This window comes from Bartonella sp. AA86SXKL (assembly GCF_042196885.1).
In genome coordinates this window covers 1-57671 of record NZ_JBHIRE010000010.1, presented here as the reverse complement: position 1 = coordinate 57671, position 57671 = coordinate 1, and the positions used below count along the sequence as shown (strand labels likewise).

At 37.4% G+C, this 57671-nt stretch carries 46 protein-coding genes and 2 pseudogenes (1 of these 48 running past the window's edge); 34 read left to right on the top strand and 14 right to left on the bottom strand.

Going from position 1 to position 57671, the window contains the following annotated elements:
• From ACFIO5_RS05900 to ACFIO5_RS05865, 8 genes are all read left to right on the top strand, one after another.
• Positions 1-826: the 3' end of a restriction endonuclease gene (locus tag ACFIO5_RS05900; protein WP_375705151.1), read on the top strand. Its footprint begins 1115 nt before the window's first position; only the last 826 of its 1941 coding nucleotides appear in the window; the start codon falls outside the window, past its left edge; it ends in the stop codon at positions 824-826.
• A gap of 65 nt (positions 827-891) precedes the next feature.
• A complete protein-coding gene (locus ACFIO5_RS05895; protein ID WP_375633523.1) occupies positions 892-1062 on the top strand; it encodes a MerR family transcriptional regulator in 171 nt (56 codons plus the stop codon).
• A gap of 138 nt (positions 1063-1200) precedes the next feature.
• Positions 1201-1323: a hypothetical protein gene (locus ACFIO5_RS05890; protein ID WP_375633524.1), complete on the top strand. Its 123-nt coding sequence runs from the start codon at positions 1201-1203 to the stop codon at positions 1321-1323.
• A 158-nt stretch (positions 1324-1481) separates the two neighbouring features.
• Positions 1482-2390 (top strand): MFS transporter, encoded by a 909-nt coding sequence (locus tag ACFIO5_RS05885; RefSeq protein WP_375705150.1) that lies wholly within the window; start codon positions 1482-1484, stop codon positions 2388-2390.
• Positions 2391-3195: 805 nt separating this feature from the next.
• On the top strand, positions 3196-4539 hold the full coding sequence (locus ACFIO5_RS05880) for an MATE family efflux transporter (RefSeq protein WP_375701223.1): 1344 nt from the start codon (positions 3196-3198) through the stop codon (positions 4537-4539).
• Between the two features lie 381 nt (positions 4540-4920).
• Positions 4921-5040 (top strand): hypothetical protein, encoded by a 120-nt coding sequence (locus ACFIO5_RS05875; RefSeq protein ID WP_375636642.1) that lies wholly within the window; start codon positions 4921-4923, stop codon positions 5038-5040.
• A 651-nt stretch (positions 5041-5691) separates the two neighbouring features.
• The gene (locus tag ACFIO5_RS05870; protein WP_375684027.1) at positions 5692-5820 is read left to right on the top strand and encodes a restriction endonuclease; all 129 of its coding nucleotides are present in this window, start codon (positions 5692-5694) and stop codon (positions 5818-5820) included.
• A 109-nt stretch (positions 5821-5929) separates the two neighbouring features.
• On the top strand, positions 5930-6055 hold the full coding sequence (locus ACFIO5_RS05865) for a hypothetical protein (protein ID WP_375621113.1): 126 nt from the start codon (positions 5930-5932) through the stop codon (positions 6053-6055).
• An 807-nt stretch (positions 6056-6862) separates the two neighbouring features.
• Here ACFIO5_RS05865 and ACFIO5_RS05860 read toward each other — a convergent pair.
• From ACFIO5_RS05860 to ACFIO5_RS05850, 3 genes and pseudogenes are all read right to left on the bottom strand, one after another.
• Positions 6863-7018, bottom strand: a pseudogene (locus ACFIO5_RS05860) (DNA-processing protein DprA); the annotation flags it as partial.
• Between the two features lie 42 nt (positions 7019-7060).
• Entirely contained in the window at positions 7061-8281 is a 1221-nt protein-coding gene (locus ACFIO5_RS05855; protein WP_375636608.1) for an MFS transporter, read from the bottom strand.
• A gap of 10 nt (positions 8282-8291) precedes the next feature.
• Positions 8292-9071, bottom strand: coding sequence for a hypothetical protein (locus tag ACFIO5_RS05850; protein ID WP_375633531.1), 780 nt, complete (start codon positions 9069-9071; stop codon positions 8292-8294).
• A gap of 981 nt (positions 9072-10052) precedes the next feature.
• On the opposite strand from ACFIO5_RS05850, the gene ACFIO5_RS05845 reads away from it, so the two are divergent.
• The 7 genes from ACFIO5_RS05845 (at position 10053) to edd (ending at position 18596) form a co-directional block, all read left to right on the top strand.
• Positions 10053-10748, top strand: a complete 696-nt coding sequence (locus ACFIO5_RS05845; RefSeq protein ID WP_375633533.1) for a type III PLP-dependent enzyme domain-containing protein — start codon at positions 10053-10055, stop codon at positions 10746-10748.
• 136 nt (positions 10749-10884) lie between these two features.
• A complete protein-coding gene (locus ACFIO5_RS05840; RefSeq protein ID WP_522729873.1) occupies positions 10885-11181 on the top strand; it encodes a class I SAM-dependent methyltransferase in 297 nt (98 codons plus the stop codon).
• A 458-nt stretch (positions 11182-11639) separates the two neighbouring features.
• On the top strand, positions 11640-13067 hold the full coding sequence (locus tag ACFIO5_RS05835) for a glutamine synthetase family protein (protein ID WP_375633534.1): 1428 nt from the start codon (positions 11640-11642) through the stop codon (positions 13065-13067).
• An 11-nt stretch (positions 13068-13078) separates the two neighbouring features.
• Positions 13079-14362 carry an NAD(P)/FAD-dependent oxidoreductase gene (locus ACFIO5_RS05830; RefSeq protein ID WP_375629621.1) on the top strand — a complete coding sequence of 428 codons (1284 nt, stop codon included), beginning with the start codon at positions 13079-13081 and terminating at the stop codon, positions 14360-14362.
• Between the two features lie 120 nt (positions 14363-14482).
• On the top strand, positions 14483-15955 hold the full coding sequence (gene zwf / locus ACFIO5_RS05825; protein ID WP_375705149.1) for a glucose-6-phosphate dehydrogenase: 1473 nt from the start codon (positions 14483-14485) through the stop codon (positions 15953-15955).
• Positions 15956-15965: 10 nt separating this feature from the next.
• On the top strand, positions 15966-16718 hold the full coding sequence (gene pgl, locus ACFIO5_RS05820; protein WP_375618432.1) for a 6-phosphogluconolactonase: 753 nt from the start codon (positions 15966-15968) through the stop codon (positions 16716-16718).
• A gap of 54 nt (positions 16719-16772) precedes the next feature.
• Positions 16773-18596, top strand: a complete 1824-nt coding sequence (gene edd, locus ACFIO5_RS05815) for a phosphogluconate dehydratase (RefSeq protein WP_375634707.1) — start codon at positions 16773-16775, stop codon at positions 18594-18596.
• Between the two features lie 66 nt (positions 18597-18662).
• Here edd and folD read toward each other — a convergent pair whose 3' ends face one another.
• Entirely contained in the window at positions 18663-19562 is a 900-nt protein-coding gene (gene folD / locus ACFIO5_RS05810) for a bifunctional methylenetetrahydrofolate dehydrogenase/methenyltetrahydrofolate cyclohydrolase FolD (RefSeq protein ID WP_375618434.1), read from the bottom strand.
• Positions 19563-19877: 315 nt separating this feature from the next.
• Here folD and ACFIO5_RS05805 point away from each other — a divergent pair, with 315 nt between their 5' ends.
• The gene (locus ACFIO5_RS05805) at positions 19878-21758 is read left to right on the top strand and encodes an AsmA family protein (RefSeq protein WP_375642958.1); all 1881 of its coding nucleotides are present in this window, start codon (positions 19878-19880) and stop codon (positions 21756-21758) included.
• A gap of 315 nt (positions 21759-22073) precedes the next feature.
• On the opposite strand, the gene ACFIO5_RS05800 is transcribed toward ACFIO5_RS05805, so the two are convergent.
• A complete protein-coding gene (locus tag ACFIO5_RS05800) occupies positions 22074-22217 on the bottom strand; it encodes a hypothetical protein (RefSeq protein ID WP_273790383.1) in 144 nt (47 codons plus the stop codon).
• Positions 22218-22452: 235 nt separating this feature from the next.
• Between ACFIO5_RS05800 and ACFIO5_RS05795 the strand changes: the two genes are divergently transcribed.
• Positions 22453-23196 (top strand): 16S rRNA (uracil(1498)-N(3))-methyltransferase, encoded by a 744-nt coding sequence (locus tag ACFIO5_RS05795; protein WP_375634705.1) that lies wholly within the window; start codon positions 22453-22455, stop codon positions 23194-23196.
• 68 nt (positions 23197-23264) lie between these two features.
• On the top strand, positions 23265-24638 hold the full coding sequence (locus ACFIO5_RS05790) for a glutamate--cysteine ligase (RefSeq protein ID WP_375612076.1): 1374 nt from the start codon (positions 23265-23267) through the stop codon (positions 24636-24638).
• A 1123-nt stretch (positions 24639-25761) separates the two neighbouring features.
• Here ACFIO5_RS05790 and ACFIO5_RS05785 read toward each other — a convergent pair.
• A pseudogene (locus ACFIO5_RS05785) lies at positions 25762-25992 on the bottom strand (type ISP restriction/modification enzyme); the annotation flags it as partial.
• Between the two features lie 1022 nt (positions 25993-27014).
• On the opposite strand from ACFIO5_RS05785, the gene ACFIO5_RS05780 reads away from it, so the two are divergent.
• On the top strand, positions 27015-28370 hold the full coding sequence (locus ACFIO5_RS05780; RefSeq protein WP_375612078.1) for an L-cystine transporter: 1356 nt from the start codon (positions 27015-27017) through the stop codon (positions 28368-28370).
• A gap of 7 nt (positions 28371-28377) precedes the next feature.
• Here the strand turns inward: ACFIO5_RS05780 and ACFIO5_RS05775 are convergent, their stop codons facing one another.
• Complete coding sequence (locus ACFIO5_RS05775; RefSeq protein WP_375655207.1) at positions 28378-29256, bottom strand: class I SAM-dependent methyltransferase; 879 nt, start codon at positions 29254-29256, stop codon at positions 28378-28380.
• 195 nt (positions 29257-29451) lie between these two features.
• On the opposite strand from ACFIO5_RS05775, the gene ACFIO5_RS05770 reads away from it, so the two are divergent.
• A complete protein-coding gene (locus ACFIO5_RS05770; RefSeq protein WP_375634703.1) occupies positions 29452-30237 on the top strand; it encodes a ComF family protein in 786 nt (261 codons plus the stop codon).
• A 47-nt stretch (positions 30238-30284) separates the two neighbouring features.
• On the top strand, positions 30285-30539 hold the full coding sequence (gene grxC, locus ACFIO5_RS05765; protein ID WP_375618441.1) for a glutaredoxin 3: 255 nt from the start codon (positions 30285-30287) through the stop codon (positions 30537-30539).
• Positions 30540-30559: 20 nt separating this feature from the next.
• Here grxC and ubiG read toward each other — a convergent pair whose 3' ends face one another.
• Complete coding sequence (gene ubiG / locus ACFIO5_RS05760; protein ID WP_375633543.1) at positions 30560-31303, bottom strand: bifunctional 2-polyprenyl-6-hydroxyphenol methylase/3-demethylubiquinol 3-O-methyltransferase UbiG; 744 nt, start codon at positions 31301-31303, stop codon at positions 30560-30562.
• Positions 31304-31492: 189 nt separating this feature from the next.
• On the opposite strand from ubiG, the gene ACFIO5_RS05755 reads away from it, so the two are divergent.
• Positions 31493-32749, top strand: a complete 1257-nt coding sequence (locus ACFIO5_RS05755; RefSeq protein ID WP_375633544.1) for an aspartate kinase — start codon at positions 31493-31495, stop codon at positions 32747-32749.
• A gap of 2586 nt (positions 32750-35335) precedes the next feature.
• Here the strand turns inward: ACFIO5_RS05755 and nhaA are convergent.
• Both nhaA and ACFIO5_RS05745 read right to left on the bottom strand, forming a co-directional pair.
• Complete coding sequence (gene nhaA / locus ACFIO5_RS05750) at positions 35336-36694, bottom strand: Na+/H+ antiporter NhaA (RefSeq protein ID WP_375636598.1); 1359 nt, start codon at positions 36692-36694, stop codon at positions 35336-35338.
• 146 nt (positions 36695-36840) lie between these two features.
• The gene (locus ACFIO5_RS05745; protein WP_375705148.1) at positions 36841-38547 is read right to left on the bottom strand and encodes an aq_1923 C-terminal domain; all 1707 of its coding nucleotides are present in this window, start codon (positions 38545-38547) and stop codon (positions 36841-36843) included.
• A gap of 354 nt (positions 38548-38901) precedes the next feature.
• On the opposite strand from ACFIO5_RS05745, the gene ACFIO5_RS05740 reads away from it, so the two are divergent.
• The 8 genes from ACFIO5_RS05740 (at position 38902) to ACFIO5_RS05705 (ending at position 47130) form a co-directional block, all read left to right on the top strand.
• On the top strand, positions 38902-40674 hold the full coding sequence (locus tag ACFIO5_RS05740; RefSeq protein ID WP_375634700.1) for an SLC13 family permease: 1773 nt from the start codon (positions 38902-38904) through the stop codon (positions 40672-40674).
• A 581-nt stretch (positions 40675-41255) separates the two neighbouring features.
• A complete protein-coding gene (locus tag ACFIO5_RS05735; RefSeq protein ID WP_375618447.1) occupies positions 41256-41927 on the top strand; it encodes a tetratricopeptide repeat protein in 672 nt (223 codons plus the stop codon).
• 4 nt (positions 41928-41931) lie between these two features.
• Positions 41932-43356 (top strand): ribosome biogenesis GTPase Der, encoded by a 1425-nt coding sequence (gene der / locus ACFIO5_RS05730; protein WP_375634699.1) that lies wholly within the window; start codon positions 41932-41934, stop codon positions 43354-43356.
• 1083 nt (positions 43357-44439) lie between these two features.
• The gene (locus tag ACFIO5_RS05725; RefSeq protein ID WP_375633550.1) at positions 44440-44874 is read left to right on the top strand and encodes an AtpZ/AtpI family protein; all 435 of its coding nucleotides are present in this window, start codon (positions 44440-44442) and stop codon (positions 44872-44874) included.
• 7 nt (positions 44875-44881) lie between these two features.
• A complete protein-coding gene (locus tag ACFIO5_RS05720) occupies positions 44882-45640 on the top strand; it encodes a F0F1 ATP synthase subunit A (protein WP_375623586.1) in 759 nt (252 codons plus the stop codon).
• Between the two features lie 54 nt (positions 45641-45694).
• Positions 45695-45925, top strand: coding sequence for a F0F1 ATP synthase subunit C (locus tag ACFIO5_RS05715; protein ID WP_005773968.1), 231 nt, complete (start codon positions 45695-45697; stop codon positions 45923-45925).
• 132 nt (positions 45926-46057) lie between these two features.
• Positions 46058-46639, top strand: a complete 582-nt coding sequence (locus ACFIO5_RS05710; RefSeq protein ID WP_375633551.1) for a F0F1 ATP synthase subunit B — start codon at positions 46058-46060, stop codon at positions 46637-46639.
• The gene (locus tag ACFIO5_RS05705; RefSeq protein WP_375612090.1) at positions 46636-47130 is read left to right on the top strand and encodes a F0F1 ATP synthase subunit B; all 495 of its coding nucleotides are present in this window, start codon (positions 46636-46638) and stop codon (positions 47128-47130) included. The genes ACFIO5_RS05710 and ACFIO5_RS05705 overlap by 4 nt, the downstream gene beginning before the upstream one ends.
• Before the next feature lie 124 nt (positions 47131-47254).
• Here ACFIO5_RS05705 and glyS read toward each other — a convergent pair whose 3' ends face one another.
• The 4 genes from glyS to ACFIO5_RS05685 all read right to left on the bottom strand — a co-directional run bounded on the left by glyS (position 47255) and on the right by ACFIO5_RS05685 (position 53376).
• Positions 47255-49477, bottom strand: a complete 2223-nt coding sequence (gene glyS / locus ACFIO5_RS05700; protein ID WP_375634698.1) for a glycine--tRNA ligase subunit beta — start codon at positions 49475-49477, stop codon at positions 47255-47257.
• On the bottom strand, positions 49477-50418 hold the full coding sequence (locus ACFIO5_RS05695; RefSeq protein ID WP_375606430.1) for a glycine--tRNA ligase subunit alpha: 942 nt from the start codon (positions 50416-50418) through the stop codon (positions 49477-49479). Before ACFIO5_RS05695 ends, glyS begins: the two co-directional genes overlap by 1 nt.
• Before the next feature lie 91 nt (positions 50419-50509).
• The gene (locus ACFIO5_RS05690) at positions 50510-52204 is read right to left on the bottom strand and encodes a tetratricopeptide repeat protein (protein WP_375634697.1); all 1695 of its coding nucleotides are present in this window, start codon (positions 52202-52204) and stop codon (positions 50510-50512) included.
• A 95-nt stretch (positions 52205-52299) separates the two neighbouring features.
• The gene (locus ACFIO5_RS05685; protein WP_273787893.1) at positions 52300-53376 is read right to left on the bottom strand and encodes a polyprenyl synthetase family protein; all 1077 of its coding nucleotides are present in this window, start codon (positions 53374-53376) and stop codon (positions 52300-52302) included.
• Between the two features lie 180 nt (positions 53377-53556).
• Between ACFIO5_RS05685 and ACFIO5_RS05680 the strand changes: the two genes are divergently transcribed.
• The 4 genes from ACFIO5_RS05680 to rnhB all read left to right on the top strand — a co-directional run bounded on the left by ACFIO5_RS05680 (position 53557) and on the right by rnhB (position 57368).
• Positions 53557-54345 carry a tRNA1(Val) (adenine(37)-N6)-methyltransferase gene (locus tag ACFIO5_RS05680; protein WP_375633556.1) on the top strand — a complete coding sequence of 263 codons (789 nt, stop codon included), beginning with the start codon at positions 53557-53559 and terminating at the stop codon, positions 54343-54345.
• A gap of 192 nt (positions 54346-54537) precedes the next feature.
• On the top strand, positions 54538-55386 hold the full coding sequence (locus ACFIO5_RS05675) for a S49 family peptidase (protein ID WP_012754808.1): 849 nt from the start codon (positions 54538-54540) through the stop codon (positions 55384-55386).
• A gap of 238 nt (positions 55387-55624) precedes the next feature.
• A complete protein-coding gene (locus ACFIO5_RS05670; protein WP_375634696.1) occupies positions 55625-56533 on the top strand; it encodes a 4-(cytidine 5'-diphospho)-2-C-methyl-D-erythritol kinase in 909 nt (302 codons plus the stop codon).
• A 166-nt stretch (positions 56534-56699) separates the two neighbouring features.
• Entirely contained in the window at positions 56700-57368 is a 669-nt protein-coding gene (rnhB, locus tag ACFIO5_RS05665) for a ribonuclease HII (RefSeq protein WP_375633558.1), read from the top strand.
• Positions 57369-57671: the final 303 nt, after the last annotated feature.

The following is a 57671-nucleotide window of genomic DNA, read 5'->3' as shown; positions in this document are numbered from 1 at the left end:
AGCGCAATGGGCGACTGGGACGTTAGATTTAAGTGAACGTTTTAGTAAAGGGCAAAAGCAGGCTGTGCTGCAGGCGCTAGAAGCGAGCCAAGCCATGCCGATTATTCGTAATGCTACGCGCGAAGTGCGGGTTAAGCTTAAAAAGCAAACAGTGGCTTCGCCAGAGTTTTTGTCCTTGAGGGAGAAGATCAATAAAAAGACCACTTATCGTGCAAAGCTTGATCGCACAGAGTTTGTTGCCAAAGCAGTGGATGCAGTGGAAAAAATGGCACCAGTTGCGCCCGCGCATTTGGTTTATCAGACAGCAGAGATAGAACTGGATAGTGCTGGTGTGACCTATGAAGAGCAGTTATTAAAGCAGAGTGCGCTTGATTATAGTTTTTGTGCACTGCCGAACATTGTACATTATTTGACCTTAAAGCTGAAATTAACCGCAAAGACAATTATTGGTATTTTGACAAAGAGTGGTCGTGAGCATGAGTTTGTGAAAAATCCACAAGCTTTTTTAGAGTGCATAGAAGAAATACTCAATAAAACCTATGTTAATCTTACAATTGATGGCATTAAATATTTAAAGCTGGTCGGGCAAGAATATAGTGTGCAAGAGCTTTTTACCAGTGAAGAGCTTGTGGCAAATTTAGAGCGTACAGCTGTTGTGAGTGAGAAGAGTGTGTATGATCATGTGGTTTATGAAAGCAGTGTGGAGAAAGAGTTTGCGCAAAATCTCGATAATGACTCTGATGTAAGATTGTTTTTTAAACTGCCAAGAAATTTAAAAATAGCCACTCCCATTGGTTCTTATACGCCTGATTGGGCGGTTTTTTAGAGTGAGATGGCGCGCAAAAGCTTTATTTTGTACTGGAAACAAAAGGAACGAATAGCGAGTTTGATTTGCGCCTTAAAGAATTACTGAAGATTAAATGCGGTAAAGCGCATTTTGCTGCACTGCAAACGAGCGTTGCGTTTAACGACCAGCCGGTGATAAATTGGCGTGAATATAAGCGTACTTTGCCCGAAGGGGCGCATGAGTTTCCAAGTGCTGCGGTGGTTGTTGCAGAATGATTGGTGCATGAAATACTTAACGTGGGTGAGGGGGAGAGCAAAGCTTTTTATATCAAGATAATAAATTGACAAAAGGTAGCTATAATGTACACTTCATGTTAAATTTAATTGTTTTCATTTAATACGGGGGGTAAAGTTATGAAAACTAAAAATATGTATAATCCACTGAAAAAAATTAAAATTAAGCGTGTTGATGTTGCTACGCTCAAAGCCCGAGTAAGTGAGCAGAAAATGGCTGCTCGATGTGCCCTTCTGAATTGAGATTTTAAAATATATAAAGCTGGCGGCAGAAAAAACGCCAGCTTTATAGCTTTTGGATATATTAATGACGATAGATTATGAAGTTAAAAAGTTGCTCTATGGCTGTGCGGCAATGAGTGGGGGTCGGCTGATTACAGATTCTTTCCATGCTTTTTTTCTTGTCTATGGGCGTTAGTATAACACAGTTAGCTTTATTACAAATTGTGTTTAGCGCAGCTATTTGTATTTTTGAAGTGCCTTGTGGGATTTTAGGAGATAAAATTGGCGTTAAAAAAAATGTTATCTTATCATGTTTCTTTTTTTCGCTCTTTTTCTTTTTATGTATCTACGCGCCTAATCTTTTTGTCTTAATTCTGGCAGAAATTATTTATGCTTTAGGCTTTGCTTTATGTTCTGGCGCTGATAGCACATGGATTAAAGGCTTAATCGACGGCGGTGGTTACAAGGGTAATTTGATCTACCACCAAGTAAACGCCTATAAACGGGAACTAGCGGCATTCATGAATATGGTTGCTGGTGCGCTAGGTGTTCTTATTGTTTTGTGTATGGATAATTATCAGTCAGCATATTATTTTTGTTCTTTCGGGTTTCTCGTGCTTGTATTCTTGTTTAGTCGGGTGACGGGGATAGCTATTGCATCCGTTTCGGATAGTCAGCCAATAGACTCAGGTTCTTTGTTGCATGCAACAGAAGCTTTTGCTTATTTAGTTACCTCAAAGATCGGGTTATATTATATATTGATATGTGGTTTTATTGTTGCTGCATTGCAGCCAGTATTTCATTTTTGGCAACCTTTTATTTTTGGACAAACAGGAGTATTAGACAATGCAACAGGAAAGACTAAAATTCTTATTCTTGGCCTGTGCTTTGTGTCTTATACTCTCGTAAAATACTTATTTAATCGCTTTGTAATTAAATATTTTATGCAAAAATACGCTCCTATGGCGATAACTTTGTATTCACTAGTCCTGAGTGCTGTTGTTATGCTTGCTCTGCTTCTCGTTGCAAACAGTTGGGCCCCCATTATTTTATTCACCGTATTTCACAGTTTTTTTCTGTCCCCGTAACGCAGTTTGAAGCAGAATTTTTTAAACATATTCAACAAAAGAATGCAAATACGGTTTTATCCATTGTTAGTTTTCTTGCTCGTATTTTTGGTATTTTAGCGCTTGTGCTGATTGGTTGGTTGGCAAACAATGTTTGTATAGAAGCAGCTTTTTGTTTCGCCTTGGTTTGTATATGTTTAATTATCCCGCTTAATTTGGCTTGGCTTTATACTGATAAAAAGTTAATAAAGACGAGGAGGTTTGAGAGTGAAGATACAGTTGAATAGGGACTTGCCTATGACTTACATAAAGACACAGGAAAAAATAGTGTGTGGGTCATCTTATATGGATTTAGTCGAAATTAATAGCTGTTTTAATCGGTGTATAGGCACAATGGATTGTAAAAATGCTAATGCCTGTGTTTTTTGACAACTTGGTCGGCTTTGTTTTTTACGTATGTAAGCAGCGAATAAGCAAAGGTTAGCACAGGTGTATTACTTGCAGTACCAAAAAGTTTGATTAAAAATACTAAAAATGGATATACAAGACGAACAAACGGCTCGCTGAGGATCTTTTATCAATGACTGTAGTTGCTTGGGGGCATAATATTGTACAAAAAAAACGCATGGCATAAAGTCCAAAAAACCAATAAAGGCGCATTGCGCTTCTCTTTTAAGAACTGGGCATCTCCTCTTACCGTAATGCGTTCTCATTATGCATCCTTTAGGAAAGACTTGCGATGGAAAGGCTTTACGGAAAAAATCAATGTGTTTTGTTTAAAAGATCCGATCTTAATACACCTTTCAATATGGAAGGGTATTTCACAATGTTTGTTGTGATGAAGCAATTGCTATCTCTTGGCATGCCACTGGCTATAGGGTTTATCTCTCAGATGATAATTTCCTTCACAGATGCAGCGCTTGTAGCGCATTTAGGCGTGCAAGCCTTGAGTGGTACAATGTTAGCTCTGAGTATATTTAGTTTTGTTATGTTGTTTGGGCTAGGTATTATTACCGCGGTTGCACCAAAACTTGCGGAAAGTTTTCGCAGACAAGATAGATATGCATTAAAGGCATGGTTTGATCAAGGAATATGGCTTTCCCTTGTGATTGGAATGATGAGTGCGATCATTTTACTCAACACGAGGAATATTTTGTGTTTTCTCGGCCAAGATGGGACAATTGCCAATATAGCGCAGGAATATAATAGTGGTGCTGCTATAGGAGTGGTGTTTTTTTATCTTTATGTGAATAGCCGGGGATTACTGTCAGCAATTGGTAATCCAAAGCCCTTAACCTGGGTTATGTTTGCGGCTATCCTCGTAAATTTTCTTATCTCTTGGCTGCTTATTTTTGGTATAGGTTCTGCAAGCGGATTAGGTGTCTTTGGTGCTGGAATTGCGAGCAGTTTGATCCGTATTTTAATTGTTATTGCAGCAGCAATAATATTGTCCCGCAATTCTGCTTTTCATTCTTTTCGCTTTAATTATTTGAGACCAAAGTTAGAGATTTCACGAATAATAAAATTGCTGCGAGTAGGGCTACCTATTGGTATACGTATTCTTATTGCGGAGGGCTTTCCTTCTGTCATTGCATTCATGATTACGGCTTATGGGATCGAATCTTTGGCCGCACATACGATAGGGATGCGACTCGATATGCTTATTTCTGTGGTGGCTTTGGGGATTTCCAGCGCAGCCGCGACAATAGCAGCGTGGTATAGAGCAGATAGGAATAATATGGCTCTAAAACAATTGCGTATGAGTGTCACAGTTTTTGCTGTAGCTTATGTCTTATTTTTATCAGTGGTTGTTTATCTCTCTTATGAATTTATCCTTACAACCATCTTTAATATTTCTGAAGACAGCGTTGTTGTTTTCTCTTGGAAGTTGCTTCCGTTCATCTTATTGTCTTTTGCTTTTGGCACTTTAGGAGCTATGCTCAATGGCATACTTGTGGGTTTGCTTGATACGTTTTGGTCAACAATTGTTGTAGCAATAAGTTATTGGGGGTTAGGCCTATTTGGGGGAGCGCTAATGACGCATTTTTTTGAATATGACTTTATTGGCTATTGGCTTGGCATGATTGGTGCAAGCTTAATCGTTTCTATCTTTAATTATATGCGCGTGGGTTATTTAATAAAATGCAATCCTATGTTTGGGGCAGAGTGAGTGTTATAAAGCGCTTGTAAAGCACTAGCTGTGAAGGCTTAGCTACTCACCGTCCATAGAGGCTGTTTTACTTCTATAGAGATAACAATATAGCTTACAAAACTTGCTTAATATTGAAAAGAAGTGCCTTTGATTGTAGCCTTAATATTCTTTATTGAATTTTAAAATAATATGGATTTATTAAAATCATTCGGCTTTAATTTAAGAGTAAGTTCGGTAGATTGGAAGAGTTTAATACCTTAAAAAATGACGAGAAAAAACGTGCTTATATTCATACGCCGTTGAGGAGGCATTTAAAAAAGTTGTTGTTTTTATAAGTTATTACCATTGCGATGCTAAAGTGTATGCATTTGTTAAAACAATCGCAGCCGCGACGGTGTTATTCTTGCAAGTCCTATTTATCACGGATCTTATTCAGAGGAATTGAAGAATGCTCTTGATAATTTAGATTATGATGCTTTTTGGATAAAGCTTTTGGTCTTCTCTCTCATGACAATATAAGCAAAAATGCGCACTGCCATGTGTATATTTGGTACTAATTGTGCATATGCTTTATGGACAAGCTCTGCAATATCAAGTTGCTTCAGCTAAAGATGATTTTGTGTCTGAGAATGCAGTCCGTACATGGAGACTTAGCAGCGCAAATGTACGGGTTTGCTGCGCACATCTTGCTGATAAAATGTACAAATTTTAAAATAATAAGGGTGGAGGATATGATCAAAATTGATAGGAAATACCGTTATTTAGTCGTTGGTGGTGCAGGAATATTGGCTCTCTTGTGCCGGTTATTAGGGCTGAACAACGTGATTATCGCAGCGCGTTTTCGTTCTCATCAATCCAAAATTGAGTTATTTCAGACAAGGGCTAAATGTATATTTTGGAGATTATTATAAGCCATAGGCACAATTTTAAAAAGGGATACCACTATAGACGGGCTTGAAATATTGCATATTATGGGGGGCATTCGCCTGCACATGCATTTTCGTGTAGGTTGAGATTGAGCGGTTGGTCTTCTTACCGAAGCTGCTTGCGTATTGTTCATGTTTTTGGTTCTAATGCAGAGGATAAAATAATCTCTGGATGTGCGCATCATAATAAGATTGATTCTACATCTGTAAAATTAGGTCGGAAAAGGCGATCATAGGGCCAACGGTGGTCAATAAGAAAAGTGTTTATGATCATGAGATTTGTGAGAGCCGTATTGAGAAAGAGTTTGCGCAAAATCTCGATAATGACTCTGATGTAAGATTGTTTTTTAAACTGCCAAGAAATTTAAAATAACCATTCCCATTGGTTCTTATACGCCTGATTGGGCGGTTTTTTAGAGTGAGATGGCGCGCAAAAGCTTTATTTTGTACTGGAAACAAAAGGAACGAATAGCGAGTTTGATTTGCGCCTTAAAGAAATGCTGAAGATTAAATGCGGCAAGGCGCATTTTACCGCTCTTGAGACTGGTGTGGTGTTTAACGAGGCACCGGTGATGAGTTGGCGCGATTCTAAGCGGGGATGGTGGTAGAGAGAGTGGGGCTGTGGTAAGAGTGGGCGGCACGAATGACGCTGTCTTTAGTTGCGTACCGCCAAGCTAATTTTGTGCTTTGCGAAATTCGCTAAGGCTTTTGGACGTACCGCGTTTACCGCGTAATAAAATCTTATGAATATCATGCAGAAGGCACGCAGAAATGGGTGATTGCGTGTCTAGCTTCCCAATGCCGTAATAATGCCGTAATTAAGTACAGCTACATAATGAGATAGCTCTTCAATATCATCAGTTGCACTGATACTTTTTCTTTATTTTCAAACAATAATAGGTCAGATGGTAACGATTATGTCCTTTCTATCTAAGAAAAGAGTAGCACCGCTTGCGTATATGTACGAGTAAAAGTCAATCAACATTGGTCTGAGGTAAAAACCGTCAATTATTTCTAATACACCTAAGGATTTCATAGCTTACTCTAACGGTTTATATAAAGCCGCCCTTTTAAAAGGTGGATTGGGTGGAAAATTTATTGGGATATAGGCTTTATGAATCTCTCGAACTAAGCTTTCTACTATGCAGGCCCTAAGGCGTGAATGCATATATGGTCGCATCTGTTGCTGCATTGTGTAGGCAGGGATCCTAAACTAGGAAAGGAGGGCTGCTCTTTTAATTACAAAGGAAGAATACGGCGCGTAAGTGCAGCAAAATGTATTTTGAGGAGCAGTAAAGGGGTGAGGCATTTGATGTCCAGCGGGTAACGGATTAACTGGAGTATAAGTGGGTATTGCTAGGGCGGAGTTTTTGGTTAAGAATTGCACTTCGTACGCTATAAGCTCTCTGCATCCTTCATATAGGCGTTGGATCATCGCCCAATGCAACGTAAAGGGGCTGTTTTGTCTTTAGCGTTTGTTTGGCTGCTTCTATAGTGCCGCTGGCTCTATCAGCCATTATGGTGATAATTTTCTCATCCAAAGAACAGATCAATCGATTGCGTAATAGGGTATGTGTGCCTTTTTTGACCGTGTCTTTTTTTTAAAGCAGCTGTTACCTCGTGGCAGGATTGGGTGTGTTTATATGATCAGCCTGCCAAAGAAATGGAAGCGTTATCGCGATAGCCACCAATAGGAGCCCAGCGATAAAGGTGGCAGCAAACTGCAATGATATAAAAGAACCAAGGACGCCGACCAAAAAGCTTCCGACCGGCGTTCCAGCATAGCCTATCACTCGAAAAGCAGAATTAGCTCGCCCGAGAAGTTGCTTTGGTGTGAGGCGCTGCCTGAAGGCGGTAACACCAATAAACCATAAGCTTGCTCCAATGCCAGCGATAAAGGTGACGCCCCATACGACGACAGCACTTTTTGAAAAGGCTGGAATCAACAGCAAGACAACCGTTCCTAAACCGTCAGTGAGAACAGCTAGGCGCACCGGTGCATAACGTATATGCGGTGCAAATAAGGCACCTGCCATTGTACCAAGCGCGTAGGCTGCAAACATCACGCCATATTGGCTGCTATGTAGGCCCAGATACCGACTGTCGGTAACGAAGAAGATGAATGAGGTTAGGAATGCTCCAAATACCACCGATAGAAAGAATGTGAGTAATGTAAGGGAGGTAAGATGCCGATTTGAAAAAATGAAATGAAAGCCGGCAATGATATAACGGAAAGTGATGTTTTCTTTATCAGGTGTTGGCGATGTCGGAACAGCATGGCGAGCGGTAAAAATCAATGTGATAAAAAGCACGATTAACAGGCCGAGAAATAGCAGTGTGCTATGCGCTAAAATGCTGCTTGTTATGACAGGGGCAAGAAAATAGGAGACCCCGAAATCTAAAAACAAGACAATAGAGTAGAAGGTCATCAATCGCTCTCCCTCCATGATAAGTGGTGGAATCGTCATTATATAAGCTTCGGCAGAAACGACGATGAATCCAGCAATGGTTGCATAGAAGAAAATTTGTTCGGTTGGAGTAATCTGTATCATGAGCAGTACGAACAGGACAATATGCAGTAGCATGAAGATGAAGAGAGCCGAGGTGGCAAGTTTTATTTTGTCGCAGCGATCAAGTAAAGCGCCTGCAAGGATGCCGAAAATTGGCCACGCTAATGAAAAGAGACCTTGCGCCCAACTTACTCCGATTATGCCATATCCAGATTGTCTTGCTAATAGCGGGATGGCAGTGCGCAAAGCACCGCTGAGTAAGGCGAGCAGACTAACGGTTAGGCAAAAATAGCGTATGTTCTTGTTGGCAAAAAGCGTGAACATTCTGTTCTCCTTAAGATGCCACACAGGTTTCCGCTGTTCCATCAAGTACGGCGGTTGTATTCAGCATGTTTGCGACATAGTCGTCCAAGATATTCCTGTCTTCCTGAGGTAGAAGAAAATACATAAGGTTGGAATACCATTGCCAACCACGCTGAGTCAGCTGGAGATTGTTATCACTTTCTGCGATGAGACCTGCACCTATGAGCTGTTGTAGGTTATTGTATACGAAAGAGGGAAGTGCGGTCCAGTCAATTCTTTCTTTTTTGGCATAGCCGTTATAAGGTAGCCGCATACACAAAGCTTTGGAGGCTTGTTGCTCCGCTGATACCCAATTGTAGTATACTTTGGATTTTCCTTTAAGTTGTATGTCGGTAATGTATCCGCTTCGACTGGGATTGGCTCGTGTGACGAGTGAGCCGAGAATCGACAGTGCTGACGCCCCAAAGCCAACCACATAATTGTCATGATAACCATGCAAATATTTGTGATAGCGGAAATAATTAGCTGAACTCGTTTTAGCGAGCGTTAGAGGAGTGTTATTGGCAATTTTGATATAGGAATGCCCATTACACGGCGCATAGCCGCAGCTGCGCATAACGATATCGCTAAATAATCGAAGCATCTGTCGATGCTGTAGGCTGGACGGTTTTAGCCCTTTTTGTGCGTAAGACTTATGCAGTTGCGACGTGATAGCCAGATTGTTGATTGCATAGAGGTTGATGGTTTCAGGGTGAAGCTCGCTGGCTTGCTTCAAATCGTATAATAGTTCTTCAGCTTGCTGGCTGTGCATGCCATATAGTAGGTTGAAACCGACATGTCCAATTATGTCTTGTGATCAAGCCACGGTATTGTTGATTTGTTCACGTGTTGAGGTGAGGTTAAACAATGATCGGAAACGCTCAATGAAACTCTGTATGCCGAAGCTGATTCAGTTAACGCCGATCTCACGGGCAGCATAAAGTTTATCACGTATGACGCTCTTCGGTTCGCTTTCCAGTGTAAATTCGGTTAAGGAAGAGAGCTCAAATTCGGCATGCAATACTTTTCCGATGTGTCGGATATTATCTGCGGACAAAAGCGACGGTGTGCCGCCCCCCTATATAGATGCTGCGGATGGGCCCTCTAAGCGAGCGAATGAAATTTCCTTTGGTTCTGATCTCTGTGGTAAGCGCTGACATATAAGATTCGATTTGCTTAACGTGCTTGTAGGCCCCTTTCTGAAAGGGACAGAAGGAACAGATGGTTTCGCAAAAGGGAATATGCAAATAAAGAGAAATGGTACGCGCTTGTGGAATCTGCTTACTTTGCGCTAGTTTATTAAAGTCTAGGTAATCGTAAAATTCATTTGAAATAGTGCGAAATAACGGATATGTGAAGTTGTAAATCGGCTTGAGTTGATCGAACTTCACAAAAGGATGATCCACGAGTTGCATAGCTTACCTCCCCCAATTTCTTAACTCGCACTATATTATTGACGGGCGACAGGTGATCCAATCATCCGAGTGTATTACCAAAGATTTTTACGGAACATAATGAATCCTCCTTTTGTAGAAGTTATATGTATTATACATATAACTCATTATATGAACAGATGAGCTTGTTTAAGAGGCAATGTAAAGATAAAAATATAAAAGAACTTTCTCTTGCAGCCTTATGGTCTGATATTGTAATTGGTATCCTGTTTTACGCGGTCGGGCTATGAATGCCTAGGGCGAGAAAAAGCAGGGTATTTTAATGGACGTGCGGGGTATCTTTGTTATGTTGCTGGGATTTGGAATTTGCGTCTGGTTATGAAATATCATTAGCGCAAAAAGATGGTTTTAAAGGTAGAGATACATTTTTTAATATCCCTGTAAAACTTCGAGAAGAGATAGAATTATCTATTAGAAAACATATAAATATCCAGTGTGATAATATTATCGAATTACATGACATCATCACTCTTGCACGCCATTTTGACATATTACCTAAAATCTCATTGAGACTGTGCCATGTACTGGCAAACGGGGATAGATCGTGTTTTGGTATGACTGCGGCGAAGTTACGTGCCGCATTATCTTTGCTAGAATCCAATAGGATTAGGCTTAATGGGGTGCCTTTGCATGTGGGCTCTAATTTGAATTCGACTGAGTTAATAGTATCCACCTTAACTAAGGCTGGAAAGGATATTTACGCATTGAAGGATCAAAAAAGTTTTATCAGTCTAGGCGGAGGATATCCGACTTCCACAGCATTTTGCGATGCCGTGACGGTCAATGACGAATACCCTCGTAAAATTTATGAGGCATTATCACAATTGGGTTGTGATTTACATAAGCTTACGGTAATTATTAAACCTAGGCGTATTATATCTAAAGATTATGGTTATTTATTCTCAAATATTAGCTCTATAAAAGAACAGAATGGTACGAACTTAATTATAATCTGGGCTCTGGGGATGTGTGCTCAATCTGCACAGTATCACTAGATCATAAGTCAAAGTATGTGAAAGTAACTGATACAAAAAAGATTTTACGATAGTGAAAGATCGACGTAAAGGACGTTAGTTCAAAGGAAATTGATATTATTGTGTTCTCATATCCTGATTTTTTGGCTTTTTAGATATAAATAACACACCTCCTAGTGGGCTGGAAACTATCAAATGTTGGATCACGCATGGCGCAATTAGCAAAAAATCCTATCTATTGGATTTGGTATGCTCTACTAGATTCTCAGCTCTAAATATTGTGTGCGAAGTGCAATGTCAAGCGGTGGGAATTGATATAAGTGCAGAGTCTGTACCATCCGCTCAGAACAAGGTTGATAGCTCTGTTATGCAGACGATGGTTAAGTTTCATGTCGGAAATGCTGAGCGTATGACTTATCCTGAAAATACATTTACGCATATTATGGCGGGGTGAGTGTTTGTAAGCACTAGCTGTAAAGGCTACTCACCATCCTAGGGTGTTTACTTCTATGTGGATAACAATAGAGTTACAAAACTTGCTTCATATTAAAAGAAAAGTTTCTTTTCTTTTAATATGAAGCATTGCTACAACCAAAAGGAAATTAAATATCTCGCCTTTATTATTCTCGTCAATGTTTGCTTATATATGATTATTTGAATCGGAATTAGGTTACGTACAATATGGTATTTCTCGCTATTTTATATAAGGAGAAGGTTCGCACCGATGTATCGGGTGCAATATCAATTTTTTCACTATGGTGATAGGATAGCTTTTTGAGCGTAAAGTTCTTTTACCTTGATAGATCTTATAGTATTCTTCAAAAATATCAGTTGATAAATTTTTTTCGTGTCGTTTATGCATGGGCTGATACAATAAGAATAGGACTTGATTGTTTTTAAAGTTGGTATGTTATGGCTGTAAAAAATGGTAAACAAACGAAAAGTAAGAATTTTAAACCTGTCTCTCGTTTTCTCAAAAGTTTACGTGGTGTGCGCAATTGGGAACAAGTTTCACAATGGCTTGCTTTTCGTAAGGTAGAGGATATTGAATGTATTACGCCTGATCAAGCAGGGGTACCACGGGGCAAGATGATGCTTTCTAAAAAATTTACATCGGAAACATCATTGGCATTGCCTTCAGCAGTTTTTATGGCAACAATTTCAGGGGATTATCCGGAAGATGGTCATGGTTTTGAATATCCTAAAGAAGATGGTGATTTACGCCTTGAGCCTGATCTTTCTACGTTAAGCATTGTTCCATGGGAAGATGCTCCTACGGCACAGGTGATTTGTGATCTTGTGTATCAAAATGGTCAGGTTGTGGATTACACACCACGCAATGTTTTACGAACAGTGGTTCATTTTTACACAAAAATGGGTTTAAGCCCTGTTGTGGCACCAGAAATTGAGTTTTATTTGGTACAAAAAAATCCCGATCCTGATTATCCGTTAGTTCCACCGGTTGGTCGTTCTGGGCGTTCAATTGGTGGTGGACAGGGGTATTCCATTGCTGGTGTTAATGAATTCGATGATTTGATTGATGATATTTATCAATTTTCAGAGGCACAAGGATTGGAAATTGATACCCTCATTCATGAAGAAGGAGCAGGACAGTTTGAAATCAATTTACGTCATGGTGATCCTATTGAATTAGCGGATCAAGTTTTTATGTTTAAACGAACAATTCGTGAAGCAGCACTAAAACATAATATGTATGCAACTTTTATGGCAAAACCCATTCAAGGGCAGCCGGGTTCTGCTATGCATATTCACCAATCGGTTGTTGATAAGAAAACCGGTATGAATATTTTTACACAGGAAAATGGTGAAGAAAGTATCTGTTTTCGCCATTTTATTGGTGGATTGCAAAAACATATGCCAGGCGTACTTGTGATGCTTGCGCCTTATGTGAATTCTTATCGACGTCTTGTCCCTGATAATTCGGCTCCTGTTAATTTGCGGTGGGGATATGATAATCGTACTACAGCTTTTCGAGTTCCCCGTTCTGCTCCTCAAGCGCGACGTGTTGAGAATAGGCTTCCTTCATCAGATGCGAATCCTTATTTAGCCCTTGCGGCTTCTTTAGCGTGTGGTCTTATTGGTTTGCAACAAAAAATTGAGCCGGATGAGCCAGCGATAAATAATGTAAACGCTGATAATATTGAGTTACCGCGTGGGCTCATTGAGGCAGTCAATTTGTTTGAACAAGATACAGTGATACGTGCTATTTTAGGGGATGTGTTTGTCAGTACTTATGCTGCAATCAAACGACAAGAGTTTGAAACTTTTATGGAAGTAATCAGTCCGTGGGAGCGTGAATATCTCCTGCTGAATGTTTAAATTTTATGACGATGATTGATTATAATTCAATTTCTCCAGGAATTTCTTGGTATGAAGATGCTTTAAGAGAACGTCCCTCTTATCCTTCTTTTTGTGAAAACAGACAGTGTGATGTGGTCATTATTGGAGGCGGATTTACGGGTCTTTCGGCTGCTTATCATTTAGCCAAGGCTGGAGTAGATGTTGTTTTATTTGAAGCATCACGTTTTGGTGATGGTGCTTCAGGGCGCAATGGTGGACAGCTGGGAACAGGGCAACGGCAATGGGTAGAAACATTAGAAAAAAAGTATGGTTTTGAGCGAAGTAAAGCTCTATTTGATTTAGCAGAAGAAGCTAAAAGAGATATTTTAGCTTTATGCGCAATGCCTAATTGTCCTTGTGATTTGATAGGAGGACAGCTTTCTGTAACTCATAAAAGGCGTGAGCTTCTCTCTTATCAACAGCATATTGAGGCGATGCAGCGTTATGGCTATCACGCGCTTACTTTTATGGATAAGGCTGAAACATTTGAGCGACTTGGATCAACTTTTTATTGTGGTGGTATTTATGATGCGGATACCGGTCATATAAATCCCTTAAAATTGATTATTGGGTTGGCAAAAAGAGCACAAGATGCTGGTGCTAAGCTTTATGAGAAGTCACAAGTAACGACCGTAAGGCGCAAGGGAGCACATTGGAAAGTAATAACAGAAAAAGGTAGTGTAACAGCAGAGCATGTTTTACTTGCAACAAATGGGTATAAACTTGGTCTGGAGCGTTTTATTGAAAAAAATATTGTTTCTATTCGCTCTTATATTGGAGCAACGGACCCATTACCAAAGCATAGTTCAATTCTTATAGGGGGGGAATCGGTTGATGATTCCCGTTTTATGGTTCGCTATTTTCGCAAAAGCATTGATAATCGTCTCTTATTTGGTGGTGTAGAAAGTTATGATAATAAGCATCCTCTAAATTTAGATGAACGTATAAAACGGCAAATTGTTGAAATTTATCCTCAATTACATTCTATCAATTTAAGCCATCGGTGGGGAGCAACGGTTGCCATCACAGTTGAACGCATGCCCTATGTTCGCCAAATTTTTTCAAGGATGACTTATTGTGGTGGTTATTCAGGGCATGGCGTTATGCTGGCTCCTTTCGTGGGAAAATTATACGCAGAATGGTTAACTGGAAAATATGAACGTTTTTCCTATTTCCAAGACTTAAAGATTTCATCTTTTCCGGGAGGAAGAGTTTTGCGTTATCCGCTTATATTTTTAGCAATGCGTTGGTTTTCTTTATTGGATCGCCTTTAATGGAAACATTGCTTGAAATGAAGAAAATTAATGGCTTATTTAGTATCTGTCTGCTTTAATGATGAAAGCTTTTATAAGTGATATGGGATTTCATAATCGAATAGAAAAATAAACAAGTTCATGGTGCGTAAAATTATTCCAGTTTCTTCCTTTGATTGTATTGTTTTTGGTGGCAATGGTGATCTGGCGTTGCGCAAGCTTTTGCCGGCTTTGTATCATTGTCAGTGTGCTGGGCAATTCAGTGAGCCAACACGTATTATTGGGGTTTCGCGCACTTCCTTAAGTCGTGAAGAATATCAAAATTTTGTCCGCATTTCTTTAGAAAAACATATCCATCCAAAAGATCTCAATTCAACAGAACTCAATCGTTTTCTTGCACGTTTAAGCTATGTTTCTGTTGATGTTTCCTCAAATCGAGGGTGGGAGGATTTAGCCCTTCTTCTGTCACAAGATTCAGCGGATATTCGAGCTTTTTATTTGGCTGTTGGTTCGTTACTTTTTGCTGATATTGCGATGAAGTTGGAAAAAAATGATTTGGTGACAGCACAAACACGGATTATCATTGAAAAGCCAATTGGTTGTGATGTAAAAACAGCTGTTTCACTTAATGATGTATTTGCAAGCGCCTTTAATGAAGAGCAGATCTTTCGTATTGATCATTATCTTGGGAAGGAAACTGTTCAAAATTTAATGGCATTGCGGTTTGTTAATACACTTTATGAACCGCTATGGAACTCCAATTATATTGATCATGTTCAAATAACCGTTGCTGAATCTTTGGGGTTAGAGGGGCGTACAGAATATTATGAAAGCACTGGTGCTCTACGCGATATGGTTCAAAACCATATGCTACAATTACTTTGTTTGGTTGCGATGGAAATACCATTTACTAACAGTGCTAATGCTGTGCGCGATGAAAAACTTAAAGTTTTACATTCTTTAACACCGCTTGATGTCCATAATGTAGGGCAGCATACTGTACGTGGGCAGTATCTTTCTGGTCTATCAAATGGTATATCGGTAGAGTCCTATTTTGATGATCTGGGAAGAGTGAGTAAGAGTGAAACATTTGTAGCACTTAAGGTTAAGATTGATAACTGGCGTTGGGCTAATACGCCTTTTTATTTACGAACAGGTAAGCGCATGTTCACGCGAATGTCTGAAATTGTTGTGGTTTTTAAACCTATTCCTCATAATATTTTTAATGTGGATTTAGATGAAATTTTTTCTAATCGGCTTGTAATTCGTCTCCAACCTGATGAAGGTGTAAAACAATGGTTGATGATTAAGGATCCAAGTTATGGCGGTATGCGGTTTCGTCACATTCCATTAGACATGAGTTTTGCTTCCGCATTTTCTGAACGTAATCCTGATGCTTATGAACGTTTATTAATGGATGTTATTCGTGGAGATCAAACACTGTTTATGCGTCGTGATGAAGTTGAGGCTGCTTGGCATTGGATTGATCCAATCATTGAGGGATGGGAAGCAATAAAACAGCCTGTTCACAGTTATAACGCTGGTTCGTGGGGGCCGTCTGCTTCGATGAGCCTCATGGAACGTGATGGGCGTATATGGAACAATTTAGTTTAGAGCAATAAGTATGTATAGAATGAATATTGACCGTTTAGATTTTGAAACCCCTCAGACTTTAGCCTTGGCATTAGCAGATCGAGTAGCCGCAGAGCTTAGTGTATCTGTTCTTGAGCGCAAGAGAGCAGTTTTAGCGGTGTCTGGTGGTAAAACACCAGAATTGTTTTTTCATTATTTGTCAAAAGCGGATATTGATTGGCAAAAGATCATTATCACTTTGGTCGATGAACGTTTTGTCCCTACACACGATGAACGTTCAAATGAATATATGGTACGGTGTCATTTGTTACAAAATTTTGCCGAAAAAGCACGTTTTGTAGGGCTTTATCATAAAGCAATTACTGCTGAACTTGCTGCTTTTTCAGCGGCGAGTCGTGTTAATACTTTGCCTAAACCCTTTGATGTTGTTGTTTTAGGAATGGGGGAGGATGGACATACGGCATCTTTTTTTCCTGATGCTGATCGTTTAAAGCAAGCGCTTGATTTACGAACACAAGCACTTGTTTTACCCCTTCATGCTAAGAGTGCTGTTGAGCCAAGACTCTCACTAACTTTGCCAGTTATTATGCAATCTCGTTGTATTATTCTCCATTTCGAAGGTTTTCAGAAACGCGATTGTTTTGAAGAAGCTTGTCAAGACGGGTTTGAAATAGAAATGCCTATTCGGGCAATTTTGCGTAATTCCCCTCATCTCGTTCAGGTTTATTGGTCGCCTGCAGAAAATGAAATAAGTGAATCAAAGTATGCGACACAAGGTGAATAAAACGTAATCTCTCTCAATGAATGAGGGGAAGAAACAATGAAGGGGGAGAGAAATATGGCACTTTCCAAGACAATTGCCACAGTTACACGAAGGATTTATGAACGTTCTCGATCAACACGAGAAATTTACTTAGATCGTATTGCAAAAGCACAAGTTCATCGCCCCAAACGGAGTTTTTTAGGATGTGCCAATCAGGCTCATGGCTTTGCTGCTTGTAGTGCAATAGATAAAGAGCGTTTGAAGGGAAATATCGTTGGGAATATTGGCATTATCACGGCATATAACGATATACTTTCAGCGCATCAACCTTTTGAAAAGTTTCCTCACTTAATTAAAGAGTCGGCCCGTATGGTTGGTGGTGTTGCACAGGTTGCAGGTGGTGTTCCCGCGATGTGCGATGGTGTTACACAGGGAAATGCGGGGATGGAGCTTTCCCTTTTTTCGCGTGAAGTAATTGCAATGGCGACAGCTATAAGCTTATCACACGATGTCTTTGATGCAGCATTGTATCTTGGGGTGTGTGATAAAATTGTACCAGGTTTATTGATTGGTGCACTAACATTTGGTCATTTACCAGGAATTTTTATAGCAGCTGGTCCCATGACAAGTGGTCAAGGTAATGATGAAAAAGCGAAGATACGTCAACTTTACGCGGAAAATAAAATAGATCGCCAAACACTTTTAGCATCAGAAGCACGTTCTTATCATGGGCCAGGAACATGTACATTTTATGGAACAGCTAACTCTAATCAGGTGATACTGGAGATGATGGGGCTTCATATGCCGGGAGCTTCTTTTATTAATGCGAATACACCATTGCGTGATGCTTTAACAAAAGAAGCTACGAAACGTGTACTTGAAATGACAGATCTTGGTGATCATTATAGTCCACTTGGTATGATCATTGATGAGCGTTCTTTTGTGAATGCCATTGTAGGATTAAATGCAACAGGAGGTTCTACCAATCATACGATTCATTTGATTGCTATGGCTGCTGTTTGCGGTATTAAATTGACATGGCATGATATTGCAGAAATTTCATCCGTTGTGCCTCTTTTAGCGCGCATTTATCCTAACGGTTTAGCAGATATTAATCATTTTTATGCTGCGGGGGGAATGGGATTTATTATTCGCGAGCTTATCGAGGCAGGTTTGGTACATGAAGATGTCTCTACGGTTTTTGGTAAAGATCTCAATGCTTATGCAATTGAAGCAAAGCTTTCTGCTGATGGTCATGTGGTACGTGAAGCGGCTCTTAAGGAAAGTGGTGATCATAAGGTGTTAGCGGGGTGGAGAAAGCCATTTCAGCTTGATGGTGGTCTTCGTGTTTTATCAGGAGATTTGGGAACAGCTATTATAAAAGTTTCCTCTGTTAAACCAGAGTATTGGCAGATTAAAGCACCAGTCTTTGTTTTTAATGATCAAGAGGAACTACAAAAATCTTTTAAATCTGGAGTGTTGCATAATAAAGACTTTATCGCTGTCATTCGCTATCAAGGACCAAAAGCCAATGGTATGCCAGAGCTTCATAAATTAACGACCATTTTAGGCGTTTTACAAGATCGCGGTCAAAAGGTAGCATTGATAACCGATGGGCGTATGTCAGGAGCGTCAGGAAAAATTCCTGCTGCTCTCCATGTGACACCAGAAGCAGTGGATAATGGCCCCATTGCACGTTTGCAGGATGGTGATATTGTTTTTCTTGATGCTCATGAGGGTAAATTAACTCTTTTGGAGGATTTAGCAAAATTTAACGCGCGAAAAATCATACCTCCGGATCTTTCAAAAAACGAACATGGTGTTGGACGCGAACTTTTTCATGTTTTTCGTCAATTCGTTAATCGTGCAGATCAAGGGGCATCTGTTTTTATGACATGAAAAATGCAAAAATAAATAAGCTGAACCATATACAATGAAACCATATACAAGGAATTGTTACAATTTTTAGAATTTTGGTATAGGCAGATTGTGTGATCGCGCAGCTGCTTTGAGTGTATTAACCATAAGCATGGCAATTGTCATTGGTCCAACGCCTCCTGGAACAGGGGTGATCGCAGCAGCTTTTTCTTTTACGTTTTCAAAATCGACATCACCAACAAGACGTGTTTTCCCTATACCTTTTTCTGGTGCAGCAACGCGGTTAATACCGACATCAATAACAATTGCACCATCTTTTATCCAGTCTTTTTTAATCATTTGTGGGCGGCCTACAGCTGCTACTAGAATATCAGCGCTTCGACACACATCATCAAGGTCACGGGTACGACTATGGGCAATTGTCACAGTGGCATTGGCTGCTGTTAAAAGGGCAGCCATAGGTTTTCCAACAATATTAGAGCGTCCAACAACGACAGCATCAAGTCCAGATAAATCTTGCCCACAGTGTTGTTCAATCATCATCATGGCTCCAGCTGGAGTGCAGGGAATCATCGCATCTTCAAGTGCGTTTGCTGCGAGTTTTCCTACATTAATATAATGAAAACCATCAACATCTTTTTGGAAAGCAACGGCTTGTGTTATGCGATTTGTATTCATATGAGCAGGGAGAGGCAGCTGTACCAAAATACCATGAATTTTGGGATCAGAATTTAATGTTGCAATAAGTTGAAGGAGTTCTTTTTCTTGCGTTTCTTTGGAAACGACATGTTTGATTGAAAGAAACCCACATTCTTCGGCTTTTTTATTTTTTGAGGTGACATATACTTGACTTGCAGGATCATCTCCAACGATAATAACAGCGATACTAGGTTGTATATTATAGTGATGGCGGAGCTTTGCTGTTTCGGCCTTAACTTTCACAATAATCTCTTCAGCAAGTTTTTTTCCGTCGATAATATTATTCATTCAGAGATCCTTTCGGTAAGGCTGTTTGTTTTTTTTGTAAAGCATTTTCTAATAATACGATAGAGTTTTATAGCAATATTCATATGAGAACAGTAAGAATGGTTTTATAATGTTGTGGATTTATAGTTTTGAAGACTTTTAAATAATTGCTTTATAAAGAAGCAGCAACATTGCTGTTTGAATAAATTTTGGATAAAGAACAAAAATAATGAAGATACAAAGTGGATATAGTGAATTATAGGGTTATAAAAACTTTTTATGATCATTTAAGTTTGTTTTTAATCTGTTATAGGGGGATAAGTATAGAGGGATAATGTGCGCATCAGAATAATAAAATTTTTGAGCGGAGTTTTTATTACAATTATCTTTTTATTTGGAGTGGGGATTCTCGTTTTACCTTATCTTATTTCTACAGATGCGATTCGTATTCGTTTAGCGCAGGATTTAAGTGCATGGACGGGTTACAATGTGCAATTGCGTGATCCACCGCGGTTACATCTTTTTCCTTATCCTAAAGCATTTCTTTCTGGCGTTACTTTAACATCAAAAATGGATGATGTTGCGCCATTAATGGAAGCTGAATCAATAGAAGTTGATCTTTCTGTCGTCGATCTTCTTTGGGGACATATTTCTTTTTCAGAGACGCGGATTATGCATCCTCAATTTGTTATGGAAAAGCCTGTTAAAACAATAGCAGATTTTTTTGATCGGTTTTCTCGCTCACAAGGTGCATTAGGGGTGGCAATACGTAATACGCGTGAAATATTAAAACATAATCCTGAGCATCCAGAGATAGAGCACCTTTTAAAACAACCTTTTGGACGGATTGTCATTAAAAATGGTGTTCTTGTGTATCACGATAGTTTTTCAGGAGTAGCAGAAAAAATAACAGGATTAAATGCAACTTTAGATTGGCCGGAATCAACTCAGGAAGTACGGTTACGTGCAGATGCGCGTTGGCGCGGAGAGTTTACAAAATTATCACTTGATGCTTCTCAAGCATTACTGCTTTTTGCTGGAGGCAAAAGTCATATTAGGGCAAGTCTCAATTCTGTACGTGGGGGAATAACTTTTACAGGAAAGGCTCGATTATCTGAATATTATATTTTTGACGGAAAAGTGTCAATGCGTTCTCCTGGATGGAATCAGACATTGTCTTGGGTTGGTGGAAATCAGTTTTGGGGACATAAATTAAAAATACCCATTGTATGGGAATCTCATTTTTTAGCGCAGCCAATGCATATCCAAATGAACAATGTTACATTTACGATGGGGAAAGCCAATGCGCGAGGAGCTTTAAAACTCGATTTTCAAGATTATGTACCAAATGTCATGGGCTCTTTAGCCTTTGATAATCTAGACCTTAGCCTCTTGGGTTCAATGTTTTTTTCAGGTAAAAAGAAAAATGCCTGCTTTGACATTAGAACTTTTGATTGTATTGGCGTGGATATACGACTTTCTGCGCCACAAGCTAAAATAGGAAATATTTCACTCACAAATTTAGCTGCTGCAATACAAATAAGAGATGGTCATGGTATTTTTGATCTTGGACATGCGAATATTTTTGGTGGATCTGTGCAAAGTAATATTGAAGTTACCTCAGCTGGACAGAAAGTGCGTATTGGAGGAAATATTTCAGGTGCTTCTATTGATATGCAGGAGACTTTAGAAATCTTGGGATTTATTCCATTTATACAAAGCAAAACGAATTTTACTGCAACGGTACGAACACTTGCTGATTCTTGGCCAGAAATTTTTACGAAAATGCAGGGTGAGTTAACACTGAAGATGTCTTCTGGTCGGCTATTAGGGTATGATCTGAATGAATTACAAACAAGACTTTCAAATAAACAACAATTTCTTTTAATGAATAATGATACTTTTTCAACAACATTTGATCACTGGGATATTCAGACAAGCTTTTCAGAAGGTATGATGAAGGTAACAGAGTCATTAATGCGTACAGCAGACTTGAGCTTATCCATTCAAGGAATCATTGCAACTGCTATTGCGCAAGGGAAGGAAAATGAACTGATATTACAGGCACAACTACGCAAAAACTATAGATCAGAAACTTTATGTAAAGATGTCCAATGTCTTGCTAATAGCCTTGCATGGCCTTTTACATTTTCTCTAAGCTCTAAAGGACAAAATCATGGTGATTTTTGGGTTACAAAAGATATTAACGCAGATTGAGTATCGTTTTTCATCTGTATAATATTCTATCCTATAATGGTAATTCGTCTTTTTACAACTTAAAATTGTCTTTTAAATTTAAATCAGAGCTCCCATTATCGGAAGATTCTCTCATTTTAAATCCGTTCGTCGTGAAGCAGTAAAAACCATCCTCACCGTCATAATAAGTGAGGTTGGTATAGATAAATGACTGAAGAGAGGAATAAAAAACCTTCTTATGGAATCTTTCAAATACAAGAGATTCATAATATCGGTGCTAATCTTATAAAAATTGCTAAAAAACATTAAAATTTTAAGGAGGATGTTGGCCAGTGCTTATTGAATCGCAGAAGAAATACCATAGCCATCTTTGGTAATTGTATGCTTCCCGTCGGCTCCAACAGAACCAATTCCCACTGTAATCAAAATAAAGGCTAAGAGGGTTGTAATCGTAATAATTGTAGCTTTTTTAGCAGACATATTTTTCCTCCACGGATGCATCAATGACTGAATGCAAAGATGAATGGTGCATTATTTAAACTTTTATGAAAGCAGAATCACTTAAGGATCTATAAGTTCCTATTATTATCTCATAAAGCTAAAAAAACTCTATAATTCTTTAATATATTATAGTTCTATAGATATAATTTTTTCTTTTTGCTATATATTTTTCTTCATTTTCTCGATGACGATAGTGAGCATTGGCAAAATTTTTATGCGCATAAATTATAAACTTAAAAGATTATTTATCCGACAGACATTGGCTTTGAATGAAGAAATAAAGATAGAGGGGGCACAAGCTTCTTATCTTATGCATGTTTTGCGTATGAAAGAAGGAGCAGAAATTTTACTTTTTAATGGACAGGATGGTGAGTGGCTTGCTAAACTTATCACTGTTAAGAAAAAATTTGTTGTGGTTCAGCTTATCCATCAAGAAAGATTACAAACGACGCATTCCAATCTTATTTATTGCTTTGCTCCACTCAAAAATGCGCGGTTGGATTATATGGTGCAGAAAGCTGTTGAAATGGGGGTATCGATTTTGCAGCCTGTTATAACGCATCATACGCAGGTTACGCGTATCAATATGGCGCGTATGGAAGCCAATGTTATTGAAGCTTCTGAACAGTGTGGAATTTTATCTCTTCCTAAATGCGTATCGGCTCTATCATTAGCAGAACTTTTAGCACAGTGGGATGAGACACAGCCTTTATTCTTTTGTGATGAAGAGCATAAATTGCATAATCCATTACCTTCTTTTAAAAAGCGTGACGTTACAACACCTGGTATTCTTATTGGACCGGAAGGTGGCTTTAGTGAAGAAGAGCGGAGCTTTTTAAAAAAACATCCTTTTGTGTTTCCAATATCACTAGGTCCGCGTATTTTACGCGCTGATACTGCCGCTGTTGCTGCTTTGGCTCTTCTTAATGCTACCGTGGGGGATTGGGCAATGGATTGAGAAATCTGTAAAATCATTCTAAACAATTTATTTAAGATGATGATACCAATTATAGGATACGGTAAGTTATGGCGCTTGATATAACTGATGAAAGTGAAATTTATAACTTAGATTCTTTGGTTAGCTATTTCCAAGGGGGGTATAAAGCAGAAGATGATTGGCGCATTGGTACAGAACATGAAAAATTTCCGTTTTATAGAGATGGTTTTCACCCTGTTCCTTATGAAGGAGAGAGGGGAATCCGAGCGCTTTTAGAGAGGATGCAAAGCGCCTTAGGATGGAAACCTATTTTAGATGAAGAGAATATTATTGGGCTCGTAGGATCAGTTGATCAGGGAGCCATTTCTTTGGAACCTGGGGGACAATTTGAATTATCTGGTGCACCATTAAAATCAGTAAGCCATACATATTACGAGTTGATGGAGCATTTAACTCTTCTCAAAAAAATTGCAGAACCATTAGGTATAGGTTTTTTAGGTCTTGGAGCTAGTCCAAAGTGGACTTTAGCTGAAACGCCGCGAATGCCTAAATCACGTTATCAGATTATGACTGATTATATGCCTAAAGTGGGGTATAATGGTCTTAATATGATGTATCGCACATCAACAGTTCAGGTTAATCTTGATTTTTCATCTGAAAGTGATATGCGGCGAAAAATGCAAGTATCCATGAAGTTACAGTCCATTGCAACGGCATTATTTGCAAGTTCGCCCTTTACAGAAGGGCGCCCAAATGGCTTTTTATCGTGGCGTTCTGAAATTTGGCGTAATACGGATAATCAGAGGACAGGCGTTCTGCCCTTTGTATTTTCTGAGCGTTTTGGTTTTGCTGATTATGTTGAATGGGCCCTTGATGTTCCAATGTATTTTGTTGTGCGTGATGGTCGTTATTATGATTGTACACACATAACGTTTCGTCAGTTTATGAATGGAGCATTAAAAGGACAAGTTGCAAATTCAATTCCAAACATGGGAGATTGGATTAATCACTTATCAACGTTATTTCCTGAAGTCCGCTTAAAAAGATTTTTAGAAATGAGGGGAGCTGATTGTGGTTCTTGGAAGCGCATTTGTGCGTTGTCGGCTTTTTGGGTTGGGCTTCTTTATGATAGGGAAGCACTTAATGAGGCAGAGGCTTTGACAAAAGATTGGTGTTTTGAAGAAGTTTTAGAGTTGCGCCAACGCGTTCCTAAAGAAGGGCTAAGAACTCCTTTTCGTCAAACTATTCTTTTAGAGTTAGCACGTCAAGCTCTCGCTATTGCTCGCAAAGGCTTAAAAAATCGCAAACAGTATGATACGAATGGTTTTGATGAAACAAATTTTCTTAATCCTCTAGAAGAGGTTGTTGCAATGGGACAAACAGATGCTGAAAAATTTTTGTCCCATTACTATTCTATTTGGAATGAGTCTGTAGAACCTTTATTTTTAGAATGTGCCTATTAAATTTGAAGCAAAGATACTTCCTATTTTTTAAAAAATGCATATCACCGTGGTGGTTCATTTACTCATTTGCTCTAGAGAGCATATCCTACCTTGCTTTTAACATTTCTCATAACGGAAAGGATACAATACAAAAATTTCTTGGGGAGTGTGATTTTTATACCCAATAATATCACGATATTTCCGTAATCATAATGTTGTCCCTTTGTACAAAAGATAGTTCATAAGAGATAAAGCTTATTATCAAACATTTTTTATTCACTTGGCTCATCTACTTATGAATAGGTCTGAAAATAATATTTTTCACTTTTAAAAGGGATAAAAAAATATAATTTGCGGTTAATAGTCAATTATTATAATTCAATATACAATGCTTATATGAAAGAGTATTTTATTATACAAAAATTACGATATCAATCTTTCAGTGCGCTAAAAAGACAGTAGAAAAAATACCGATAGATCTATGTATGTATAACTCAATTTTATTTTTATAAAAAAAAGAAATATATTATGTAAATAGATAGAAATAAAGATTATTATATATAATGAATGTGTTAATTACATCATTAAATATTGATAAATAAAAAATATTATCTTCATAGAGTTATATGAAATTATAAGCTATTCATAGATAAGAAATAACTATTTGTATGCAAAGGGGTATTATATTAAAATACTATTATTCTTGATAAAGAGGCACGAGATAAAGAGATTGAGCTTGTAACGAATGAGTGTTTGAATACGCACAAAAATTCAAAAAAGCACAACATTTCTATAGCAGAATAATCTTTATCAGTATGAGCGCAACTTATTATAGGCAATTAATTATCCCCATACATTGTAAATCTACTGTAAGACTGCTTTTAATGCTTTAAACTGTACTATTCATAAAATTTATAATATTTGTAGGCTTAAAGCCTCTCATTGTAATCATATATCCTCAGTCTTTTCCATTGTTTTCATTATCTAGAAATTTGTAATCGTCTTTGTTATGCTCCACTAGGATAAGCAGCTTTAAAATGTGCTCGTCCTTCATCCGTAATGGCATCACGCCTCTGTAAACCAGATGTTTTTCTTTCCTTTATTGAATTTGCAAATAAATGGGATTGTTTTTCATCATGAACAGTTACAGAGATTCAACGTTTTTATAAAGATACAGTGGAAAGCATTGACCTGTATCTATTGCATCTAGATTAGGCAAATTCTTAGCTATCAATACAGAAAAAACGCTTCGTGCTCCTATGCCTGTAATTTGTATCATCCTATTTTCAACTTTTTGTCCTATCAGGACTATACGAGGCATTTGGTAAATTCCATCGTTGAGATTCCGATTATAATAAAACCACTGTTGCGTAAAAGGATGATATGAACTCTGAGTGAGGCATGCCTCTTCAAATTCAAAACCTTTCTTCTTATTAGTTCTTGCGTAACATTATAACTCCAACTTATCTTTTTTATATCTAAAGTGACAAAATTATCTACAGCACGTGCACGTGTTGTTCGATCAGCATATGAATAGGTATCGTTAAAACGTTTTACTGCGCTATTATAAAAAGCAATCATATTATTTATATTTGCTGCTCAAGCTCCGCTCTCCAATGTTGCGACAGCTCTTGCACTAAGATGTTTCATCAGAGGTATTTCTACTCCTTTCTTATACATTTTTACCCATACGGCCAGCCCTGCTTATGACGTGCAAGCAAATGATTTTGATTGATTCAAGATAAACAGGTTTGAAATGAGAGAATCTTACGTTATTCGGGATTCTCATTTAATATGCAAAACAGTAAATTATCATTATAAATCAACATCTTGTCTTTCAAAGCCTTTTTATGACTATAAAAAGAGTTTTGAAAAATAAAAAAGCTTTCATTGAGAGCAAAGAAAGAATGTATAAAAAGTATTTTCAATAAAATAATTATATTTGAAGTGCTGATCAAAGCTATTGAGAGTGCAGTCCATAAAATGAGCAGAAGTAGCTTGTTGGTGTATTTTCTAGAAAAATCATGAATGTTCGATTGTTAATTCATCCTTGCTTGGAAAGCTCGCTTCAGTTCAAATAGAAAAAGAGAGAGGTAAAGAGATTTATAGGATAAGATATGCTGGAATTATTCAGTATTAAGATGCAATGAATGTTGCTTATATTTTTCTTTTTTAACTATTTTATGAGAGTGAAAATTTAAATAATAAGAAAATAATTTTATTTATTTTCTTTAAACATTTATTAGTAGATAAAAAATTCTCTTTTAATCTATAAATTAAAAAAATAATGATTTTGTAAAAGCCTTGTAAGCTTTATAGGTTAATTTTAAATATCATGCATTGATTTTGAATTATGCAGATTATTTATGTCAACCATAATAATAGTGAGCATAGACAATGACATTTAATTTTTTCGTCAATTTATTTCTATTTGTTATTTTTTTATTGTTGGTTTCTCAAAGTAAGAAAATGCAATGGAGTCTTTCACTACGTGTTATGCTATGGCTTATCCTTGGCTTGATTTTTGGAAGTGTTTTGCAGTTTATTTATGGAGAGGGTGAAAGCACTTTATTGAAATCCGTTGAATGGTTTAACATTGTCGGTGAGGGCTATATTTTATTGTTGCAAATGATTGTTATGCCACTGGTTTTTATCTCTATCGTTTCAGCAGTTGCTCATTTACATTCTGTTTATGCTGTTGGAAAGATGAGTATAATAACAATTTCAATATTGCTTTTTACAACGGCTCTTTCAGCATTGGTTGGTGTGCTTGTGGTTAATTTTTTTGGATTAACAACCGATGGTTTGGTGCATGAAGGGCAAAATGTTTCTGCTCTTCTTGAAGGTCATATTTCTAAACTTGGAGATATGAATATACCAAAGATGATTTTGTCTATGATTCCTAAAAATCCATTTGCTGAGTTGAGTGGAGCTAAACGTACGTCAATTATTAGTGTTGTGATTTTTGCGTCATTTTTAGGTGCATCGGTTCTTCTTTTAAAGAAAGATGAGCCAGAAAAAGGAGAAAAAGCGCTTTTATTTATTCAAGTGGCACAAGCTTGGATTATGCGGTTAGTCCGTATTGTGATTGCTTTGACGCCTTATGGTATTTTTGCACTTATGACGAAAGTAGGAGCAATATCGCGTATTACAGATATTTTAAATTTACTGGTTTTTATCATTGCCTCTTATGTCGGTATTATTTTAATTTTTGGAATTCATGGTGTATTGCTTGGTATTTCTGGGATTAATCCCTTTCGTTTTTTCAAAAAGGTTTTACCGGTTTTAACATTTGCTTTTAGCAGTCGTTCAAGTGCTGCAAGTATTCCTTTGAATATTGAAGCGCAAACACAGTGGATAGGTGTACCACAATCCATTGCGAGTTTTGCAGCTTCTTTTGGGGCAACAATTGGACAAAATGGTTGTGCTGGTCTTTATCCAGCGATGCTTGCGACCATGATTGCACCCTCTATGGGGATTAATCCTCTTGATCCTACTTGGATTGCTACGCTTATTGGTGTTGTAACGTTGAGTTCTATTGGTGTTGCTGGTGTGGGGGGAGGTGCTATTTTCGCTGCATTGATTGTGTTACCAATTATGGGGCTTCCTGTTACTTTGGTTGCTGTACTTATCTCTATTGAACCGCTAATTGATATGGGACGTACTGCTCTAAACGTGAGCGATTCAATGATAGCTGGAACGGTCACCAGTCAAATATTACGGACAACAGATAAAAGTATTTTTAAAAAATAATTTTAGATTATATTTTTTGGGGCTGTAAAACATCTGTAAGAGATATTTGCGCTGAACCAGGCTGGAGCGGTTTTTGTTGATTGGGATGAGGAGCCCAACCAGAGAGCCAGATGAAAGAAAAATGTGCACGAATACGTCCATCAGGATCACTAAATCGTTGTGCATAGATTTCAGCTGCGCGGAGAAAAAAACGTTTGGATACAGGGCGTCGTGAACGATTTATGAGTGCATTTTGCATTCCCATAGCTTTAAGATCGTGCATAAGGTCGAACATTGTATTATAACGTATTGTGATATCTTCAACGTCTGCTACAGGAAGGGCAAAGCCAATACGCTGTAAAAGAGCGCCTGCATCACGAATGTCGGCAAAAGGGTAGACCCTAGGGCTTGCTCCATCATAAATTTCACTTTCAGCTTGCAGCAGGCTTTCGCGCAATTCTCTTAATGTGCCAGCTCCTGCCATAACAGCAAGAAATAAGCCATCTGGTTTAAGGGTATTTTTTATCTGGCTTAGAACACCAGGGGTATCATTGGTCAATTGTAATGAAAGAAGTGAAACAATAAGGTCACAGTAACTTTGAGGTAAATCAAGAAATTCTCGATGACGTAAATGAAATTTTTTATCATGGCTTTGATAAAGCGGATCGGTCTCAATGCGTTCTATAGAACAAACTTTTCCAGATTTCATTAAAGCTTGCGCAGCAAGGTCTGTATGGCTGTGTAAATCGAGAGCTAATGTAAAGAGGCGATCAACAGTGCTAAGGCGTTTATAGAGATCTTCTGCCATGTGAGAGAGTAAAAAGTCACATCCTTTTTTTGCTTTTTGAAAGGCACGTTTTCGGAATTGTTCAATGCGGTTATGATCAAAAATTAAAGGATGCGACATATTGTAGAACACTTTCGATCTATGAAAGAATATATTTTGAAAAGGTTCATTATTTGTGCAAGCTCTGTCAAGTTTATAATATGAAAGAAATAAATTTATAGAAGGTAAGAGTTTTTAAAGGAATTAAAATTATAAATTGAGGAAATACAAAGGAACTTTTGTTCTAAGGGAAACTTGTAAAAGCCTAAATTTATAATGTTGTATTTTCGAGAAGCGGCGTTAAATAGCGGAGATATACTAAGTAAGTTCGTTGAACGCTTGAAAACGATGCTTTATCCACCAATTTGTCCTGGATGTAAGCAAAATGTTTCTACTTATGGTACGATTTGCTCCGAATGTTGGAAAGAACTTCAATTTATCACGAAACCTTATTGTCCTGTTATGGGGACTCCTTTTGTTTGTGATATGGGGGAAGGTTTTCTTAGTGGTGAAGCACTCCGTAATACTCATCCTTTTTCACGTGTTCGCTCAGTCATTGTTCATAAAGGGCTTGCACGAACTTTAGTAACGCGCTTAAAATATGGTGATCATATAGAATTGGCATCATTTATGGCCAATTGGATGATGTTTGCTGGACGCGAGGTTATTGATGATTGTGATGTTATTATTCCCATTCCATTGCATTTTCGTCGTTTTTGGGAGAGGCGTTATAATCAATCTGCTGAGCTTGCACGTTATATTGCAGCATCACAAAAAAAGCTTTTAAAACCGAGTTGGCTTGTTCGTTGTCGGCATACCCGTCCGCAGGTTAGTCTTTCTTCGAGAGAGAGAAAACTTAACGTAAAAAATGCTTTTAAGGTTTCGCATAAAGTTAAAAAATATCTCAAAGGATGTTCTGTTTTGCTGATTGATGATGTATTTACAACGGGTGCAACAGTTACAGCAGCAGCTGCTGCATTAAAAGATGCAGGTGCACGACAGGTTGATGTGCTAACATTTTCGCGTGTTCTCAAAGAAGATTCTATTTTTCCCTCTTCTTAAGAGGAATTTAAAATGAATATTATTAAAAAATATTGGAGGATAATACTATGAAAGAGATAATAATTTATACACGTCCTGGTTGTCCTTATTGTACAAAAGCACGTGATTTGCTTAATAAAAAAGGCGTAAAGTATACAGATATTGATGCTTCCACATCCCTTCGCCAAGAAATGGTACAGCGTGCAAATGGACGTAATACATTTCCACAAATTTTCATAGGTGATTATCACGTTGGCGGTTGTGATGATCTTTATGCTTTAGAGGCTGAGGGAAAGCTGAATTCTCTATTACAAGGCATATAATATTTGTAAATTACATATTCTTAAGACCGTTTTGCAAGAAGGAGATAGTTAACGCCCATGTCTTTTGAGCGATTCCAGCTGTCGTTTAATGGGTTATAAGTAATACCTATCTCATCAATGACAGTCAGAGCGTTTTTTGATAAGAAATTTTTAAGTTCTAGAGGTTTTAGGAATTTTTTATAATCATGGGTTCCTTTAGGAAGCCAACGTAGAATATATTCAGCGCCTACAATAGCAAGCCCCCATGCTTTCCATGTGCGGTTGAGTGTTGAGACAAACATCAACCCTTGTGGTTTCAACATTTTTGCTGTAGCTGCTATGAAGAGATTAACGTCAGCGACATGTTCAACAACTTCCATATTAAGGATGATATCAAATTTTTCTCCTTCATTGGCAAGTACTTCTGCTGTCGTCGTGCGGTAATCAATGGAAAGGTCATTTTGAGCTGCATGGGTTTTTGCGACTTCAATATTTGTTTGTGCAGCATCAACGCCTACAACCATAGCACCAAGACGTGCCATTGGTTCACATAACAAGCCTCCTCCACAGCCAATATCAAGAATTTTCAAATTGTCAAAGGGCGTAAGTGAAGAAGGGTCACGATTAAACTCTAAACAGATTTTTTCTCTGATGTAAGCAAGGCGTGTTGGGTTAAATTGGTGAAGAGGTCGAAATTTTCCTTGTGGATTCCACCATTCTGTAGCAATACGTGAAAAATGATCAATTTCACTTTGATCAATAGTTGTTTGTGTTTCATCGATCATGTTGCCTTCCTTTTATTTTTAATGATCAGGTCAAGTAGATTTTATACAAAGTCAAGAGAAATTAATATAATCATAATGAAACTTGCACAAATGATAGATATTCGCTATGTCGAGAAAATGGTTAATTGATACAGCATCTAATTCTCATTACTGTTTGAGATAAGAGATGTAAAGGTAAGAGTGTTATTAATGGCGCGCATTGTCATGAAATTTGGTGGAACATCTGTAGCAAACATTGAATGTATTCATAATGTTGCACGGCATGTCAAAAGAGAGGTTGATGCAGGCAATGAGGTAGCCGTTGTCGTATCTGCGATGGCTGGTAAAACAAATGAACTTGTTCAGTGGACAAGTGATGCTTCCTCTATGCATAGAGATGCTCGTGAATATGATGTTGTGGTTGCTTCTGGTGAACAGGTTACTTCAGGTTTGTTGGCTTTGACACTTCAAGAAATGGGGGTGAATGCACGTTCATGGCTTGGTTGGCAAATTCCTATTCATACAGACAATGCGCATGGCCGTGCACGTATTACTAATATTGATGGATCTTTTTTAATCGAGTGTTTTCAGGAAGGTCAGGTTGCCGTTATTGCTGGTTTTCAGGGGTTATCTCCGGATAACCGGATTTCTACCTTAGGGCGTGGGGGATCAGATACAAGTGCTGTTGCTATAGCCGCTGCTGTACAAGCTGATCGCTGTGATATTTATACAGATGTGGATGGTGTGTATACAACGGATCCACGTATAGAGCCGAAAGCGCGTCGTTTACCAAAAGTAGCTTTTGAAGAAATGCTAGAAATGGCTTCTCTTGGTGCAAAGGTTTTACAGGTTCGTTCTGTTGAATTGGCAATGGTTCATAAGGTTCGTACCTTTGTGCGTTCAAGTTTTGAGGATCCTGATGCGTTAGGCATGGAGGATCCAATGAGTTCTTCTGGAACACTTATTTGCGATGAGGATGAAATTGTGGAACAACAAAATGTTACTGGTATTGCTTTTGCTAAGGATGAAGCACAAATTTCCCTTCGGCGGCTTGCTGATCGTCCAGGGATCTCGGCAGCAATTTTTGGTCCCTTGGCTGAAGAACGCATTAATGTTGATATGATTGTGCAAAATATTTCTGAAGATGGCTCAAAAACTGATATGACTTTTACGGTACCATCATCAGATGTAGAAAAAGCCGTTACACTTCTTGAGAAGAATCGCAAAGAAATTGGATTTGATGTTCTCCAATTTGAAAGCGATCTCGCCAAGGTATCTGTGATTGGTATTGGAATGCGTAGTCATGCAGGTGTTGCCGCTACAGCATTTAAGGCTTTGGCTGAAAAGGGTATTAATATTCAAGCAATTACGACCTCAGAAATTAAAATTTCTATTTTGATTGATAGTGCTTACACTGAACTTGCGGTTAGAACATTACATGCTGTTTATGCACTTGATAAGGGATAAGTATTTTTTAGTTTCAACAGAGTTTCAATAACGTAAAGCTTTAATATATAATTAATAATTTTTGTTAAGGATAATTTATATTTTAAACTTAAATGGAATATTTAATACAGCAGAACTCTCTTATTTTAAACTTGTTCATGATGAATTTAAAATGGTCACTTATATATTACAAGAGAAAGATGTTTAGGTAAAAAACTCTGTTTAAGAAGGGATATAAAATATGCCGTCTATAAACGTTTTAGAACCTATAGAGTGGGATGGAGAAGACTTATACGATAAGCCTTAATAGAACTAAGGAACAATGCACTGCGTTTATTCAAAGAATGCATGTTACATGAGGGACAGCCTCGTGAATACAGATTTAATATTATAAATCTTAGAGAAATGGGCGCTCATTGGATTAGTGACGGAATTACCAAAAATAGAATTGATGATGTATTTTCTAGAGATGTTTAGTTTGTCATCAAATGATTGTTTATGACTTTATGTATATCTTGAAAATTTAATTTTTTCCATATTATGAGGCAATAAAAAAATATATCTTTATAGACAATATTTATGTTGCACTATAAGTTATAAAATTACCATATCTTATGCGTTTATAGCTTATTCAGAAGTACTTTTCATAAAATCATGTAAATATAGATCAAAATTAATGATAATGTTACAGTGTGTTGCTTTTATGATTTTATTAATTAAATTTTTTTTCATGTCTATTTCTCTTTTTTGAATTATGATTAAGATTTTCAAAGTTTTGATACCTCCATATGTTCTTTAGGTTAACTTTCTTCCCTTAACTACTCTATTATAAGTATTTTCTGTGTCATACTGCCAATCACACATGAAATACATTCTTTCGTTTTTGCAGTATATTGTGCTAGTTTCTTATCATATTTACATATTTTGCAAATGGTGGTCTTTGTAAGCAAAACTCTTCTTGTATTTTATGTGGCGTTGTATAATTTGAAAGTCTCGAAAATATTGCTTTTTAAATTATCTATGAAGAGTATTTTATGGTATCAAGAAATATAGAGCGAGCTCTTTAAACAAAAAGAAAATAAATATCAAATAAGAGCGAAAAAAGGGGAGAACAACGATATATATGCTCTATTTTTCCACCAATCATATGTTTTAGAATAGTCTAAATGACTAGGATTTTCTTTTTTCCCGCGAGTTAATTACGTAAACTAGAGTGCTCCCTATGGAAGCATGCTTCAAGTTTAATTCTTTCATGGAGTGAGACAAGCGATGTGTCGATGATAAAAAACGGGAATATTTTTCCACTCCATTGTCAATCTAGTAGTAATGTTATGACGTTGTTATTCCAAAAAAATCTTTTGTTTTTTGTTACCTGTATCAATATCTAATATCAGCGTAGATGCATGTTTGACGATATATATTGAGACGGGTAAGAGGACTACGAGCAACTCCTGTTTTTGTATGCCAGATAGGAACAAGGATGTTGCGTATACCTGTTGGGGTAATTTCTGAAATGGAGATAAAACCTAATTGGGGGAGAATATGAAGCCATAAAAGTGAAAACCAACTTCCATTTTACAACTTCCTTTTAATTCTGCTTTACAACTTTCAAAGGGGTTGACAGCAATATCTTTTAAATAATGGATATTACACATTGGTTCACGTTTTTGTTTATTGCGTTATTAAATCATATATGCCTTTCACGTAAAAAAAACGCTATTATAGTGCCAATTTACGCGCTTGTTTTAAAGAAATATTTCTCCCCAAGCCCATTACGGCGTTTGTGGATGGTGTAACGTAAAATTTATTGGGCCCCCATCTCCTTCTTAGATCAAAGGTGTCAGTTGGTCGTCATCATTTAATTTTTAGTTTTCGTGTTGAACAGCTCTTGTATGGATATGATGAAGCATTCTTATTTCTTTCCTCAATAATCCATATTTCTCTTCGGCTTGTGACGTGTAAGCGAATAGTCTTGATTGATTCATCATGTACAGATTTGAAATGAAAAAATCATACGATATTTGAATTTCATTCAAGATTTATAATGATAAATTAAATATTTTTACCCAAAAATAATGTGCTTTTTAAGAAGATAAAATTAAAGTTGTTTAGAATACCGGCAATAAAATCAGTAACGAGGAGGGTGGTTTATTGGAAAAAAATAAACCATGGAATTACTTAACTGATTATTGAACTTTGCTTATTCTTATCTGTTTCGTATAATTAAACATAAGATATTGATTCATAATAATTAATTTTTTCTTTATAGTGAATAATAGTCTCGACGAAAGGCAGCTTTTATGAAACCACGAAGCCTTTTATATTGAAACAATTAAAATTATTTCTGTGCACAACATGAGTGGAGCTGGTGCATGAGTAAAAGAATATTGAAGAAAGGAATAAAATATCTCTTATAAGACTTCTTAAGAGTCAAAGGTGTTTCAACATTAGAAGCTCGTAAATAGTATGATGATGTTAGTTTTCTCCTTTATAAGTGTAAAGATGAGGCGAGACAACAGCTTTTACATTAAATATCGTCCGAACCCAACAAATGAGCGAAATCGCTTTTTAAAAGTTCTGCATAAAAATGTATTTTCAGTTAGTTTGTTAGGAACTATGAGAAATTCCTTTATTGCGCTTAATATAAATAAATCCATATCCCAGACCAATAAGAGCAGATAAACCAGAGCCACAGAGGACCCCAATTTTTGCCGCATCAAGCAGAATAATATCTTTAAAAGCGAGCATTGAAACAAAAATAGACATTGTAAAGCCAATTCCTGCTAAAAAACCAATGAGTAAAACGCCTGTCCAGGTCATATGAGGGGGGAGGCGGCATATCCCTGATTTTACAGCTATATAACTGGCAGTGATAATACCAAGAGGCTTACCGATGAAAAGACCAATGACAACACCCAGAACAATCAAGAATGATTTGTCAGAAGAAAGATCAAAGTTTGCAAAACTTACTCCTGCATTTGCGAAGGCAAAAACTGGCATGATACCGTATGCAACCCATGGATGCAATGCTTTTTGAACACGTGTTACTGGGGCGATCATGGCCCGTTGTCCTTTGCGCATCTTTTTCAATGCTGTTGAAATATGATGCAGATCTGTTTTTGTATTTTTTTCTTGAAGAATTTGCATAGCGTTACTGAGCATGGTGAGTGGCGCTACAAGAGTACGGGTAGGAAGAACGGGAGTCATCATCCCTAAGATTACGCCAGCAAGCGATGGGTGAACGCCTGTTACCATTAAACCCCACCAAATGATTGCACCAGGTAAAATGTAAAGCCATGCTGATGCAAGCCCGATCCACTGAAAAAATAGTACCAAAGCAATACCCGCTCCTGCAATCATTAAACCACTAGGATCAATGTTTGTTGAGTAGAAAAAAGCAATAATAAGAACAGCGATAATATCGTCAATAATTGCTAATGATAGAAGAATAATATGAAGATTAGAAGGAATTTTTTTTCCTAGAAGAGCAAGAATACCTAGAGCAAAGGCAATATCTGTTGCTGTTGGCACAGCCCAACCGCGGATATGTCCTTCGTTAAAATTGAAGATAAAGTAAATAATTGCAGGAACACAAACGCCCCCTATTGCAGCAACAATTGGTAAGATTGCTTGTTTAAAATCGGCAAGAGCACCTTCATGAATTTCGCGTCGAATTTCCATTCCAGCGACGAGAAAGAAAATAGTCATAAGGGCATCATTAACCCAGAAATGTAAATCCCATGAAAGAGTGAAATGACCCAAATTAAAGCCAAGAGGTGTATGCCAAAAAGATTCATAGAAAGCAGCATATTTAGAATTGGCAAAAATAAGTGCAGCAGCAGCAGCTAATAAAAGAACAACACCACTAAGAGCTTCAATATGGAGAAAACGCTCGATAGCAGAAAGCGCTTGATTAGTGACACGAGAAACGCGATTAGGCAGGCGATTTGAAGATAAATCAGACATGAACAACTCCAAGCATCGTCAATTTTAGATTCTATACTCTCTGTATAAATGACTTTGTATGATACCTTCTGTATCATACAAAAGAAAAAAGAGGAATAAAGTTCTTAATTTATAGACAAGATCATCATGTTTAAAGCACAAAATGTTTAACGCGACGCTTCATTTTTAATAGTGAGATGTACTTTGCTTAAAGCCTTAGATAGATCATTTTGTAGAGCAGATTCGAGATCAACTATTGCGAGACCTTTATTATCGTTTGCTTTAATTTTAACGATCAATGTTTGTGGATTTTTAGCAAATTCTCCTAAGGATTTTGAAATTTTTTCTGCTTCGTCATGATTTTTTAGCAGAATTTTTGGGGTCTGCGTCATCATTAGATAGAAATCGTCATAAAGTTCCTTTTTTAGATCATGTTGGCTGTCATTAAGATTTTGCGCAAGATAAGAAAAAAGCTTATCAATGAAACCTGCATCCGTATATTGTATATCAATTTCATTGATGCCAAGGTCTTGAGACGCAGCAATCATTATATTTTTCTGACCAGAAAAAAGCTTTTCATCAACATCAATAACCTTAGCCGATATGTTCCCAGATCCAACGTTTTTCATATTGAAAGACATTGTATCAAGAAAGAGTATACGTTTTTTTTCATCGTAAGAAATATCAATTTTTCCTGAAACATTAAAGCGCTCAAAGTTCAGATTTTTGAAGAAATCTAAGTCTTTTTCATTCATTTTTTTAGGTAAAACGGAAAGGTTATTGAGAGAAAGAAAAAGCTTTTTAGGGATAGGTTGTTTCCACAAACTTGGTTTGAATTGGAATGATTCGAGCGTTGCTTTCAACTGCGGTATATCAACGGTGATATTATCAACTTTGGCATCCGCTGAGGTAATGGCGAGCAGTATGTTTAGAAGAAGACCATTTTGTGCTACTTTTTCGGCGATTTTATTATTCTCTTTTCTTGCATTAAGATAAGCTTTGATTAATTTTTCAGGAGGTTGCTCAAGCGGTTTCATCTTTAAACCAGATGTTTTAAACTGCCCAAGGAAGAAAGAGCTGTTTTTTTCTGCTTCTTCAAAAATATCGACACTTATATTATTCAAAGAAATGGGGCCAGTAACGGTTTTACCTTGATTGAGAGCATTGTTTTTTCCAAAAATGATAGAGTAGGCATAGTTGATGTCGATATCATGGGCTTTTATTGTATCACTTTTAGCCATAAGTTGCATCTGTTTGGCACCATTTGCTACGACCGTTTTAAGATCCATATTTTTGATACTAACTGAATGGATATGGTTATTTCTAAAATCAGAAAGCTGGAAATTCTTGACTTCAACCGTTTCTATTCGGTTATTTTTATTTTCTATAGAAAGTTGTATATTGGGAGCAATAATTGAGGAAAGCTCAATACGCATCATTGATTGTAAAAGACGTGATGTTATCGTTCTATCTTTTTCTTTTAAGGATACATTCCGAAGAGAAATTTGGGGAATTTGCACATGAATATTATTATGCTTTAAATCAACATTATAAAATGAAAAAGTTCCGGGAATAAAGGAAAGGGGAGGACGGGCAGAAATGGCACCAATTCTAAGTGATGTACCAGCTGGAACAGGTAATGTCACATTCTTCAAATTGATTTTACCTAGAATGCTTACTTCAGATGTTCGGGCTTTTATACCACGACGGGCTATTTCTTGTTTTACAAAACTGTCAAGATAGGGTTTTGCGATATAAAATCCACCAACAATTATAATTGCCAAGATAGCAACAAATCCAATAATACAAGTGAGCCAATATCTGAGGTTACTTTGATACCCACTATTAAGATTGACCATTCTTTCTTCTTTCATTTTTATCACTCTTTGAATTGAGAGTGAAGATAAATTCTTTTAAGCAACGACAAAGGTTTAAATATAGCGTGTACCAGTTTCAACAATTATCTACTCTCTATATTAGAGTTATTCTCATCTTTTTTGCAATATAGCTTTATCAACTTTTATCAATTTTCTTTGAGTTTAGCTCTTTATAGAAAAGAACGCATAATAAGGAGAGGTAAGTTTATGCGCATCATAATTTTTTATCACTTTAAAATTATCCTAAAATATTCCGATGTCTGCTTTTATCTTGCTGCTGTTTATAGGAATATTTAAAACATAAAAAATATGTTCTTGTTCATTATAATTTAATGGGGAGAGGTAAGTGTTATGACAGAAAATCAAATAATGGCTTTTTCGATCATTGGTCTCATGATGGTTGTTTTTATTTGGGATCGATTTCGTTATGATCTTGTTGCTATTTGTACATTATTAATAGCTTGTGCCCTTGGTCTTGTCAGTCCGAAGGAAGCTTTTAGCGGTTTTAGTAATGATATCGTTATTATCGTGGGGAGTGTGTTTGTTGTCAGTACGGCTGTATCGCGCTCTGGTATAATGGAGTTTATTATTCAACGGATATGGCCAGACGTGAAATCTGTGCGTCTTCAATTAGCCTTTTTAGTTCTTTCTGTTGTCGTATTATCAATGTTTGTTAAAAATATTGGTGCTTTGGCTATTATGCTTCCGATAGCTTTTCAGTTTGCACGTCGTTCTCAGGTTTCTCCTTCTGTCTTTTTGATGCCCATGGCCTTTGGTTCTTTGTTGGGGGGGCTTATGACACAGATAGGAACATCTCCCAATGTTGTTATTTCAGCGATGCAAGAACGTTTAGCCGGAACACCTTTTACTATGTTTGATTTTACACCAGTTGGTGCGGTTATTGCGACGGCTGGTGTTTTATATTTGGTTCTTTTTTATTGGCTTTTGCCTGTGCGTGTACGTTCAGGTGTATCGTTTGATGATGCCATTGATATTCGTAATTATGTTGCAGAAGTGCATATTCCAATAAATTCACCGATTGTGGGAAAAAATATTGTTGATTTGGTTAAGCCATCAAGTGGTGATGTTATGGTGATTCAAATCATCAGAAACAAAGTATCTATTTCACCGTTACCAGATTTTGTTTTGTCTGAAAATGATATTATTTTGCTGGAAGGGTCGCATACAGGGTTAGATAGCGTGATGAACTCTGCTCGTTTAGAGTTTTCTAAGGGGCGAACTATTGCTGCAGGTGATAAGGACAGTGACATCGATATTATTGAAGCAGTCATCACCCATAATTCACCCCTTATTGGTATTAGTGCGAAAGAGTTTTCCCTATTTGATCACTATAATGTAAATCTGCTTGCGTTAAGTCGTCAACATGAAAGGGTGCGGGGAAGACTTGATGATATTATTTTCCATCTTGGCGATGTGATTGTTTTGCAAGGACAGGATGCAGTTATTCCAAATTTGTTAAGAGAATTGAAATGCCTGCCCCTAGCAAAACGAAATATTGTGTTTGGAAATTTACGACATGGTTTCATCTCTTTAGCTGTTTTATTTATAGCAATTATTTTTACAGCTTTTCATATTGTTCCCGTTGCGTTTTCTTTTTTTTCTGCTGCTGCTGCAATGGTTATCTTTCGCGTTTTGCCCGCGCGTGATCTGTATCAGGCATTAGATGGCCAAATATTAGTACTATTAGCGGCTCTTATTCCAGTGAGTGAAGCGTTAGAGAAAACAGGATGTACGGATCTCATTGGTCAATGGCTGAGCCAATTGGCAATATTTTTCCCACCATCTGGTGCCTTAGCACTTATGTTGGTGACAGCTATGTTGGTCACGCCATTTTTGAATAATGCAGCAACAGTGATGATGGTAGCACCAATTGCGTCAAGTTTTGCTCATTCCCTTCATTATAAGCCTGAAGCTTTTTTGATGGCTGTTGCAATTGGTGCGGGTTGTGAGTTTCTTACACCTATTGGACATCAAAGTAATATGCTCGTGATGGCGCCAGGAGGATATCGTTTTAGTGATTATCCACGTTTGGGTGCTCCATTGGCGGTGTTGATCGTTATTATTGCTGTTCCAATGCTTATGTGGGTTTGGCCCTTACAATAGGATATTTTAAAAAACTTTAAGGATCAATTATAAAAAGTTGTTAATCGCATGAAGATAAGCTGAAGGGATACACTTTGTATATAGAACTTTAACTGAAGATTTGGAATTATACCACACTTTAATCATGGCGCTTCGGTATTTTTGATACAGATAAGATTTATCTATTTGGTTTTAGTAGGTATTCGTGGAAATTTACTGTTTATTCAAGTTTTTTCAAGAATTGGTTTTTCTATTATAATTGTATAATCCAATACAACCAACGATTGCGGTTGAAGACTTCAAAAGATTATCCCTCTATATAATGGGGAGAAAGTTCGCTTGAGATGATAGGCAATCATGATAAATATTAAGGCAGTGAATTTTTCATAAGACTCAATATATGTAAAAGCTGTAATGTGAACAAACAGGGTGCTTACATCATTTTCGATTAAGACTGTTGCAAAAATCTGATTGAATTGGCTACATGTTGATTTAAAATAAATAAACGAGCAATTTAAAGATTTTTAGTTAATTAGGGCTACCATCTTTATCCATTTATGCGTAAAAGCATAGGTGAAGTAACTTTTTTCAAGGTATGATATATGTCGTATGATAGTTTTATTGCTGAAGTGAATGCAGAATTTCGTCAGGAAAAGGCGCTTGCTTTTTGGAGACGGTATGGTTTTTCAATTATTGGAGCAGCTATTCTTTTTATATTCATGATAGTTGCTTATCAAGTTTATCATCATACACAAATAAAGAAAGCTGGTTATATTGGTGATGCATTTGTAAAGAGTCTTGATCTTGCGGATACACGTGATTTTGATAAAGCGATAAAGCAATTAGAAACTGTTAAAACCTCTCATTTTGGGGGGTATCCTTTTCTTGCTCGTTTACGTGAGGCTTCTTTACTCATGGAGAAAGGTGATATTATTAAGTCAGTGGAGATCTTTGATTCTGTTGCAGCGGATGAGAAAGCACCGCAGATTTTGCAGAAAGTTGCAAAAATTCGGGCGGCTTATATTCTGGTTGATACAGGGACATTAACTGATGTTGAAAAGCGCATCAAAGATATGGCAAGTGATACCGATCCTATGCGTATGTCTGCAAGAGAAGCTTTAGGCTTAGCTGCTTATAAGGCGGATAAAATGGATGAGGCGGTTTATTATTTTAAGAAAATTTCTGAAGAAGGTTCTTTGGGTTTAAAAATAACAGATCGGGCTCGAATGATGCTTGAGCTTATACAAGCAGAGGGCAAGGCAAATAAGGAATAAATCGATGAGCCTTACCATTGCTATCGTTGGTCGTCCCAATGTTGGGAAGTCAACACTATTTAATCGTTTGGTTGGGCAAAAATTGGCTTTGGTTGATGATAAGCCTGGTGTAACACGTGATCGGCGTATTCATGCGGCAAAACTTCAAGATCTATGTTTTGATGTGATTGATACCGCTGGGCTGGAAGAAGCAGGTGATCATACACTTGAGGGGCGTATGCGTTCTCATACAAAAGTTGCAATTGATGAAGCGGATCTTATTTTATTTGTATTTGATGCAAAGAGCGGAATAACACCAAGTGATTTAAATTTTTCTTCATTGGTTCGCAAATCAGGAAAGCCAATTGTGCTTGTTGCCAATAAGTCTGAGTCAAGAGCGGCAACAGGAGGAGAGTATGAGGCGTGGTCATTAGGTTTGGGGGAGCCGTGCCCAATATCGGCTGAACATGGTTTGGGACTTAGTGATCTGCGTGATGCAATTATAGATGCTGTTGGGTCAGAGCATGCTTTTGGCAACAACAAAGAAGAAGATAGAATGATACAACCTGCATCTGTTGGTGATGATGTAAAGGATTTGGAAGAAGAGGAGCTTATTTACGATGAAAGTAAGCCCATTAGGATTGCAATTGCGGGGCGTCCCAATACAGGAAAATCCACTCTTATCAATAGTATGTTGAAACAAGAGCGATTGTTAACAGGACCAGAAGCAGGACTCACGCGTGATTCTATTTCTGTAGATTGGGAATGGCGTGGTCGTCATATTAAACTTTTTGATACTGCAGGTTTACGTCGAAAATCGAGAATTCAAGAAAAATTAGAAAAACTATCTGTTGCAGATACTTTACGTGCTATTCGTTTTGCAGAAGTGGTGGTCATTGTTTTTGATGCAACGATACCTTTTGAAAAGCAGGATTTACAAATTGCTGATCTTGTGATTCGTGAAGGGCGTGTTCCAGTTATTGCTTTCAATAAGTGGGACCTTATTGAAAACAGTCAGACCACATTGATTGATTTGCATGAAAAAGGTGCGCGATTTCTTCCTCAAGTTCGTGGTTTGAGAGCTGTTCCTTTATCAGGACAATATGGTCAAGGGATTGATAAACTGATGGAAAATGTCATGATGATGCACCGTGTATGGAATCGTCGCATTTCGACGGCTAAATTGAACCAATGGCTTGGAACTGTTGTGGCACATCATCCACCTCCTGCGGTTTCTGGACGTCGACTTAAGGTTAAATACATCACACAGGTTAAGACACGTCCTCCTGGATTTATGATTTCCTGCTCGCGCCCCAAAAGTATGCCCAAGTCGTATTTGCGTTATCTTGTCAATGGGTTACGTGAAACATTTGATATGTCTGGTATACCCGTTCGCATATCATTACGAGCTTCTGATAATCCTTTTGCGACACGTTCCAAGAAGAAATGATAACTCTTTAATTTTTTAAGTGAATGAAATCTATACTTAAGAATCTTAAAAATAAGTTTTTTAATGATCTTTCTTTTCATAAAAGAAAAAGTTTTATTTGCTAAAGTTTTAATTTTATTGATAATCATTTATCATGAGCGCTATTGAATAGAGCTCTCTCATCTTGATAAAGATCATTTATTTGCATGTCATGAGAAGAGTTTAATAGGGAGTATTTAAGAAAGAGTACATAATCCTCTTAATGGGTTATTTAAGTGCAAGAATAGATGCAATATGAGGGTAGGGGAATATAATTATGATGCTTGTTTGAAAAGCAGCATTAGATTATCGTTTCATAAAAATAAAGCTTATGAATAAGCGCTTTTGCTTGTTTGTCTGAATAAAAAGCAAAAATATTTGCTGAATCCACAGATATTCAATTGTAAGGAGCGAAGTTTATAAAAGTAGATTAAAATTGTATAAAGTGGTATGGTAATCATATTTAAATTTTATTGTGTTCTATTGGCTTAATCTATTTGAAATTTTTGATTTATTAATATCTTGTATTTAAAGGAGCTTCTCTTAATACCCTCAAGCTCATTTCGTGATGAGGCTTGTAATGGTGTATATAAAATACTTTGCGAATAGGATCATACAGAAACCATTGATTATTATCATTTTCATAAAATGAAAAGTGCAAGTTTATTCGAATAAAAGGAGAAAACCAACGTTCTCATACTGTTTTTAGTTTTCTATGTTCTCTTTCAAAACTAGGACTGATATAACATTGGGAGCCGGAAAATAAGATGGTATTAGTTTACACCTTTCGTTAAGCGTAAAATGGTTGTTCTATAAGTTTTATATTATTCACGGGAACTTTTCATTATACATTCACGGGTGCTGTCGTGAAATCGGTTTAGGTGCTTAGAATATCTTTTTAAGAAAGCATGTAAATTGAAAAATACGTTATTTCTGCAATGAAATTTATACGATAACTTGTGATAGATTTCTTTTAGTATCTTGACGAATAAATTCGGGAACAATATGATACACACGGTTTTATGAAATGTATTCTTACGTTGCTTTTTAATTAAGGAGCCAATGATGGCGATGGGCGAGAAACCCGTTATGAGCCGTAAGGAGGCTGAAGAGAAAAAGCAAGGAGAGTGTCTTCATTCAGAGGATTTGGAATGTCGTAGTAGGAACTTAAGCGTAGCTTTAGTGCGCAAGCAAGCATTAAAGAAGTGGGAGTATAAGAGTAAGCGGGAAAAATCACAAGGAAGGATGGCAGGTGCAATTAAGCTTTCCAATGAGTTTCTGGCAAGTATTATAGTTGGTATTGTTTTGGGGTTGGGGTTTGATAAGTTAGCAAGTTCATGGCCTTGGGGATTGGTATTTTTTCTCTTCTTTGGATTTGCTGCGGGTGTATTGAGTATTCTTCGGTCTGTGGGGTATGTTTCCTCCAGTCAATTAGGAAAAAAAGGCGTATTGCGCCAAGATAAACAAGATAAAGGGGCCAATGAGAGGTCCGATAAATGAGGTTGAAGTGACAGCACACGCTCCAGATCCTATTCATCAGTTTGAGGTTTCAAGGCTGATTAAGATTTCCATAGGAAATATGGATTTATCGTTTACAAATGTATCATTGTTTACAGTCCTCACGGTTGTTGTAACTTCTATTTTTCTCTTTATTTCATCATCGAGTCGTGGATTGGTTCCAACGCGGATGCAGTCTCTTTCGGAAATGGCATATGAATTTGTAGCATCGACTCTGCGGGAATCATCTGGTGTGCAGGGAATGCAGTTTTTCCCTTTAGTTTTTTCTCTGTTTACTTTTATTTTGGTTGCTAACTTTATTGGTCTCTTTCCTTATTTTTATACGGTTACGTCTCAAATCATGATCACGTTTTCGTTAGCAATGGTGGTAATCTTGACGGTGATTGGTTATGGCTTTTATAAGCATGGGGTCAGTTTTTTGAAACTGTTCGTTCCCAGTGGAGTTCCTGTTGTGGTTTTACCTCTGGTGACAATGATTGAGGTTATTTCTTTTCTCTCCCGTCCAATTAGTCTTTCTCTTCGTCTTTTTGCGAATATGCTTGCTGGTCATATTACGCTTAAAGTGTTTTCTGGGTTTGTTGTTTCAATGATTGGGGTAGGACTCGTAGGTGTGGGTGGTTCGATTTTACCGCTTATTATGACTGTAGCAATTACTGCTCTTGAGTTTTTGGTCGCATTTCTTCAGGCTTACGTCTTTACGGTTTTAACTTGTATGTATCTTAATGATGCAATTCATCCAGGACATTAATAGAACTGGCGGTTTTCCGTCGAATAATGCAATTTCGCTTTAAAGGAGAATAACATGGAAATGGTGCTTGCAGCAAAATATATTGGTGCTGGTCTTGCTTGCTTTGGTATGGCTGGAACAGCTTTAGGACTTGGTAATATTTTTGGTAGCTATCTTTCTGGTGCATTACGAAATCCATCAGCAGCAGATAGTCAGTTTGGACGTCTCGTCTTTGGTTTTGCTGTAACAGAAGCTTTGGGAATTTTTTCATTGCTCATTGCTTTATTACTTCTTTTTGGGGTTTAATCATCATCAAAAGGGTATATCTGTTCTTGCATGAGGAAAGATTTACCCTTTTAGGCTCTTAACCAGAGAGATGTTAGTCAGTTATCATCGGTTATAGAGGGCTTTAATAAGCTATTTAAGGGATGAAAGAAGATGTTTGTTTCAAGCGCTTATGCACAGAACACTGAAACGTCGATAGAACATATTAAAAAAGTGGCAGAGCATGCAAATCGTGTGTTTCCGCCTTTTGATTTTGTGCATTTTGGTTCGCATTTTTTCTGGTTGGCAATTTCTTTCGTACTTTTTTATCTTTTTATCTCCCGTGTAATTGTACCACGTATTGGCGGTGTTATTGAAACACGGCGAGATCGAATAGCATCTGATTTAGATCAGGCAATGCGCATGAAGCAAGAAGCAGACATTGTTGTTGAAACTTATGAGCGGAAATTAGCGGAAGCGCGTTTGAACGCGCAGGCTATAGCGCAGGTAGCTAGTGAAGAATTAAAAGAAAAGGCAGAGCTTGAACGGAAAGAAATTGAAGAGAGTCTAGAGAAAAAACTCGCAGATGCTGAAAAACAGATAACAAAAATTCGGGATAAAGCGATGCAAAATGTTGGTTCTATCGCTGAAGAAGTAGCTCTTGAAATTGTGAAAAAATTGATTGACGTTGATATCAGCAAAGAGGCTGTTCGTTCAGTTGTTAAAACTGCGGATTATGGAGGAAGACAAAGATGACTGATACTTTTTGGGCATTTGTTGGGTTAGTTCTTTTTTTGGCTCTTTTAGTCTATTTCCAAATTCCACAGAGGGTTATACACCATCTTGATGCACGCGCGAAACGTATCAAAGATGAACTGGATGAGGCGCTGCGTCTTCGTGAAGAGGCACAGGAAATATTGGCTGAATATCAACGCAAACATGCAGAAGCAGAAAAAGATGCGCAAGAAATTATTGCAGCAGCAAAGCATGAAGTTGAATCTGTTATTGCTGAGGCCCGTGCAAAAGCAGAAGAATATGTAAAAAACCGCAATAAATTGGCAGAACAAAAAATTGCCCAAGCAGAAGCCGATGCAATACGCATGGTTTCTTCATCGGCGATTGATTTGGCAATTTCTACAGCACGTACCCTTATTGCAAGGGAAATAGATTCTAACAAGGCTGATGAACTTATCAAAGAGTCTCTTGAGAAAGAATCATTTATCAAAATGAAAACATATCTTAATTAATGATATTTGAGAGATAAAGAACACTCTCTTTGGTTGCATAATTTTCTCAATATTAATTAATAAAAGTCATAAAAAAGAAAAAATTATCTTCATTGTTTTTATCAGTTAATAGGGTATTTTGATTTTAAATGACAAGTTTTGAGAAGTCTGCAACCGATTGTGTCACAATGTAAGTGCGTTTGAGAAGAGCAAGACGGTTAGCACGAATATCAGGTTTTTTATCATTCACCAATACTTTTTCAAAAAATATATCAATCAATTTTCCAAGTGGCGCTAGCACACTGAGGGCAAATGATAAATTTGTTGCATTGATGGGGGCAAGAACCTTTCTTTCTACTTCACAGATTGCATGATAGAGCTGCTTTTCTTCTTTCTCGACAAAGAGCTCAGGATTAATTTCATTCGCTATTGTTGTGCTTTTTTGAAATTCATTTTCAAGAATATTGGCAGTACGTTTTACAGAGGCTACAAAGTTCATTCCATCATAGGTATTGATAAAAGCGATAAGCGATTCGACACGACGTGCAACCAATAAAAAATCATCAGAATCTTTATTTAAAACGGCTTCAAGGGCATCGTAACGAGCACCTTCCTCTTTTAGATAGATTTTCAAACGGTCATGAAAAAAGAATAACAGGTCTGATAAAATATATTCATTTTTTTCTGGAAGCAGATTCATCAATTGTGAATTTTCTCTTTGAGAGATTTCATATTTATTTTTTTGTTGTAAGAAAAGATTCATTGCTAACTGAAACAGTGGCATAAGATTGATTTTCCAATCTCGCGAAAGTACAAGCCTAATAATTCCCAATGCTGCTCGTCTTAACGCATAGGGATCTTTTGAGCCCGTTGGTTTTTCATTAATGAGCCAAAAGCCAACGAGCATGTCAATTTTGTCGGAGAGCATAACGGTTATAGCAAGTGGTTCTTGTGGAAGACGATCTGTTGGTCCTTGAGGTTTATAATGGTCTTCGATTGCTACAGCTATGCGAGGATCTTCCCCTTGAAGAAGGGCGTATTTTTTCCCCATAACACCTTGTAGTTCAGGAAATTCTCCGACAATTTCTGTTTGCAAATCAGCTTTTGCAAGGATGGCTGCACGTTTTGCTAAAAGAGGATCTGTTTGTATCAAAGGGGCAATTTCTTGTGCGAGTGTAGCAATGCGTTCTACCCTTGCTCCTTGTGTACCTAATTTAGCATGAAAAGTTACATTCAAATGATCAAGTCGTGCCATTCTTTGATCGAGAGGCTTTTTTATATCAAGTTGAAATTTTTTTATAGAAGATTCCAATTGTTGAAGATCAGGCAAATCACGCTGATCGGTTTGCCAAAAATGAAGTGCATCAGAAAGACGGGCACGGACAACCTTACTATTTCCTTTCGAAATTTCTTTGCCTTCATCATTTGCAAGAATATTAGAAACGAGAATAAAATGATGAGAAAGTTTTACTTTTTCTCCTTGTTTGCGGGTGACAAAACATTTTTGATTGGCTCGAATGGTCAAGCGAATAATTTCTGGAGGAATATCAAGGAATGATTGGTCAAAATCACCCATCAAGATAACAGGCCATTCAACAAGACCAGCAACTTCTTCTAGGAGGGGATTGTCTTGAACCAGTTCTAAACCGTTTGCAAAGCAGAGATTTTGGGCATCAGCTAAAATAATATTCTTTCGTCTTTCGGCATCCAGAATGACTTTATGGGTTTCAAGTTGAGTAACATAGTCATCAAAGCGGCGCACTTGAAATGGCTTTCCATCACTTAAGAAACGATGACCATAAGTTAAATTATTGCTTTTAAGAGAACCAATTGTAAACGGAATAACATGTGTTTCACCAATTTCTGGTCCGAAGATGCAAAGAATGTTTTGTAAAGGTCTAATCCACTTCAGAGTACCACTTTGTGCTGAATCTTTTCCCCAACGCATAGATTTCGGCCACGGAAAGTTGCGGATAATATCCGGTAAAATATCGGCAATAATTTCTTCTGCAGCTCGACCTTTTTTAACAATTTTAGCAATATAAAAATGACCTTTTTTATCATCATGTCCAATATGCGCTTCAGAAATATCGTTTAATCCTGTTGCACGTAGAAAACCATCAATTACATGCTGTGGTGATTTTATACTGGGACCTTTGCGTTCTTCATGGATATCTTTGGAGCGTATGGAAAGTCCGCGTATGTCCAATGTGAGCCGACAAGGTGTCCAATATTCACGAGCAGCTTCATAGATCAATCCAGCATTCACAAGTTGATCTGTAACAGATTTTTTAAGATCAGCAGCAGCTTTTCGTTGCATACGTGCAGGGATTTCTTCACTGAAAAGTTCAAGAAGAAGATCAGACATTAGGCTTCTCCAGTATATATTTGTCCAGCTTCTGTGAGTAAGAAGGCTTCCCCACAACGGCGGGCGAGATTACGAACGCGAAGAATGTAATTTTGTCGTTCGGTTACAGAAATAACGCCACGTGCTTGCAAAAGATTAAAGATATGGCTTGCTTTAATACATTGATCATAGGCAGGAAAAACACAGCGATGGAATACATTTTCTTTATTTGGTTTTCCAGCATCAAGAAGTGCGCTGCATTCGCGTTCTGCATCGATAAAGTGCTGATGGAGCAGTTTTGTATCAGCAAATTCGAAGTTATAATATGAGTATTCCTGTTCTGCCTGTAAAAAAATATCTCTATAACTTATTTTGTTTTCTCCCTCCAAACCATTAAAGTTAAGGTCATAGACGTTATCAACCCCTTGGATATACATCGCTAGACGCTCAAGACCGTATGTGAGTTCCCCTGAAACAGGAGCGCATTCAATGCCGCACACTTGTTGAAAATAAGTAAATTGAGAGACTTCCATTCCATCGCACCAACATTCCCATCCAAGCCCCCAAGCACCAAGAGTGGGACTTTCCCAATCATCTTCAACAAAGCGAATATCATGCAGTTTTGTATCAAGCCCGATAGCTTGTAGCGACTTTATATAAAGTTCTTGTAGATTGAGCGGAGAGGGTTTGAGAAGCACTTGGAATTGATAATAGTGTTGTAAACGATTTGGATTCTTACCATATCGGCCATCTGTTGGACGTCGAGAGGGTTGGACATAAGCAACTTTCCAAGGGCGTGGTCCTAGAGAGCGTAATGTTGTTGCTGGATGAAAAGTCCCAGCTCCGACTTCCATATCGTAAGGTTGCAAAATTGCACATCCATAGTGTGCCCAATAATTTTGCAAAGTTAAGATTAGTCCCTGAAAAGAACGTTTGGGGTTAAGATGTTCAGGTAGTTTCACGCTTTATACTCTTTATATTGGACTAAACAAAAAACCAAAGTAATTTTAGTTTCTCTATTTATTATTCATGTGGTTTATGGTTAAGCATCGTTTATTGCAAACCAAATTTCAACTTTTCTTGAATTTGTTCAGAATTTTCTGGTTTTCCGTCAATTGCATGGTTCCATTGAAAGATTGCTTCACGTTTACGCCCAACTTTCCAATAGGCATCCCCTAAATGATCATTCAGTGTTGGGTCCTCAGGTTGTAATCTGACAGCATTTTCTAATATTTGCACTGCTTTATTATATTCTTTTAGTTTATAATAAGCCCACCCTAAAGAATCGAGAATATGGCTGTTGTGAGCTTGTAAAGCAGAGGCTTTTTGTAGCATACGGAGCGATTCTTCAAGCTTCTCACCACGTTCCACAAGGGAATAGGCTAAATAATTAAGAACCTGCGGTTGATTTGGGAAAAATTCAAGTGATTTTCGCAAGTCAAGTTCTGCTTTTGACCATTGCTTTAAACGTTCAAAAGCAATACCACGCTGATAAAAGAGTTTCCAATCGTCCTGCTGAAAGTTTTTTATCTTTGTAATAGCGTAGTCTAGAGTTTTAATGGCCTCAAGAAATTTATTGTCCTGCATATAAAAAGCAACGAGCGTTATCAAAATATTACGATCATTGGGAAATTTTTTATTTAACAATGTGAGTAATTTTATTGCTTCTTTGTAATTGTTGTTATTGGCAAGAAGGAATGCAAGATGAAGTTGTCCATCTTTATAATAAGGAGATTTAGGGGATAAAGCGCGATAAAGTTTAATTGCTTGATGTGGATCGTTCAATTTAGCAGAAATGTGTGCGAGCTGAAACAGTGTTGCGTCATTTTGAGGGTATAAGGCGAAAGATAATTGCTTAAAAATACGTGCAATTCGCCCTGAGTTTTTGTAGTTGAGGGCTGTTCCAAAATTATATAATACCTCGGCTGCTCCTTGTTGAGGTGTTTTAATAACTCTCTCTAAGAAAGAATTTTTTTCAATTTTTTCTCGAAAGTTTTTAAGGACTTCTCGATCTGACAACATTTGTTCGCCATGCTGGATTGTTTGAAGAGCTTGGTTGCGCATATTATGGCGCAATTGGAATGAGGCATAGGCTATGATAATACGCTCATAAGTATTAGGAGCGATAAGAGTTCCCTGTTTGTTATTCAGTGCTTTAATGAAATATTTTTTTGCATCCTTTGGCTGTTCTGCAAGGTCGCTCATAAGTGCTAGATGATAAGATATAAAAAGGTCATACCAGACAGGACCTTTGAGTTTCTTAAGATCAGTGATTGCTTGAGATTTTTGTCCAGATCCAAATTTAATCCAAGCACCGATGAGTTCAGGTATTGGATTATTGGATTTCGGAGGTTCTTTTGATTGTAGAAGAAAATTGGCATTCTTATAGTCTTTTTTGATGAGACTTTCTACTGACAAAGTTAAGGAAACAAAGGGAGTTATAACATCTTGCTCTTTGAGTTTTTGGGCTTGTTGGACAGCTTCTTTAAAGTTTCCGACCGAGAGCATAGCTTCAAGGAGCTCTTTTTGTGTTTCAATGTTATCAGGTTGATAAATGAGTGCTTGTTTAAAGTAATTGATAGCAAGTTCTGTTTTATTTTCATGATTTGCAACCCTTCCAGCTAAATAAGCACCTGTAAATGAGCTTGTATGAATTGCGGTGCTTATTTTACTGTAGGTGGGGAATGGCATCAGCATGATACCCACGATAAAGAGGGTAAAAATTCGGGATACCGTTGCAGAGCACATGGAGCTAATCCTTTTCAAGATAATCAATCGATGGTGTTGTTTATAGATCATATCTCATTACTTTATTGAGAAATACTGCGATTCTTGCAAAGAATTCAGTTTACGCGCGCAATACAAAATTCAACAGTCTCAACGAGAGCATTGTAAGCAAGATTTTCGTTCATGGGAACAAGAGCATCAATTGCATGTTTTCCGTAGATGCGTGCTTGTTCTATTGTATCTGTGATACTATCATACTTTTCTATTAAGTGTTGCGCGTATGCGAAGGCTTCATTATTGTTATTGCCATCTTCAAGTGCTTGTTTCCAGAAATTTTTTTCTACTATATTTCCACGTTCATATGCGATAATAACAGGCATTGTTATTTTTCCTTCTCTAAAATCATCCCCTATATTTTTTCCTAAGCTTTGAGCACTACCGCTATAGTCAAGTGCATCATCAATCAATTGGAAAGCTAAACCTAAAGATGTTCCATATTCACGTAATGAAGAACGCTCTTTATGTCCATAGCCAGCAACAATCGGTCCTACTTCAGCGGCTGCTGAAAAAAGTGCGGCTGTTTTGGCATTGATGATTTTGAGATAGTCTGAAGGGCTGGTTTTGATATTTTTTGCAGCAGAAAGTTGCATGACTTCTCCTTCAGCAATAATTGCAGCAGCGTTCGCTAGGACAGAGAGCGCTTCTATGGAACCGACATCGACCATCATTTTAAAAGCCTGACCCAACAGGAAATCACCAACAAGTACGCTTGCTTGATTCCCCCAAATCATCCGTGCCGTGGATTTTCCACGTCGCAAATTACTTTCATCAATCACATCATCGTGTAGTAATGTTGCTGTATGCATAAATTCAACAGCTGTTGCGAGTTTTATATGTCCGTCACTTTGATAACCGAACATATGAGCAGAAGCGAGCGTAATCATTGGGCGTAATCGCTTTCCACCTGATGAAATAAGATGGTTAGAAATTTCAGGGATCATCTCAACCTCTGATTTTGCCATAGAGAGAATAAATTGATTTACACGCTCCATATCTTTTTGAGTAAGATTGACAAGAGATTGAAGAGAAATTTGATTATTTCTTATTTGTTCTGGTTTGATAGCTGCGCTCAATGTGTTTACTCCTAGAGTATTGCAATGGACATATATAAAATTTACTTTATTTACTAGCATAAAGGGGGTTTGGTTTTGACTCAAGCTTTTGATGGCGCTTTGAAGTGTAAGCTTGGAATGTTATTGGCAAGAAATGTTCTTTAGCGAGTGTAATCTTGTTGTTATGAAATAATAAAAAAATTTAAAATAGCAGCTGAATGGCAAAAATGCAGTTTATAAAGGTGAACATTAGGCTTTTAAATGGATAAAACAACGAATCAGAGTGGTGAAACAATTGACAGTTTTCACCGCGGAAAATTTTATTTGGTTCAACCCCATAAATATGGTCATCGTTCTGGAATGGATGCGATGTTATTGGCTAGTTTGGTTCCAAGTAATTTAAAGGGCAAGGTTGTTGATTTAGGCGCAGGTGCTGGAGCTGCAGGGTTGGCTGTTGCTTCGCGTTGTCTGAAAGTTCATGTTACCTTAGTTGAACGTTCAGCTTTTATGGTATCTTACGCTCAAAAAACGCTTATGCTAAAACAAAATAAACAATTTGCTAGCCGAATTTGTTTGCTAGAAGCAGATGTTACCTTCAAAGGGAATGCCCGTATAAAAGCAGGTTTGATAGATAATAGCTTTGATTTTGCGATTATGAATCCACCTTTTAATAATCCCACCGATCGTAAGACACCTGATAAACAAAAATCTGAAGCACATGTTATGTCTGAAGCAATGTTTGATAACTGGTTGCGGAGTGCAGCAGCTATTGTTAAGCCAGGTGGATACTTAGGGCTCATTGCACGTCCACAATCGCTGACAGATATCTTGCGTGCTTTAGAAGGGCGTTTTGGTGGTATTTGTATAATTCCTGTGCATGCCCGTGCGAAAACAGCAGCAATTCGTCTTTTATTTTACGCAAAACGAGGAAGCAGAGCAGCTTTATCTATTTTACCGGCATTGGTTATACATGAAGGTAATGACCATACTTTTTCACCTCGAGTTGATGCAATTAATAATGGATATATAAGCTTGTGGGAACTTTTCTAATAGTATCTTGTGTTTTTTAGTTTATTATTTAAAGTCTACACTTTGTCATTAGGGAGGTTTAGCTTTTGGGTGAAGTTATATTTCTGGTTGTAATGTGGGGATTGATTGGCGCTTTTGGATATTATAGCGTTGTTCCTTTTTGTTGTCCTTGCCTATTTAATTGTTCTTAATTTATAAGGAGATTTTGTTTTGATGGATTTTATTAAAAGTTTTATTCCACGCCGTTTTTCTTCCGATAAACTTGAAATTCCTGTGGTGCGCCTTCAAGGAGCAATTATGGATTCATCAGCATCTATATCTCGTACCCTTTCCCTCAGTAGGTGTGCAAATCTTTTAGAGAAGGCTTTCGCACACAAAAAGTCACCGGCTGTTGCACTTATTATTAATTCTCCTGGTGGTTCACCTGTACAATCGCGTTTTATCTTCAAGCGCATTCGTGACTTGGCAGAAGAAAAAAATAAAAAGGTTCTTGTGTTTATTGAAGATATTGCAGCATCTGGTGGTTATATGATTGCTTGTGCAGGGGATGAAATTTTTGCAGATCCTTCTTCAATTGTTGGTTCCATTGGAGTGGTTTCAGCTTCCTTTGGTTTTCCGGAACTTTTGAAGAAAATTGGTATCGAACGGCGTGTATACACAGCAGGAAAGAACAAAGTTACATTAGATCCATTTCAGCCAGAAAAAAAGGCGGATATTGAGCATTTGAAATCTCTCCAACTTGAAGTGCATCAAACTTTTATCGATTTGGTTAAAGAACGGCGTGCTGAAAAATTATCAGATGATTCGAATCTCTTTACAGGAATGTTTTGGAGTGGAAAACAAAGCGTTGAGCTTGGTCTGGTTGATGGATTGAATGATGTACGTTCTGTTATTAAGGAGCGCTTTGGTAATGATGCAAAACTTCGACTTATTATGCCTCCAAAAAGTTTTTTAGGACCTAAAACGCCTTCAGGAGTGACGGCACATACGGTTTATACAGTCGTTGATAGTGCATTGATGGCAGCAGAAGAGCGAGCGCTTTGGCAGCGTTATGGTTTGTGATGGAAAGGATCATTCAAGCCAGAGAGATTTTTATCTAAAAACAGATGCTAGAAGAAAAAAGGCTTGAAATGATATGAATGAGAACATGTCGTTTATTTTGTATGAGAACTCTTTATATTTATTGTTTTTTTAGAAAACGATTAAGAATATTCCAAGCTGTTTATAGGGCTCGTGCTAAAAGTATGGGTAAAAGGGGGGAATTTTTAAAAGAACCCTATGTAAGTGAATATTACGTCATATGATATCAAATGTACAAACTTCGTTCCAAAGACATTCCTATTTATTTACACCTATTAAATTGAATTTAGCTCTACATGTTGTGGGGCAACGTGCTGATGGGTATCATTTAATAGAAAGTTTGGTTTATTTTAGTCTTAGCGGTGATTGTCTACACTATGCACCTTGTGAAAATAATCAGTTTGTTTTGACGGGGCCGTTTGCAAAAGGGCTTGTTTCTCATTTAGACAATTTGGTTATTCGCGCACGGGACTTTATGCATAAGACTTTTCCGGAATGTGCTCAACCTGCTTTTTTTCGGCTTGTAAAAACATTACCTGTTGCTTCAGGCATTGGTGGTGGCTCAGGTGATGCAGCTGGGGTTATCAGCATGTTGCGTCGGCAGTGGAATCTTGATTGCTCTTACGAAGAATTAGCAAAAATGAGCTTAGTTCTTGGTGCTGATGTTCCCATGTGCCTTTGTGCATTAAAGTATCAGCAGCCGCTTTTGGTTAAAGGGATTGGTCAAGAGATGATACGACTAAAAGAAGCTTGTTCATTAGCAATGGTATTGGTTAATCATGGACAAGAGATTTCAACACAAGCTGTTTTTAAAGCGTTAGAGAAGCGTCATAATCCTTCTTTAAAAATTAATACAGACGCTTTAAAGAGTGTTGATTCATTAGTTGAAGTTTTACAAGAAACGCGTAATGATCTTTTTTCTCCTGCATTAAAAATAGCACCTCAGTTAGCTGAAGTGTTATCTATATTAGATGAATGTGGGGCTCTTTTTTCCCGTATGTCTGGAACGGGAGCAACTTGCTTTGGCATTTTTAAAAATAAACAAACGGCGCAACAAGCAGCTCTTTTTATCAAATCAATGCACCCAAATTGGTTTATAAAACCTATCATGACTTTAGGAACTATTTGATAAATAAATATAAAAGCTTTTATTTCATCATGATTTTATTATACATAATAAAAGAGGGTAACCAAAGAAATGTGTTTTTTTATTTTTTGTGCAAGAATTCGCGGAATGTTTGAAGAGCCATTTAAAACTGTAATGCTTGCAAAAAATGATCAGTCTACAGAAATAGATGTATGTTTGTTGTATTTGTGATTTATCAAAGATGTTTAATTTTCCGCTACAACCAAATTTTTCGTGCGAATTGTATTTGCAAAAACAGGGTTTTTTTCATATAGCAGGTGTTGATGAAGTAGGACGGGGGCCTCTCGCTGGACCTGTGGTAACAGCAGCAGTTATCTTGGATAAAGATCGTATTCCTAATGGGTTAAATGATTCAAAAAAACTTTCTTTTCTCCAACGAAATAGACTTTATCATGAAATTTTGCAAAGTGCATTAGCGGTTTCAGTTGCCAGTCTTTGTGCTCGTACAATTGATCAATCCAATATTAGAAAAGCAACTTTAGAAGCAATGCGTCGCTGTATTATAGGATTAGCCATTCCAGTCCACTATGTCCTTGTTGATGGGCGTGATATTCCTTCTGAGTTGTCCTGTCCTGCAATGGCGTTGATTAAGGGTGATCAGCGTTCGGTTTCCATTGCAGCCGCATCTATTATTGCAAAAGTAACGCGTGACCGGATGATGGAATGTGCAGGACAAGTTTATAAAGGGTATGGTTTAGAGAAGCATGTAGGTTATGCAACGCTAGCGCATCGTACAGCTCTTGATAAATATGGACCAGTTATAGGATTACATCGTTATAGTTTTGCACCACTAAAAGAGTGTAAAAAAGGCAATTAAAATCAATAATTTATTACAAGAGTAAGGGATTTTATAATCATTGATTCTGTTATGTTTTTTTGGGTGTCTATCCCTAACCTTTTTGAAGCTTTTTTATCACTTATTCCCATCCATTTTTTCCAGATATATAATCAGATATTTCTAACATGGGCTTGACTCTTATTGTTATTAACCGTATAGCAATGATATACGACAAGGGGCAGTATATGGCAATTGTGAGTTTTAAACATAAGGGCTTAAAATTATTTTATACAACAGGTTCCACAAAAGCTATTTGACCAGATCACGTAAAAAATTACGCGT

Bases quoted from the DNA above. Each gene is read 5' to 3' on its own strand.
- ACFIO5_RS05890 (WP_375633524.1), top strand. From the start codon at position 1,201: ATGAAAACTAAAAATATGTATAATCCACTGAAAAAAATTAAAATTAAG.
- ACFIO5_RS05880 (WP_375701223.1), top strand. From the start codon at position 3,196: ATGTTTGTTGTGATGAAGCAATTGCTATCTCTTGGCATGCCACTGGCT.
- ACFIO5_RS05855 (WP_375636608.1), bottom strand. From the start codon at position 8,281: ATGTTCACGCTTTTTGCCAACAAGAACATACGCTATTTTTGCCTAACC.
- ACFIO5_RS05850 (WP_375633531.1), bottom strand. From the start codon at position 9,071: ATGCACAGCCAGCAAGCTGAAGAACTATTATACGATTTGAAGCAAGCC.
- ACFIO5_RS05835 (WP_375633534.1), top strand. From the start codon at position 11,640: ATGGCTGTAAAAAATGGTAAACAAACGAAAAGTAAGAATTTTAAACCT.
- ACFIO5_RS05830 (WP_375629621.1), top strand. From the start codon at position 13,079: ATGATTGATTATAATTCAATTTCTCCAGGAATTTCTTGGTATGAAGAT.
- zwf (WP_375705149.1), top strand. From the start codon at position 14,483: ATGGTGCGTAAAATTATTCCAGTTTCTTCCTTTGATTGTATTGTTTTT.
- pgl (WP_375618432.1), top strand. From the start codon at position 15,966: ATGTATAGAATGAATATTGACCGTTTAGATTTTGAAACCCCTCAGACT.
- edd (WP_375634707.1), top strand. From the start codon at position 16,773: ATGGCACTTTCCAAGACAATTGCCACAGTTACACGAAGGATTTATGAA.
- folD (WP_375618434.1), bottom strand. From the start codon at position 19,562: ATGAATAATATTATCGACGGAAAAAAACTTGCTGAAGAGATTATTGTG.
- ACFIO5_RS05800 (WP_273790383.1), bottom strand. From the start codon at position 22,217: ATGTCTGCTAAAAAAGCTACAATTATTACGATTACAACCCTCTTAGCC.
- ACFIO5_RS05795 (WP_375634705.1), top strand. From the start codon at position 22,453: ATGCGCATAAATTATAAACTTAAAAGATTATTTATCCGACAGACATTG.
- ACFIO5_RS05790 (WP_375612076.1), top strand. From the start codon at position 23,265: ATGGCGCTTGATATAACTGATGAAAGTGAAATTTATAACTTAGATTCT.
- ACFIO5_RS05780 (WP_375612078.1), top strand. From the start codon at position 27,015: ATGACATTTAATTTTTTCGTCAATTTATTTCTATTTGTTATTTTTTTA.
- ACFIO5_RS05775 (WP_375655207.1), bottom strand. From the start codon at position 29,256: ATGTCGCATCCTTTAATTTTTGATCATAACCGCATTGAACAATTCCGA.
- ACFIO5_RS05770 (WP_375634703.1), top strand. From the start codon at position 29,452: ATGTTGTATTTTCGAGAAGCGGCGTTAAATAGCGGAGATATACTAAGT.
- grxC (WP_375618441.1), top strand. From the start codon at position 30,285: ATGAAAGAGATAATAATTTATACACGTCCTGGTTGTCCTTATTGTACA.
- ubiG (WP_375633543.1), bottom strand. From the start codon at position 31,303: ATGATCGATGAAACACAAACAACTATTGATCAAAGTGAAATTGATCAT.
- ACFIO5_RS05755 (WP_375633544.1), top strand. From the start codon at position 31,493: ATGGCGCGCATTGTCATGAAATTTGGTGGAACATCTGTAGCAAACATT.
- nhaA (WP_375636598.1), bottom strand. From the start codon at position 36,694: ATGTCTGATTTATCTTCAAATCGCCTGCCTAATCGCGTTTCTCGTGTC.
- ACFIO5_RS05745 (WP_375705148.1), bottom strand. From the start codon at position 38,547: ATGAAAGAAGAAAGAATGGTCAATCTTAATAGTGGGTATCAAAGTAAC.
- ACFIO5_RS05740 (WP_375634700.1), top strand. From the start codon at position 38,902: ATGACAGAAAATCAAATAATGGCTTTTTCGATCATTGGTCTCATGATG.
- ACFIO5_RS05735 (WP_375618447.1), top strand. From the start codon at position 41,256: ATGTCGTATGATAGTTTTATTGCTGAAGTGAATGCAGAATTTCGTCAG.
- der (WP_375634699.1), top strand. From the start codon at position 41,932: ATGAGCCTTACCATTGCTATCGTTGGTCGTCCCAATGTTGGGAAGTCA.
- ACFIO5_RS05725 (WP_375633550.1), top strand. From the start codon at position 44,440: ATGGCGATGGGCGAGAAACCCGTTATGAGCCGTAAGGAGGCTGAAGAG.
- ACFIO5_RS05715 (WP_005773968.1), top strand. From the start codon at position 45,695: ATGGAAATGGTGCTTGCAGCAAAATATATTGGTGCTGGTCTTGCTTGC.
- ACFIO5_RS05710 (WP_375633551.1), top strand. From the start codon at position 46,058: ATGTTTGTTTCAAGCGCTTATGCACAGAACACTGAAACGTCGATAGAA.
- ACFIO5_RS05705 (WP_375612090.1), top strand. From the start codon at position 46,636: ATGACTGATACTTTTTGGGCATTTGTTGGGTTAGTTCTTTTTTTGGCT.
- glyS (WP_375634698.1), bottom strand. From the start codon at position 49,477: ATGTCTGATCTTCTTCTTGAACTTTTCAGTGAAGAAATCCCTGCACGT.
- ACFIO5_RS05690 (WP_375634697.1), bottom strand. From the start codon at position 52,204: ATGTGCTCTGCAACGGTATCCCGAATTTTTACCCTCTTTATCGTGGGT.
- ACFIO5_RS05685 (WP_273787893.1), bottom strand. From the start codon at position 53,376: ATGCTAGTAAATAAAGTAAATTTTATATATGTCCATTGCAATACTCTA.
- ACFIO5_RS05680 (WP_375633556.1), top strand. From the start codon at position 53,557: ATGGATAAAACAACGAATCAGAGTGGTGAAACAATTGACAGTTTTCAC.
- ACFIO5_RS05675 (WP_012754808.1), top strand. From the start codon at position 54,538: ATGGATTTTATTAAAAGTTTTATTCCACGCCGTTTTTCTTCCGATAAA.
- ACFIO5_RS05670 (WP_375634696.1), top strand. From the start codon at position 55,625: ATGATATCAAATGTACAAACTTCGTTCCAAAGACATTCCTATTTATTT.
- rnhB (WP_375633558.1), top strand. From the start codon at position 56,700: ATGTATGTTTGTTGTATTTGTGATTTATCAAAGATGTTTAATTTTCCG.